Raw genomic sequence first — 56,958 nt, 5'->3', positions numbered from 1 at the left:
GCCCTGCGAGCCGCCGAGTGCGATCGGCTTGCCCGTCACGACTCCCGGCACCGTGTGCCCGCGGCTCACAGAGTACGTGTCCATCATCCATGCCATGGTCTGCTCGTCGGTGCCGACGTCGGGGGCGGGGATGTCGACCTCGGGACCGATGATCGGCAGGATCTCCGCGGTGTAGCGGCGGGTGACGCGCTCCAGCTCCGCGGGGGAAAAGCTGCGGGGGTCGATGCGGACGCCGCCCTTCGCGCCGCCGTAGGGAAGGTTGACCAGCGCGCACTTCCAGGTCATCCACATCGCCAGCGCGCGCACCTCGTCAAGGTCCACGTGAGGCGAGAAGCGCAGCCCGCCCTTGGTGGGGCCGCGCCAGAAGTTGTGCTGGACTCGGTGGCCGGTGACGACGGTGGGGGTGCCGTCGTCTCGCCGCAGCGGCACCAGGACCGTCATCTCGCGGCGCGGTTGCGCCATCATCCGGTGAAGGCCCTCGTCGAGGCCCAGCCTGTCGACGGCGTGCGCGAGCTGCGTGCGCGCCTCGTCGAGCGGGCGGGTGGCCGATGCGGTGGCCGCGGGGTGGGCGACGGTGGTCATGGGGGCTCCTTCCTGGCGGTGATCTCACCGTAGGAGCGGGCCCGCGCGAGCGGAGGCTCCAGACGTGCGGGAGGTGAGGGGGCCAGGAGTCGCCCGAGCCGGGGCGTGACTACGTGCGGGCGCCCGATGCCGTGAGCGCCGCCGCCAGGCCGGCAAGGGTCTCGCTCGTCCCGGCATTGATGGTGAGGTCGGCGCGACGGTCGCCCTTGGTGGCACCGCGGTTGACGATCACGATGGGGACGCCGCGACGCTGTGCCCGCGCGACAAGGCGCAGTCCCGAGTTCACGGCAAGCGAGGAGCCGGCGACCAGGAGCGCCCCGGCCTCGTCGATGATGGCCTCGGCGGCGCGGCTCCTGTCTGCTGGGACGAGTTCGCCGAAGAACACCACATCGGGCTTGAGGATCCCGCCGCACACCTCGCAGTCGGGCACGGTCACGTGCTCCCACGATTCGGGAAGGACGTCGCCGTCGGGTCCCAGTTCCACGGCGTCGGGGGTCGCCAGCGCGGGATTGTCGCGCTCGAGCCGGCCCGCGATCTCGTCGCGCGGGAACTCGGTGTGACAGGCGAGGCAGACCACGTGCCGCATGCCGCCATGCAGCTCGATGACGCGACGCGAGCCCGCCCGCAGGTGGAGCCCGTCCACGTTCTGGGTGATGAGGCCCGTTACGACTCCCGCGGCCTCCATGGCGGCGAGCGCCTCGTGGCCGGCGTTGGGAAGCGTGCCGGAGAACGCCCGCCAGCCCAGGTGGGACCCCACCCAGTAGCGCCGCCGGTGGGCAGCGTCGCCCACGAAGTCCTGAAACGTCATGGGGGTGCGCCGCGGGGAGTTCTCGCCGCGATAGTCCGGGATGCCGGAGTCCGTCGACAGGCCCGCTCCCGTGAGGACGGCCAGGGTGCGGCCGGCCAGCAGCGCTCGGGCGTCGGAGAGCATCGAGTCGAGGTCGGTCCGTGGGGCGTCCGTCGTCACGTGAATCCTCCTGCCGCGGGCCGATGTCCCTCTCACGATGGTCGCACGGCCTCCCGGGTGGTCGAGGACGAGGGGCGGGTGGCGCGCCACAGCGTCCGCACGGCGAGCCCCGCGGCGAGGGCCCAGAACGCGGAGCCGATGCCCGCGATCGCGATGCCGGAGGCGCCGATGAGGAGGGTCAGCGCCGCGGGGACCCGATCGGACCCATCGGCCATGGCCCCCGTGACCGCGGAGGCGAAGGTCCCCAGTAGCGCGAGCCCGGCCACGGCCTCGATGAGACCCTCAGGCGCGGCGCCGATGAGCCCCGTGAGGGTGCCGGCGCCGAGCGCGAGCACCAGGTACGACGCCCCGGCGGCGGACGTGGCGAGCCAGCGGCGTCGCGGGTCGGGGTGTGCCTGCTCCGACGCGGGAAGGGCGGCGGTGATGGCGGCGAGGTTGATGGCGTGCCCGCCCGCGGTCGCGCCGACGAGGGTGCCCACGCCGGTGGTGAGCATCGCGCTGCGCCACGGCACCGTGTAGCCGTGTGCCGCGAGGATCGCGACGCCCGGGACGTTCTGGGACGCCATCGTCACGATGGTGAGCGGGACGGCGATGCCGAGGGCTGCCTGCCAGGTGAGGGCCGGCGCGGTAAACGTCAGGGCGGGCGCCGCCACGGACGCGCCGCCCGCCGTCGCCACCACCACCGCGATGGCGACCGCGAACGTCACGGGCGTCGCCGCGCGCGGGGCGAATCGCATCAGCGCCACCCACGTGACGAGAAGGGCACCGACGAGCCACGGCTCGTGTTCGAGCGCGAGGAAGGGCGCGAGGCACAACGGCAGCAGGATCCCGGCGAGCATGGCCTGGGCGAGCGACGTAGGGATCGCCGCCACGGCCCGGGCGAGGGGGCGCACCAGCCCGCACGCGAGGATGAGTGTTCCCGTGACGAGGAACGCGCCCACGGCCGCAGGCCAGCCGCCGTCCGCGTACCCCTGCGTGGCGAGCAGGGCGGCGCCCGGCGTGGACCACGCGATGGTGAGCGGCATGCGGTGGCGCCACGACAGGTAGAGCATCGCGAGCGCCTGCGTCACGCACAGCGCCATGAGCCCCGAGGCGGCTTGGGCGGACGACGCCCCGACGGCGCCGAGTCCCGCGAGGACGACGGCGAAGGAGCTGCCGAAGCCGACGAGGGCGGTGACGACCCCCGTCGACACGGCCGTGAGGAGCGAGCGTTCCATAGATGGAACACTAGCGCTCGAGTTCCATGAACAGAACCCCAGTTACAGTGGCCGCATGCCAGCCGCCGATGATGCCCCCGCCGCGACCCCCGGGCTCGCGGCCGAGGTCGGCCAGCGAGCCAGGAGCGCCCGCATGGCACAGGGGCTCAGCCTGGGAGCCATCGCCGCCGCGGCGGGAATCGGCAAGGGTTCCCTGTCCGAGATCGAAAACGGCGTGCGCAACCCGACGCTGTCGACCCTGTACTCCCTCGCCGGCGCGCTCGGCCTGCCGCTGTCCGCCTTGCTCGCCGAGCGCACGGGGGCCGAGGTCGCCTCGCCCGGCATCGTGGCGCGGCTGCTCGACGTGCGCGAGGACGCCGATGCCACTGTGGAGGTGTTCGCGCTCGCGCTGACCCCGGGCGCCGTCCACCGCTCGGACGCCCACGGGCCGGGCGTGACGGAGCAGGTCCTGGTGACGGCCGGCCGCGTGCGCGCGGGCGCGGCGGGTGAGGAGCGCGTCATGAGCCAGGGCGAGGCGCACGCGTTCCCCGCCGACGGCCCTCACACCTATGAGGCGCTGGACGGCGCTGCCCACGCGCTCAACATCATCCGCACTCCGACGGAGCGCCGAAACAGCGGGCCCCGAGGCACTACTGGATCGCCGACGTCAACCGCGTGATGCTTTCGAGGGTTCGCCGGTACCGGGGGCGCTGCCGCCACGCGTCGAGCGTGAGCCGGTTCGAGGCCGCCTGGTAGGTGGCCGTGATGGCGGTCATCTCCCTTGCGACCGCCTCGTCGTAACAGATCAGCGAGAGCTCGGAGTTGAGCTCGAACGAGCGCATGTCCATGTTGCTGGAGCCCACGATCGCGACCTCGCCATCGACCACGATGTACTTCGAGTGCAGCAGGGTAGGCGCGCGATAGAGGTAGATCTCGACGCCCGCCTCGAGCAGCACCCCGTAGTAGGAGCGCTGCGCGTAGCCGATCATCCACTGGTCCATCGCCTCCGAGTTGATCATGCGCACCCGCACTCCCCGATGTGCGGCGGAGATGATCGCTTCCAGCAGCGCCTCGGACGGCACGAAGTAGGGGTTCACGATGGCGATGTCCGTGCGGGCAAGGTGCAAAAGGTGGGTGAAGACCGCGAGGTTATTCTCGCCGTCGAAGCCGGGTCCGCTGGGAAGGACCTGCATGGAGGCGCCCGGCAGGGCGGACGGGTCGGCGCTCATCGGCCGAATCGGATCGTCGAACGATCCGCCCTCCGAGACCCAGTCGGTCATGAAGAGGGTGGCGAGCTCGAGCGCGATCGGTCCCGACGCGCGGACCACCAACTCGTCGTAGTAGATGTCGTCCTTGCGGTGATACGTGCGGTCGATCATGTTCTGCGAACCCGTGAAGCCGATCGCGTTGTCGACCACCACGATCTTGCGGTGATTGCGCAGGTCGGGCCTGACGTACCCCGTGCCGGGAAGGCGCAACGGAAGGATGGCGCGGTACGCGATGCCCGCGGACTCCAGGAACTCCAGCATGGGCTTCTTGCCGTCGTAGCTCCGCGATCCCCACGTGTCATAGAGCACCCTGACGTCGACCCCACGTCGCTTCGCCGCCGCGAGCGCCTCGAAGAACGGCCGCGTTGCGCTGTCGAGGGTCATCGCGTAGTACTCGACCCACACCGCCTGACGAGCGGAGTCGATGTCGCGCACGATGGCGTCGAGCGACGCGCCGTAGTCGGTGAGGATCTCGACGGAGTTTCCCGCCATGACGGGCAGGCGCCCGTAGCCCGTCGCCAGCCGCTCGACGGAGCGGTACGTCGGGCTGACGGCGGCGTCGATGACGCCGTCCCCCATCTGTTTCTTGGCCTCCACCACCTGTGCGTCGATGGTCGCGTTGATGCGCGCCTGAACGTCGCGGCGCGACCGGGGCAGCTTGTAGTGCCCCAGCAGCAGGAAGGCCAGCCATCCGGGGATGGGCAGGATGACGATGAGGAGGATCCAGGCCATTCCCGCGGTGGGTCGTCTGCGGGGCGGGATGACTGCCACGGCCAGCACAATCAGCACCCCCGAGACGATGGCGTAGAGCGTGGCGTGATCCGAGAGCATGGCCGTCAGAGTACGGGAGGCCGCCCGGGAAGCCCGCCGCGTGGCATGTGGGGTCGCAAGCGCGGATAGGCTCGCACCACCATGAGCGCCCGCGCCCGCACCTCGCAGCCGCAGGAGGGCGTGCCGCCGATCACGCTCACCGACGAGTTCGAGCGTGCCCTTGAGCTGCTCCACGCGGGCGCCAACGTGTTCCTCACCGGGCGGGCGGGCACTGGCAAGTCGACCCTCGTGCGGCACTTCCTTGCCACCACGGGGCGCAAGGCCGTCACCGTCGCCCCCACCGGCATCGCGGCCCTCAACGTCGACGGCTACACGATTCATCGGCTGTTCTCCTTCCCGATGGGCATCACCGAGGAGACGGTCGCGAGCCGCGGCTACTACCCGGGGAGGTTTGCCGCGACGCTCAAGGAACTTGAGATCCTCATCGTCGACGAGGCGTCGATGGTGCGCGCCGACCTCTTCGACGCGCTTGTGGCGGCGCTCGAGAGGTTCGGCCCCCACCCCGGCGAGCCCTGTGGAGGCGTGCAGCTGGTGCTGGTGGGCGACCTCCACCAGCTGCCGCCCGTGGTCCGCGACGGCGAGGTGGACTACTTCGACGAGCGCTACGGCACCCCCTACTTCTTCTCCGCGCGGCGCTTCGACGAGGCGGCGTTTCCGGTCGTGGAGCTCACGCACGTGTTCCGCCAGAGCGGCGACGCGCGCCTCGTCGACATCCTCAACGCCGTGCGCGAGGGCGCCCTCCTCGAGGACGCGCGGCGCGAGCTCAACGAGCGGACCGACCCCGAATTCGAGCCGCCCGAGGACGACTTCTGGCTCACCCTCGCCACCACGAACCGCATCGTGCGCACCCGCAACCGGCAGATGCTCGAACGCCTCGCCGGCCCGCGCCGCACCTACCGCGCGTCCGTGCGCGGCGACATGGACGGCTTCGAACTTCCCGCGGACGACACCCTCGAGCTCGCCGAGGGTGCCCAGGTCATGCTGCTCAGCAACGACCCCTACGACCGCTGGGTGAACGGGACCATCGGCCGCGTGGTCGCCCTCCTCGACACCCGCGACGGCCCCCTGGTGCGTGTTGAGACCCGCGGCGGCGACGTGGTCGACGTCGAGTCGCACACGTGGGAGGTGACGCGCCCCACGGTGACCGGCGACGGGCTGGGCCGCGAGGTGGTCGGCACCTTCACCCAGCTGCCCATGAAGCTCGCCTGGGCCATCACGATTCACAAGAGCCAGGGCCAAACGCTCGACAACGTCATCGTTGACCTCACGGGCGGCACGTTCGCGAACGGCCAGCTGTATGTGGCGCTCAGCCGCTGCACGAGCCTCGCCGGCCTGGTGCTCAAGCGCGACGTGCTGCCGCGCGACCTCAAGACCGACGTGCGGATCCGCCGCTTCCTCACCGCCGGCTCACGGTCGGCCGATGCGGTGGTGGGCGAGGCGTACCTGGCCCTCCTCACCGTGGGTCAGGTGGGGGACCGGTACCGGCCGCGGCCCGTCGAGATCGCCGTCGTGACCGACGACGGGGACGAGGCCACCACGGTGGTGAACCCCACGAGCGACCTGTACGAGGCGCAGACGCGCTTCGGCCTCACCACCCGCGATGTTCAGCTTGCCCCGGTCCTCGCGGAGGCGTGGGCGTCGCTGTCGCCGCTGCTGGCCGGCAGGGTGCCGGTGGGGGTGGGCATCGACCAGCAGTTGGGCTGGATCGACTTCGAACTCAAGCGGCACGGCGTCGTGGAACCCATGGCGCTGGGGTCCGAGGTGCCTCGCGGGGCCTTCACCGCCGACGAGCGCGCGCTGCTGACCGCCCCCACGGCCCTCGAGCGCGCCCGCGTGATCCGCGACGCCGCCACCCGCTGGCACGACTTCACGTCTGACCCGCTCGCCGGGGGCGGCACCGGCTTCTCTCCGCTGCCGCGCGGACGCGGCTACCTGATGGCGCGCACAAGCGGCGACGTGGGGGTCACGGGGCCCGAGGCATTCGTGGTGGGAGGCAATCTCGCGGCGGACGACGACCCCGCCGCGGTGCTCGCGGGCTTCCTCGCCGTCGCGTGGGACCGCGTCATCGACCGCGATCAGGAGGCGCTTGACCGGGTCCGCGCCGCGGAGGCCCACTTCGGCGTCACCGTCCTGCCCGAGGGCCTGGAGGTCGCCGGCCCCGCCGACCCCGCCGCGCTGCTCACGCCGGGCGCGCGCGTGTGCTTCACGGGCACGGTGGTGACGGCCGACCGGGGTGTCCTCGACAGGGAGAGGATGAAGCGCCTTGCTGCCGCCGCCGGGCTGACCCCGGTCGATAGCGTCACGAAGACACACACGGACATCCTCGTGGTCGCGGAGCGCGGCACGCAGTCGGGCAAGGCCCGCAAGGCGGCCGACTACGGCAAGCCCGTCATCGACGCGGACGCGTTCCTCGCCTGGCTCGACGCGCGGTGAGACGATGCGGGCATGACCCGCACCGTCACCTCCACGATGAGCCTGGACGCCGCCGGCGACGCGCGGCTCATCCTCGCGATCGCCGTCGCCCAGGGGCACGACGCCGACGAGCGCCTCACCATCACGCTCGACGGCCGCCCCCTCGCGCCCACCGAGCTGATCGACGCCCACGGCACCCGACTCCACAGCGTGGACGTCACGGCCGGGCGCGTCGACGTGACCTACCGCGCCGTGGTGACGGGAGCGGCCGAGCCGGCCGCGGCATCGGCCCTCGACGAGGTGACCTACCTGCGCCCCAGCCGCTACTGCGAGTCCGACACCCTCGCGCAGGTGGCGCTCGCGGAGGCCGGCGGACGCACCGGCCACGACCTCGTGCGTCACGTCGCCGCCCTGGTCCACGCGCAGCTCGCCTACGTCTCGGGCTCCTCGCGGCCCACGGACGGCGCCGCCGCGACGCTTCTCGCGCGCCAGGGAGTGTGCCGCGACTTCGCGCACGTGGTGGTGGCCCTCCTGCGCGCGCTCGACGTGCCCGCGCGCGTGGCGGCCGTCTACGCGCCGGGGCTCGACCCCATGGATTTCCACGCCGTCGCCGAGGCGATGGTCGACGGCCGCTGGTGGGTGGTCGACGCGACGGGGCTCGCTCCCCGCGCCTCGCTGGTGCGGATCGCCACCGGCCGCGACGCCGCGGACACGGCCTTCCTCACCACGATCGGCGAGCCCGTCGAGCTGGTCTCGATGGAGGTCATGGCCGTCGCGGAGGCGCTGCCGCAGGACGACCCTGCGGTGGCCGTCGCGCTCACCTGACGCGAGGCGGGCGCGGGCCCAGCGACTAGCGTGGGCACGTGCACATCCTGGTGGTCGCGTCCACGCTCCCCGCCCACGCGGCCGATGCCGTGCCTCGCTTCGTGCTCGACCAGGCCCTCGCGCTCGCGCACGCCGATCCCGGCGTCACCGTGACGCTGCTTGCGCCGCACACGCCGAGCTCCCGCGAGCTGACGTGGCCGCGCGCCGAGTCCGCCGACGGCAGGGTCCGTCAGCACCGGTTCGGCTACGCGCCGCGCCGCTGGGAGACGCTCACCGCCCGCGGCATCATGCCCGCCATCTCCGAGCACCCGGCGATGGCGGCTGTCGTGCCGCTGCTGCTCGCGGGGGAGCGGCGCGCGCTGCGGCGCGCGGTTCGCGACCTGCGCCCCGACGTCGTCTACGCCCACTGGTTCACGCCCCAGGCCATTGTCGCGGCCTCAGTCGCGCGCAGGGCAGGCGTGCGGTTCGGCTTCACCACCCACGCCGCCGACGTCGCGGTCCTGCGCCGCCTGGGGCTGCTGGGCACCCGGATCGTTCACTCCGTCGTCGAGCGCGCCGACTTCGCGACGGCGGTGAGCCGCCAGACGGCCGACCGGCTGCTCGCCTTCTTCTCCGGGGCGGCGCGCGAGCGAGTCGAGGCAGCGCTCGCCATCGAGCCCATGGGAGTCACGCTGCCCGACTCGCCCCTGCCTCCCGGTGCGCCGCACACCGTCGCCGTCATCGCGAGACTTGTCGAGAAGAAGGGCATCCACGTCCTTCTCGAGGCCTGGCCGCGCGTGCGGACCGCGGTGCCGGACGCGCGCCTCGTGATCGGCGGCGACGGGCCGCTGCGCACCCGCCTCGAGAGCACGGCGGCGCCGCTCGAGGGCGTCGAGTGGCGCGGCTACGTCACCGGCGATGACAAGGCGGCGCTTGAGCGTGAGGCGGGGATCGTCGCCGTGCCCTCCATCGTCGCCGCGGACGGCGACGCCGACGGCCTCCCCGTCGCCGCGCTCGAGGGTCTTGCGCGCGGCGCACTCGTGGTGGCATCCGATGCGTCGGGGGCGCAGGACCTCCTCGCGGACGTGGTCACCGTCGTGCCCGCCGGTGACGCGGACGCGCTGGCCGATGCCCTCGTGAGGGAGATGACGCGGGAGCCCGCCGATCGCGAGGCGCGCGCTGCGTCCGCCCGCGCACGGGCATCGGCCCTCAGCTGGGAGCACCTTGCGCCCGCGATGCTCGCGCGCCTGCGGGGTGACCGCAACGCCGTGGAAGGATGACCGGCGTGAAGGTCCTCGTCATCAACTCCGACCTCGCTGCCAACCGCGGCGACCGCGCGATCGCCGCGGGCCTGCTGGGGCTCGTCCGGGATACATTTCCCGGTGCCCGGGTCACCATCGTGTCGCAGCACGCCACGCGCGACGGCGCCTGGTTCGACGCCGAGGCCCTGGGCCAGGACATTCACTCACTGTCGCCCCTCGCGCTCGTGAGCCTCATGCGCGCCGCGCGCCGCGCCGACCTGGTGCTGTGGGGCGGAGGCGAGCTGCTGAAGGACTACACGAACCGCCTGGGCGTCTGGTACTGGGCGGTCAAGATCGCCGCCGTGCGCGCCGCCAACCGCAACCTCGTGGGCGCCTTCCAGGGCATCGGCCCCACGTCGGCACGGTCCAGCCGCCGCCTTATCGCCGCCACCGTGCGCCGCACCAAGACGTTCCTGACGCGCGACGAGGAGTCGCGGGACAAGCTTGTCGCGTGGGGAGTGCCCGCGGAGCGCGTGACCGCGAGCTTCGACTGCGCCGTGTACGCGACCGACCTCGAGCCCGTCGACCTCCCCGCCGAGCGCTACGCCATCGTCGCCCCGCGCGAGTGGTTCCACTACCGCAAGGGCGGTTGGCTTCCCCACCGCTGGCGCCGCGAGCGGCCCCAGCCCGACGCTGACCTTCTCGCCACACGCCTGGTGGAGGCCATCGATGCGCTCGTCGAGGCGCACGGCGCCGTGGTCCTCGCCCCCATGCACATGGTGCAGGACCCCGCCTTCGCGCACCGGCTGCGCGAGCGCGCCGCGCACCCCGAGCGGGTCCACGTCCTCGACGACGACGAGGTCTCGCCCGGGCAGATCCGCTCCGTGTATGCGGCGGCAGACGTGATGATCGCGCTGCGCCTGCACGCCGGCATCGTCGCCTCCTCGGTGGGAGTCCCCACCGTGACCTACTTCTACGTCGACAAGGGTCGCCTCTACGCCGACCAGGTGGGGGCGGCCGGCTACACCCGCCCTATCGAGCGCCTGCTCGAGGACGATGCCGTCGCGGACCTCACGCACCTGGCCTCCGCCGTCGTGACTGACGCCGCACAGGCGGAGCGCACTGCAGCCGCGCTCGCCGCGATGCGCGAGCGTCTGCGCGCCGACTTCGCCGCGGCGGTCGGAAGGTGAGCGGCGACGCTGCTACGGAGCGCCGGCGGCCCTGGGGGACCGCCGTGAGGTGGCTGTTTTATGCGGCCATCGTGGCCGCCTTCGCGTGGTTTCTCGCCACCGTCGACTGGCACGCGCTGGACGGCCTCGAGGTGGGCTGGGGCTGGGTCGTCGCGGCCAGCGCCATCGCCCTCGCATTCCGCTACCTCGGCGTGATCGTGTGGCGCGTGGTGCTCTCGCGCCTGGGTGCCAGCCACCTTCCCCGCTTCGTCGTGATGGCGGACATCTACGCCAAGGCGTGGCTGGCGCGCTACATCCCCGGCACCATCCCGTGGATCGCGGGAAAGGTCTACCTCGCTGCCGAGCAGGGGATCTCGAAGTCGCGGCTCGCGATTTCGACGCTCGTGGAGGCGGCGGCGCAGATCGTGGCCGTCGGCGCCGTCTCCCTCACGATGCTTGCCCTCGACCCGCGCATCGGCGAGATCTCGCCGGTCCTCAGGATCGTGGTGGCAGTGGGGGCGGTCCTCGGATTCGTCGCGATGACGCCGCCGGTGTTCAACCGTGTGCTCGCGCTGGGCTTCCGACTGTTGAAGCGCGGCGAGGTGACGCCGGTCGGCTGGGACGTCGTCGGTTCGTCGCTCGGCCTGTACGGCGTCGGCGCACTGGTCTCGGGCCTCGCCTACGCGCTGTTGTTGAAGGCGATCGTGCCCGACACTGGCGCGGGGGACCTGCTGTTCCTGGTCGGGGCGTTCGGCTTCGCGGGCGTCGTAGGCATGCTGACGCCGCTCGTGCCGAGCGGCCTGGGCACCAGGGATGCTACCCAGATGGTGCTGCTGCTCGTGGTGCTCCCCGCACCCACGGCCGCCCTCGTCGTGATCGTCAGCAGGGTCTGGTCGGCCGCCGTCGACCTGCTGTTCTGGGCCGTCGCCACGGTGGTAGGGCGACTCGCGCGTACCTGAGAGAATGCTGAGAGTGCGCGTCGCTGGGAACTCCTGCGGCCGCTCATCGGTTGACTGACCGTGACCAGGGCCGGCCTCTGCCCGGCCGCACCGCGCCTTCGCGCGCTGATCGAGGAGCTTCACTCTTGCTTTCATCCCGCTGGACCACCGTCGTCGCCATTGGCGCCGTCTCGCTGCTGGGCCTCACTGCCTGCTCGAGCGACTCCGATGGCGACTCGTCCACCTCGACTTCCCCCTCCGCCTCGGCATCGGCCGACACCGGCGCCGACACCGCGGCCGCGGAGGCCACGCTGGGCGAGATCACCTGGAACGGCGACGACGAGGCGCCGGTGCTCGAGTTTGAGTCGCCGCTCACGGTCGACACCACCGCTGCACTCGTCGTGAACGAGGGTGACGGCGAGGACATCGTCGACGGCCAGGTCATCGAACTCGCTTACACCGTGTGGTCCGGCGAGGACCAAACGATGACCTACTCGACCTATGACTCCGGTTCGACCGAGTCCGTGAGCTACGCCGAGTCGGGCATCGACCCCGTGCTGTACGAGGCGCTGCAGGGCCAGAAGGTCGGCACCGACTTCATCTACGGCTCGCCGGGCACCGCCGCCGCGGACGGCACCGTGGGTGCTTCGACGTTCATGGCGGTGACCGTGCAGTCGGCCACCACCCCGCTCGACGCGCCCGAGGGTGAGGCAGTGGAGCCCGAGGAGGGGCTGCCGACGGTGACGCTCGATGACACCGGCGCTCCCAGCATCGACTTCTCGACCGCCACCGAGGAGCCCAGCGAGCTCGTGGCCCAGCCCCTCATCAAGGGCGAGGGCGACACGGTTGAAGAGGGCGACACCGTGACCGTGAACTACACCGGATGGGTGTGGGACGGCGAGCAGTTCGACTCCTCGTGGGACCGCGGCGCGTCCGCGTCCTTCGTCCTGTCGAGCTCTTCGCTCATCCAGGGCTGGGTCGACGGCCTCGCGGGCCAGACCGTGGGTAGCCAGGTCATGCTGATCATCCCGTCGGACCTCGGCTACGGCGACGAGGACACCGCGGATGGCTCGATCCCCGGCGGCTCGACCCTCGTGTTCGTGGTCGACATCCTGGCCGCGAGCTAACCGCTCACCGCAACGACAACGGCGCCGGCTTCCCCTGCGGGGAGGCCGGCGCCGTTGCGTTGTGCGCCCGGAGGCGGGCGCGGTGCGGGGCTAGGCCGTCTCGTCGGTCGACGCGACTCCGGCCTCGCCAGCCTCGAGCTCGGCCACCACCTCGTAGGTGCGGCCGGTGTTCTTCGCGATCGAGGTGATGAGCGCCGCCACGGGCAGAGCCATGAACGCGCCCATGGGGCCGGCGATCGCGCCACCCGCCATGGCTCCACCGAACGCGACGGCGCCGTTCAGCTCCATCGTCTTCGAGGACAGCCGTGGGTTCAGGACATAGTTCTCGATCTGCTGGTAGACCAGCACGTACCCCACGAGGATGAGGGTGGGAACGAAGCCCTCGACGGCGAGGACCACGAGCGATGGGACGATGGCGCCGAGGTAGGTGCCGATGAACGGGATGAACTCGGACACGAAGCCCATGAACAGCGCCATCGGGAGCGCGTAGACCAGCGGCAGGCCCACGAGCAGCATCACGAAAAATGCACCGGTGCCGCAGATGAGCATGAGGAGCAGGCGCGAGTAGAAGTAGCCGCCGGTCTGCTCGATGGAGGTGCGGGCCACCCACCCCACGACCTGCTGTCGCTCGGGGGGCATGCGCCGCATGATGGTGCGCAGCAGGCGAGGGAAGTCGGCCGCAAAGTAGAACGTGAACGTCATGATGGTGAACACGTCGAAGACGAGCCCGAGCCCGCTCGACAGCACGCCTAGGACGTTGTCGCCCCACTGCTGCACGGCGTGAAGGATGGGCGCCGTCGCATCCTGCGCCGCCTCCGTGTCCACCACGTCGCCGCCCAGGCTGTCGCTGGTCCAGGCGTTGAGCTGATCCATCCACTCCGTGAAGTGCTGGCTCACGGCCGACGCGAATTGGACGATCGCGGGGATGAGGAAGGACACCATCAGCACCACGGCGACGAGCGCCGTGATGAAGATGATCCCCACGGCCGCGCCGCGGCGCATCCCGAAGCGGCGCACGAGCGCCTCGACTCCCGGGATGATCGCGAGGGCGAAGAACAGCGAGATGGTGAGTGAGCCGAGTAGGTGCCGCAGCTGCAGCACCACCACCACGGCGAGCGCGGCGAGGGCGACCACGGCGACGAGCTTCCACGCCGACTGCCACACGAACCTGTTCGCCCACGCGGGGGGCGACGTGTCGGGGCGCTCGTCCTTCACTGTCTGCGCGGCGTGAGCCACCGCGCTGGGCACCTGCGTGCTGTCCTCGCTCATGGCGCCTATCGTGCCAGGGGCCGTGCGCGGCCACAGCGCGGCGGCGCCGTCAGGCGGCCGATGCGGCCCTGACCGCAGCCTCCTCGCCCGCGACGAGCGAGAACAGATCGCGCGGGTCGTCGGGGTCGGCGATGAGGTCGACGGTGCCGGCGAAGCGGGTGCCGGCCACGGCATCGGCCAGGTACGACAGCGCGGAGAAGTCCTCGAGGGCAAATCCCACGGAGTCGAAGACCGTCACCTGGTCGTCGTGCGTGCGCCCGGCGACGGTGCCGTCCAGGACCGTCCACAGTTCCGTCACGGGGTGATCGGGGTGCAGTTGCTGGATCTCACCCTCGATGCGGGTCTGCGGCGTGAACTCGACGAACACGTCGCCGCGGTTGAGGATCGCGGGGTCGAGTTCCGTCTTACCGGGGCAGTCGCCGCCGATGGCGTTGAGGTGGGTGCCGGGGGCGATCCACTCGTCGCGCACGATGGTCGCGAGGGTCTTGTCGGCAGTGCACGTGGTGACGATGTCGGCGCCGCGGCACGCGTCCTCGGCGCTGGTCGCGCAGTGGATCTCGAAGCCGAGGGGGGCGAGGTTGCGTGCGAGCTTGGCCATCGCCGTCGGATCGGTGTCCCAGATGCGCAGCGTGTCGATGCCTAGCGCGGCGCGCATGCCCAGCGCCTGAAACTCGCTCTGCGAGCCGTTGCCGATCACGGCCATGGTGTGCGAGTCGCTCCGCGCGAGCGCGACGGCGGCCATCGCCGACGTCGCGGCCGTCCTCAGCGCGGTGAGCAGCGTCATCTCGGCCACGAGCACGGGGTAGCCGTTGTGGACGTCGGCGAGCGCGCCGAAGGCGGTCACCGTCTGGTAGCCGCGCAGCGGGTTGGCGGGGTGGCCGTTCACGTACTTGAAGGCGTAGCGCTCGGCATCGGCGATCGGCATGAGTTCGATCACGCCGAGCGGGGAGTGAGCCGCGATCCTGGGAGTCTTGTCGAAGTCGGGCCACCGGCGGTAGTCGGCCTCGAGCCGGGAACGTATCCCCTCGATCGCGGCCTCCGGGCCCACGTACGAGATCCATGACGCCATGCGGGGGACGTCGACGAGCATCACCATGGTTCACCTCCTGTGATCAGGATGACAAACAAACCGCGCGCGAAAGCCGCCATAGGCGCGAATATCCTGCGAGTATCGGACGATTGGCTCGATATTCACGCGCGCGGCGCAGGAATGAGGAATGACCCGTGGATGCACTCGATCGCCGCCTGCTCGACCTGCTGCGCGAGGACGGACGCGCGAGTTATCAGGAGCTCGGCCCGCGGGTAGGGCTGTCGGCCTCCGCCGTGAAGCGGCGCGTGGACAGGATGACTGCCGACGGCGTGATTCGGGGCTTCACCGTCGTGACCGACCCCGAGGCGGTCGGGCACGGCACCGAGGCGTACGTCGAGCTGTTCTGCCGCGGCATCGTGGGCCCCCAGGAGCTGCGCCGCATCCTCACCGGCATCCCCGAGGTGATCGAGGCGACCACCGTCACGGGTCAGGCCGATGCTCTGGTCACCCTGCGCGCGGCCGACACTCGCCACCTCGAGCTCGCGCTCGAAAAGGTCCGCTCTCCCAGTCAGGTGGACTCGACGCGCTCCGCGATCGTGCTGTCGCGCCTCATCGAGAGGCGCGCATAGGCGGCCTTCGGCCCTAGACCCAGGACGGGAACCACATGTGCAGCTGCCAGTACCTGAAGGGGATGGGATCGCCGATCCAGATGGGGGCGAAGAAGCCCGCCAGGGCCAGCACGAGCCCCACGTAGACGCCGGCGATCGCGAGGCCGCGCGGGCTCCACGCGCCGCCCAGGCGCGCGGGTTGCGCGAGGCGTTGGAGCGCCCACACCACGAGCAGCACGACGAACGGCGCCATGGTCACCGTGTAGAAGGTGAAGATGGTGCGGTGGGCGAACGGCAGCCAGGTGACCCACGCGGCGAGGTAGCCGACGGCGAGCGTCAGGGCGAGCATGTCGCGGTGGCGCACCACGCGCCACAGGGCAAACAGGAGCACCGCGAAGGCGACCCACCACAGCAGGGGGTCTCCGACCGCGTGGATGGCGCTCACGCAACGGTCGGCGCCGCAGTCCGCGTCGGGCGCGTCCTCGAAGTAGAACGCGGTGGGCCTCCACTGGAAGGGCCAGAACCACGGGTTCGACTCGTAGTTGTGCGGGGTATCGAGGCTCTTGTGGAAGTCCCACATCTGGCGGTGATAGTGCACCAGCGAGCGCAGCGACTCGGGAAGCCACGTGACGCCCTCGCCCGGGTTCTGTTCGGCCCAGTGCCGTCCCCACGAGTTGTCCGAGGTGAACCACGGGATCCACGACGCGAGGTAGACGAGCGGCAGCACCACCACGGTAGTGAGGAACGCCGGGATGGCACGCAGGAAGCCGCCCCCGAACCAGTCCTCGTAGCCCGCGGCGCGGCGGTCGTACCAGTCGAACACCACGGACAGCACGAGGAAGGCGGCCATGAAGTACAGACCGTTCCACTTGACGGACACGGACACGGAGAACGCGACCATGGCCGCGAGGCGCCACCAGCGAATTCCCAGGTTGGGGCCCCCGCCCGGCAGCCTCACCTCCGGGCCCCACCCCAGCGCGCCGCGTTCCTGCGCGGCTGCGGCCATCAACCGTTCTCGAGTGCGCTCCCGGTCCATGACCAGCAGCGCGAAACCCGCGATGACGAAGAACGTCATGAAGCCGTCGAGAAGCGCCGTGCGGGACAGCACCACGTGCTCGCCGTCGACCGCGAGCAGCACGCCGGCCACGGTGCCCCAGATGGTGGAGCGGAACAGGCGCCGCGCGGTGAACGCGAGGATGACGCATGCCGCGACGCCGAACAGGGCCGCGAAGAAGCGCCACCCGAACGGGGTGGCGCCAAACATCTTCATCCCGAGCCCGATGAGCAGTTTGCCCGTGTTCGGGTGGACCACGAAGTCCCCCTCGTCGGACAGCTGCGAAAAGTCGCCGTGAGCGAAGTCCTGGTTGTCGCCGCCCCATTCGCCCTCGAAGCCGAGCTCCACGAGCGAGTACCCGCCGCGCGCGTAGAACACCTCGTCGAACACCAGGTCGGTCGGGTGGCCCAGCGACGCGAAGCGCATCACCGCGGCGAGCACGCCGACCACCGTCGCCATCAGGGCCACTCGCCAGCGCCACAGCCTCTCGAGAATCACAGGGCAGAGCCTAACGGCGACGTGCACGGAGACCGGGAGGCCGTGTGCGACCCTGGGACACATGACGGGACGCGTGGTGCTGGCGGCGACACCCATCGGGAATGCGGCCGATGCGTCCGCTCGGCTCCGTGCCGCCCTCACCGAGGCGGACGTGATCGCCGCGGAGGACACCAGGCGGCTGCGTGACCTCGCGCGCCGCCTCGACATCGAGGTGACCGCCGAGGTCCTCGCGGTGCACGATCACAACGAGCGCGACCGTGCCGCGAACCTCATCGAGCGTGCCGCCGCCGGCGCGCTTGTGGTGCTCGTTTCCGATGCCGGCATGCCGACAGTGTCCGACCCCGGCTTCCGTGTGGTCGAGGCCGCCGCCGCGGCGGGCGTGGCGGTCGAGGTCCTGCCGGGGCCGTCGGCGGTGCTGACCGCTCTGGCTCTGTCGGGCCTTCCGACCGACCGTTTCTGCTTCGAGGGGTTCCTGCCGCGCAAGGACGGGGAGCGCTCGCGGGCACTCACCGACCTCGCGACCGAGGCGCGCACCATGGTGTTCTTCGAGGCGCCCCACCGCCTCGACGCGACGCTCGCGGCAATGGCCCTCGCGTTCGGCGACGAACGCCCCGCGGCGGTCTCCCGCGAACTCACCAAGACCCACGAGGAGACGCGCCGCGGCACGCTGGCGGAACTCGCCGCGTGGGCCGCCGACGGCGTGCGCGGCGAGATCGTGGTGACGGTGGCCGGCCGCCCCGCGGAGGCACCCACCATGGAGGCGCTCGTGCAGGAGGCGCTCGCGCGCGTCGCCGCCGGCGAGCGCGCCAAGGACGCCGTCGCCGACCTCGCCGTCACCGCCGGCGTCCCCCGCCGCGAGCTGTACGGGGCCGTGCTCGCCGCGCGGCAGTCGGGGGCATGAGCCCCTCCCACAGTCGTCGGACCCGCGCGGGAGTCGCGGGGGCCGCGGTTCTCGCCGCGGCGGTGGGTGGCGCGATCGGCGCCGTCGCGTCGGCGACCTCCTCTACCGACCCGGCCGCAGCATCGGCCGCACCCGTGGTGACAGTGACCGCGCAGCCGCCGGAGACCGTCGCGGAGGTCACCGCGCCCGACGTCGAGGCCGCCGAGGTCGACAGCACGGTGACGGCGACCGCCCACCCCTCCGTCGACGACCCCGACTCCCTGTGGGTCGTCGTCAACAAGACGCGGCCGCTCGACCCGGTCGAGTACGTTCCAGGCGACCTGGTGCGGGTCGACGGCGTGCCGGGGGGATCGGCGCAGCGGATGCGCGCGGTGGCCGCGGCGGCGCTCGTCGACATGTACGAGGCGGCGTCGGACGACGGCGCCGGATTCTCCGTGTCCACCGCCTACCGGTCCTACGGCTTCCAGTCGTCGCTGTTCGCCCAGTACGCCGCGCGGCGCGGCGCGGACCTGGCGGAAACGTTCTCGGCGCGGCCCGGGTACTCCGAGCACCAGACGGGGCTCGGGGCCGACGTGTACGCGTCAGTCGAGTGTCGCATCAAGCGCTGCTTCGCAGCCGAGGCCGCCGGCTCCTGGATCGCGGAGCACGGCTGGGAGTTCGGGTTCATCGTCCGCTACCCCGAGGGGGCGAACGACATCACCGGGTATGTCTACGAGCCGTGGCACGTGCGCTACGTGGGTGAGGAACTGGCCGCGCAGATGCACGAGGACGGCACCGAGACCCTCGAGGACGCGTTGGGCCTCCCCGCCGCGCCCGACTACGAGTAGTAGGCGGGATTTCACCCCTGCTTTCACCCCCTGCACCGGGTTTTTGGCGGCACGAGATTCCTAGCGTTGAAGGTGTCAATCACCCTTCGACAGGAGTCGGTCCCCATGAAGTTCTCACGCGCGGTGCGACCCATCGCGGCCCTGGGTCTGGCGGCGCTCCTCGGCATGACCGTGACGGCCACCGCCGATGCTGCTACCCCCGTCAACCCTCTGTCAGGCAACCGCGGATTCACCCTTGTCGCTGCCACCGATATCGAACTGGCTAGCGCCCATGAGCTGGAAGGCTCGATCGCCGCAGGAGGGGACATCGTCGCCACCACGGGCGATGGCAGCCAGTTCTTCACGCTGGTGCATTCCGCCGCAGGCAACGCGAACTACACGCTGCCTCAGAGCGGTGGCTCGTATGTGCGCCTCGTGGCCGGGGGCACCTTCGACCGGGAGGCATCGTCGGGTTCGATCCGGGTGGCGGGCAACGGGAGCACGGCAGCGACACAGGGCGAGGTGCGGTTGGGGTCGCTCGACGGACTGTCGGTCGCGGCTCGTGGCGCGGGAGTCTGCGTCCAGCAGGCGAACGCGAGCGACTGTTCGCCGTCCACCAAGGTGCTCGAGCAGTCCATGAATGTGCAGGGCGTCGACAGCGTCGTCGATGCTTCTGCCTACTCCTCCCTGGTGGGCGCCTCCGGCGAGGCCGCGGCGGGCAGCGCCTCCACACTGATCGCTTCGGGGCAGATCGGGGGTGCCGTCGAGGTGGACTGGCCGGAGGACCGGTCGCAGCCCATGAACGGCATCTCCGTCTCTCTCGTCGAGGGCCACGTCAACATCCTCACGCTGGACGCGTCCGAGCTGCCGTCGACTGACTGGAAGCTGGCGTTCGACGACGTCGTGCCATCGGCGGACACTCCGCTCCTGATCACCATCGCGGCGTCCTCCGGCACCACGGTGGTGCTGCCCACCGAGGTGCTCGGGATGTACGCGCAGGGCTCTCAGAACAACCTCTACGCCCGATCCATGCTGTGGAACATCGTCACGCCCGCGCAGGCCGCGGTCAGCGTCACGAGCAGCGGGATCGTCCCGGGCTCCATCCTTGCGCCCGATGCCGACCTGACCATCGGTCCCGGCAAGACCCTCATCGAGGGACAGGTGTACGCCTGGGCACTCCACGTGCGCAATGACGGCGAGCTGCACCACTACGACTTCGTGCCGCCGCTCGTGCCGGGCGAGCCCGATAGCCCCGATCCGGGGCCGACGCCTGAGCCGAGTGTGACTCCGGAGCCGAGTGTGACTCCGGACCCCTCGCCCGACCCCTCGCCGGAGCCGAGCGTGACGCCGGATCCCTCTCCCGACCCGACGCCGGAGCCGAGCGTGACGCCGGACCCCACGCCGGAGCCGAGTGTGACGCCGGATCCCTCTCCCGACCCGACGCCGGAGCCGAGTGTGACGCCCCCGCCAGGATCCACGCCGGAGGAGGGAGTCTTGGACAACCACGTGATGGCTGAGGACGGCACCGGCGCGGCCGAGGATGTCGAGATGACCGGCACCCTCACGACGACGGGTCCCTCCGTGGGTCGCTTGGCGACGTTCGGGGCCGGGCTTGCGGTCCTGGGATCGGGCGTTCTCGCGATCCGGTACGCCACACGGCGCGTCGGCTAGAGCAGGCGGCGCTCGTGGCCGGCCAGCACAGCCTCGTGCCGGTCGGCCACGCCCAACTTGCGATAGAGCGAGCGTGCCTGGGAGCGCACGGTGTTGAGGGACACGGTGCGGCGTTGCGCGATCTGCTGAAGCGATAACCCCTCGCCCAGCAGGCTCAACGTGAGCCTCTCGCTCGGCGTGAGCACCGCCACCGCGTGCGTGGGCCATTCCAGCGCAGGGCATGCCACGATCGCTGCCTCGAGCGCGCCCGACTCGGAGTCGGTGAGGGCATCGCGATAGCTCGTGACGGTCGATCTCTCCGTCGCGGACAGGAGCAGCAGCGGCAAGGTCGTGCCGTGGGTGGCAAGCATCGACGCGCCGCGCGCCGTCGATCTCGCGGCGCCGTGGTGGTCGCCATCTGCGGCCCTGATCACCGCACCCATGAGGTACGAGGCAGCGACGACCCTCACGGACCGGCCCCTGACGGCCCGCTGGGCGTGCGCGAGCGCGATATCGAGCCGGCCCGCGGCCATCTCCAGGCGGGCATGGACCAGCGCGGACAGCAGCGGCGCCCCGGGTGAGAGGTCGACTCGTGCGAGCAGTGCCCGGGCCCTATCGGCGTCTCCGGCGGCGAGCGCGGCAAGCGCTCGCAAGCCCGTCAGCCGTACTGTCCAGGCGGGCGCGGCGGAGAAGGGCGACTGCTCGCGCCACCATCGTCCGATCCCTCCCTCGGCTGGCTCGGACCCGAACCGCATGAGTTCGGCGAGCTCGTGGACTTCGGCGAAGGCGGGCCACAGTTGGGACGACAGAATCGTCCGGGCCGATTGCTCGAGGCGGTCCTGGGCGCCGGCGGGGTCACCCCGCTCGAGCAGCAGATAGCTCTCGGTCAGCCGCAGGAGCACGTCCGGCGGGGCGTGCAGGCCGCGTGGCGCGCGCAGCTCACGCACGCGGGCCAGGCTTTCCTCGCCGTCGCGGACCCGTCCGTCGAGCACCTGCGACGTGGCGAGGTAGACCGTCGAAGCCATCAGATCGGCCTCGCCGAGATGGCCGTGCAACGCGATGGCCGCGTCGGTCGCATCGGTCAGAGCGCCGCCAGTGATGAGGGTGCTGACGGCCTCGGTGGCCGCGACCGCCAGCGAGGTCTCGGTGGCATCGTCGGGCGGTGGCTCGGAGGCCAGGCCGAGCACCTCGTGGCCAAGCGTGGCGGCCTCGTCGAATCGGCCATTCCAGCGGTGGCACACCATCGCGCTGGCCAATGCCTCGATGCGTCGCGCGAGCGTCGGCGCCCCCGCGAGCGTGCGCTCGGAGGAACCGAGGGCAATGGAGAGCCACTGGCGCACCTCGGCCATGCCCTCGCCGTTGGCGAGGGCATAGGCGGCCCTCGCCACCCCGAGCAGCGGGCGCGCAGCGAGCGCGCCACTGGACCACGAGGTCAGCCCATCCTGGCCGCGAATGGTGCGGATGGCCTGCAGGTGTGGGTCGACACGCAGGAGCAGGTCCGCGAGCGCATCCGGATCGCCGAGGCCGATGCGTGCGCGCAGCGCGCCGATCGCGTCACCTTCGGCCTCGCAGGAACGGGCGACGATGGTCAGCGCACGCTCCCGCGCGGGCTCGTCGAGTGGGCCGGCGTGGAGCAGCACGTCCCTCACCACGGGGTGGAGCCGGATACCTCCGGCCGGCGCCTCGAGCCTCACGCCCAGTCCGTGCAGCACGGCGGCTGTCAGCGCGCGGTCGGCACGGTCGGAGCCCACGATCGCCGTCGCCGTCGCAAGGGAGATCTCCGGCGCCACCGCCAGGCGTGCGATATCGGTGAGGGACACGTCGGGTTCCACCGCGCCGCGTACCGCCTCGACGGCGCTGGCGGCGCCTCGCCGCGCGATGGCGCGCACGGTGGTGACCCCGACATCGGCCAGATCGACGGCCCTTCTCCCCGCGGCGGCGGCGACGGCGCGCACGGCGATCGCATAGCCTGCGGTCGCCTGCGCGACCATCGCGACAACCTCGGGGGGTTGGGGAGCGTCGGCGAGGGTGAGGGCGGCGGCCACCTCGTCGGACGTCATGGCGAGCTCGTCGGCATCGATCAGGACCGGGTCCGTCGAGAGTTCGGCCGGCTCCCGAAGCTCGCGCGCCGCACGCCCAGCAATCACCACGCACGGTGACTCGAGGGCCGCGACGGCGGACCAGGCCGACGCCACATCGGTCACCCATGGGCGGTCGATCACCACCATGTCCGCACCCGGTCGCGCGAGTGCCGCGACGTCGGCGAGCTCGTGGCGTCCGGCGTCCACCCAGCTGACACTCATTCCCCGCGCCAGCGCTGCCTGGGCCATCTGAGCGGCGGCGACGGACTTGCCGCTGCGCGGCGGGCCTTCGATGAGGATAAGTGGCGCGCCGACGCTGCCCAGGAGGCGGGGACGATGGACGGCCCACGCCGGCGGCACTGGCGGCGTGATGGCCGCGGGCGTTGATGCGTGTGATTCGCGGATCATCGACTCCCCCTGCCGTCTCGCGTCAGTCTAGGTGGGGGCGTTACCGCAGCCCGTGAGCCGAGCCCCGCGCGGTCACTAGGATGGTCGCCATGTCACGCATCCTCTCCGCTGTCGCCTGGCCGTATGCCAACGGGCCCCGTCACATCGGCCACGTCGCCGGTTTCGGTGTGCCCTCGGACGTCTTCAGCCGGTACATGCGCATGGCGGGCCACGACGTCCTCATGGTGTCGGGCACCGACGAGCACGGCACGCCCATCCTGGTGCAGGCCGAGGGCGAGGGTGTCAGCCCCCAGGAGCTCGCAGACCGCTACAACCGCGTGATCGTCGAGGACCTCGTGTCGCTCGGCCTGTCCTACGACCTGTTCACGCGCACCACGACGGGTAACCACGAGCAGGTGGTGCAGGACCTCTTTACCGCCGTCCACAAGAACGGCTACATGATCGAGCAGACCACCCGCGGCGCCATCTCGCCGTCGACCGGTCGCACCCTTCCCGACCGCTACATCGAGGGCACCTGTCCCATCTGTGGCTCGGACGGCGCCCGCGGCGACCAGTGCGACGCCTGCGGCAACCAGCTCGACCCCATCGACCTCAAGAACCCGGTGAGCCGCATCAACGGCGAGACTCCCAAGTTCATCGAGACCGAGCACTTCTTCCTCGACCTTCCTGCGCTCGTGGAGCCGCTGTCCGACTGGCTGGGCTCGCGCCACGGCTGGCGCCCCAACGTGCTGAACTTCTCGCGCAACCTCCTCGCGGATGTGCGCCCGCGCGCCATGACGCGCGACATCGACTGGGGCATCCCGATCCCGCTGCCGGGCTGGGAGGACAACCCTGCCAAGCGCCTGTACGTGTGGTTCGACGCCGTCATCGGCTACCTGTCCGCGTCGATCGAGTGGGCGCGCCGCGAGGGCGACGCCGACGCGTGGCGCCAGTGGTGGAACGACCCCGAGACGCTGTCCTACTACTTCATGGGTAAGGACAACATCACCTTCCACTCGCAGATCTGGCCCGCGGAACTGCTCGCGGCCAACGGCCGCGGCGCCAAGGGCGGCTCGCTGTCCAAGTTCGGCGACCTGCAGCTGCCCACCGAGGTGGTGTCGAGCGAGTTCCTCACCATGGAGTCCGCGAAGTTCTCCTCGTCGCGCGGTCACGTCATCTATGTGCGCGACATGCTGGCCCGCTACCAGCCGGACGCGCTGCGCTACTTCATCGCCACCGCCGGCCCCGAGAGCCACGACGCGGACTTCACGTGGTCCGAGTTCAAGCGCCGCACCAACGACGAGCTCGTCGCCGGCTGGGGCAACCTGGTGAACCGCACCGCGACGCTGCTCCACAAGAACGTCGGCACCATCCCCTCGCTCGAGGGCGCCACCGACGCCGACCGCGCGGTGCTCGCGCAGTCCGAGGCCGCGTTCGCGACCGTCGGCGAGCTCATCGGTGCCCAGCGCCAGCGTGCCGCCATCAACGAGGCGATGAAGGTCGTCGGCGACGCCAACAAGTACCTGGCCGACACGGCGCCCTGGAAGCTCAAGACCGAGGACCCGGCCCGCATGGAGACGGTCCTCGGTGTGGCGGCGCAGCTCGTGTCCGACGCGAACACCATGCTCGCGCCGTTCCTGCCGCACAGCGCCCAGAGGGTGCACGAGGCCCTCGGCGGCACTGACACCATCGCGCCGATGCCCGAGATGAACGAGGTCGACGACCTCGACATCGCGGGCCGTCACTACCCGGTCATCCAGGGCGACTACTCGTCCGCGCACGAGACCTGGGGCCGCCGCGCGGTGGTGCCCGGTACGCCCGTGGGCAGGCCGTCGCCCATCTTCGTCAAGCTCGACGACTCCATCGTGGAGGAGGAGCTCGGCAGGATGCGCGGGGACGACTGACGGTGGCGCGCGACGGAAGCTGGCCCCCGGTCCCCGAGGCGCTTCCCGCGCCGATCGTCGACAATCACTGCCACCTCGAGTACCCCGCAGGGGACGAGCCAACGAGCGTCGAGACCCGCCTGGCTCAGGCGGCCGACGCTGGGGTCACCCGCGTGGTCCAGATCGGCTGCGACCTCGAGTCGGCACGGTGGACGGCCGATGCCGTGACGCGCTTCCCGCAGCTGCTCGGCGGGGTCGCGCTGCACCCGAACGACGCGGCGGTGCTCGCCGCCGAGGGGCGCTACGACGAGGCTTTCGCGGAGATCGCCGTCCTCGCGCGCGGCGAGCGCATCCGGGTGGTGGGGGAGACCGGCCTCGACACCTTCCGTACCGGCCCCGAGGGGCACGACGCCCAGGTGCGCGCATTCCGCGACCACATCGCGCTCGCCAAGGAGCTGGGCAAGCCGCTCCAGATCCACGACCGCGACGCTCACGCCGAGGTCATCGAGATCCTCCTGGCCGACGGTGCGCCCGACGTGACGGTGTTCCACTGCTTCTCCGGGCACGCGGCCATGGCGAGGCTCGCCGTTGCCGAGGGCTGGTACCTGTCGTTCGCCGGCACGGTCACCTTCAAGAACAACGATCCGCTGCGGGCAGCGGCGGCGGTGACGCCCGCGAGCAGGATGCTCGTGGAGACCGACGCGCCGTTCCTGACCCCCCATCCTCACCGCGGTAAGCCTGGCTCTCCGGCGATGGCAGCGATCACCGCGCGGACCCTCGCGGGGGTGCTGGGTATGGATCTCGAGGCATTCTGCACCCAGATCTGGGACACCTCCCACGACCTCTATGGTGCCTGGTAGGCACCTTTTATCACGGTGATGTGCGAGGCATCGGATGCCGCTAGGACTGGCGCATCGCAATGTAACTATGAGATAACAGTCCGGTGAATCGTCGCGATTTCGATGGCCGCGACGAGACGAAAGGACTAGCCGTTTGAGTTACCGACGCACGACGCCGACCCCCGGAGGACGCCGGGAGCGGCGCCACAAGAAGGGTGTGCGCCTGCGCACCGCCTACGGAGTGATCGGCGGTGTCGCCGTCGGCGCCTTCGCCTTCGGGTCGTTCGCCTCGGTGGGGGTGAATGCCTTCGCGGCACCCACCTCCAAGGAGGCCGAGTCGATCGCCCAGACCACGCTCGCGCCCATTGAGGCCGAGGGCGCGGACATCGAGGTGGTGACTCAGACCAGGGAGGTCTCGATCGAGCACGGCTCGGTGGAGAAGAAGGACTCGTCCGAGGACAAGGGCACCGAGACCGTGGTCACGGAGGGCGAGGACGGCACCATGCTCGTCAGCTACAACGTGACCATGAAGGACGGCGTCGAGGTCGAGCGCGAGGAGTCCATGTCTGTGGTGGTCGCTGAGCCCGTCGACGAGGTCGTCGCGATCGGCACCCGCGAGGAGCCCGCGATCCCGACCGGGATATCGAACTCGGGTACCAACCGCGCCATTGGCCAGCAGTTGGCCGCGGCCCGCGGCTGGACCGGTGACCAGTGGAGCTGCCTCAACGCGCTGTGGACCAAGGAGTCCGGCTGGAACTCGAACGCGCACAACGCGTCGTCCGGCGCTCACGGCATCCCGCAGGCGCTCCCCGGTTCCAAGATGGCGTCCGCCGGTTCCGACTGGGCCACCAACCCCGCGACGCAGATCACGTGGGGCCTCGGTTACATCTCGGGTCGCTACGGCACGCCGTGCGGCGCGTGGGGCCACTCGCAGAGCGTCGGCTGGTACTAGGCCCGTGGCCGACCTGCTCGGCCCGTCCGAGATCCGCTCGCTCGCCGAGTCACTCGGTGCCGCGCCCACCAAGAAGTGGGGCCAGAACTTCGTCGTCGACTCCGGGACCGTCAGGCGCATTGTCCGCATCGCGGGCGTGCAGCCGGGCGACCACGTCGTCGAGGTGGGGCCGGGCCTCGGCTCGCTGACCCTCGCCCTCCTCGAGGCGGGCGCCCGAGTGACGGCTGTCGAGATCGACCCCAAGCTCGCGGCCGCGCTCGCCGACACCGTCGCGCGCAAGGCCCCCGAGGCCGTCGACCGCCTCACGGTGATCCACCGCGATGCGCTCGACGTAACCGAGCTTCCCGAGCAGCCGCAGGCGCTCGTCGCCAACCTGCCTTACAACGTGTCGGTGCCGGTGATCCTCCACTTCCTGGAGATCTTCCCGGCGCTCGAGCGCGTGCTCGTCATGGTGCAGGCCGAGGTGGCCGACAGGATCGCCGCGCCCCCCGGCTCGCGTACCTACGGCGTGCCGTCGGCCAAGGCCGCCTGGTACACCGCCACGCGGCGTGCCGGCGACGTGGGACGGGCCGTGTTCTGGCCAGTCCCGCGGGTGGATTCCGCCCTGGTGCTCATGGAGCGTCGCGACCAGCCCGAGACCACGGCGTCGCGCCAAGAGGTCTTCGCGGTGATCGACGCGGCCTTCGCGCAGCGGCGCAAGGGCCTGAGGGGCGCGCTGTCGGGGCTGGCAGGCTCGGGCGCGCTCGCCGAGGCAGCGCTCGAGCGCGTCGGCATCGCGCCGCTGACGCGGGGCGAGCAGCTGGGCATCGAGGACTTCGCGCGCATCGCCGAGTCCCTCGCTCAGGCCGGTGCCGCGCCTGGCACCCTAGGCGCATGAGCGCCGTCACCGTCCGCGCCCCGGGCAAGGTCAACCTTCAGCTCGACGTCGGCCCGCTCGGCGAGGACGGCTACCACCCGCTTGCGACAGTCTTCCAGGCCGTCGAGCTGTACGAGGTGGTCACCGCGACGCCACGCGACGACTCCGAGCTGACCGTCACCGTCGAGGCGCCGCGTGCACTCGGCATCGACCTCGACGCGGTCCCCACGGGGCCCGACAACCTCGTGGTCCGCGCGGCCATGGCCTTGCGCGACGCCTACGGCGTCGACGCCGGCGCTGACCTGCACATCGTGAAAGGCGTCCCGGTCGCCGGGGGCATGGCAGGAGGGTCGGCCGATGCCGCTGCCGCCATCCTCGCGTGCGCGGAGGCCTGGCAGATGGGGCTGAGTAGGGCCGAGCTGGACGCCGTGGCGGCGACCATCGGCGCCGACGTCCCGTTCGCGCTTCACGGACACACCGCCGTCGGACTCGGCCGCGGGGGAGACCTGTCGCCGGCGATGACGCACGGGGAGTTTCACTGGGTCTTGGCGACCCAGGCCTGGGGGCTGTCGACCCCCGCCGTCTATGGCGAGTTCGACCGCCAGGTCGCCGAGGGCGAGATCACTGCAGCAGAGCCGGCGATCAGTCAGGCGGTGATGCAGGCACTCATGGCGGGCGACGCGCACCGCCTCGGCGCCGCTCTGCACAACGACCTCCAGGGGCCCGCGCTGACGCTTGCGCCGCGCCTCAACGCCGTCACGGACGCCGCGCACGATGCCGAGGCGCTGGGCGTCATGGTGTCGGGTTCGGGGCCGACGGTCGCGGCCCTCGCCCGCTCGCGCCAGCATGCCCTGGCGATCGCCGCGCACCTGCGCGCGGCGGAGGTGGCCGATGTGGTGCTGACCGCATCGGCCCCCGCCGCCGGCGCGACCGTCCTGACGGTCTAGGGGTTACTGCTCGCGCGCCTTGAGGGCGTCGCGGATCTCGGTGAGCAGCTCGATCTCGGTGGGGGAGACGGGCTCGTCCGGGGCCGGCTCGCCCTTCTTGCGGCGCTCGGCAAGCTTGTTCAGCGGCATCACGATGAGGAAGTAGATCGCCGCGGCGACGGTGAGGAACGTGAAGACAGCGTCGAGCACGAGCCCAATCGAGAACTGACCCTCGCCGATGGAGAAGTTGCCCACGCCCGCGAGGTTGGGCTGGCCGAAGATGGCGGCGATCAGCGGATTGATGATGCCGTCCACGATGGACGTCACGACCGCCGTGAACGCGGTGCCGATGACGACCGCGACCGCGAGGTCGACGACGTTGCCGCGGGTGATGAACTCCTTGAAGCCCTGAATCATGACGTCCTCCCAGATGTCGGTTGGTTCCGACATTAGCCAGGAGCAGGGAGTTTGTCCCGCGTCTCGAGGTGACTACTCGGTGTCGTGCTCGGGGAGGACGGGGTCGCGCTCGAAGTTGGACAGGCCGTTCCAGGCGAGGTTCACCAGGTGGGCGGCGACTTCGTCCTTGCTGGGCTCGCGCACCTCGGCCCAGTGCTGGCCGGTCAGGGCTACCATGCCGACGAGCATCTGCGAGTAGATGGGTGCCGAGACGGGGTCGAGGCCCCGCTTGACGAACTGGTGGGCAAGCAGGTGTTCCACCTGGTTGGCGACGTCGCCGATGAGGGAGGAGAAGGTGCCGGAGGCCTGCGCTACAGGGGAGTCGCGCACCAGGATGCGGAAGCCATCGGGCGACGACTCGATGTAGTCGAGGAGGGCGCGGGCGGCGCGCTCGACGAGCTGACGGGGGTGGCCGCGTTCCGCGAGGGCACCCGAGAGGGCCCCGAGGAGCGCCTCGACCTCGCGGTCGACGATGACGGCGTAGACGCCCTCCTTGCCGCCGAAGTGCTCGTACACCACGGGCTTGGACACGTCGGCGCGGGCGGCGATCTCCTCCACCGACGTCCCCTCGAAGCCGCGTTCGGCGAACAGGGCGCGGGCCACCTGCAGGAGCTGCTCGCGCCGGTCGCGGGCGGTCATCCTGGCACGGGGCGCCTTGCGCGGTTCGTCGGTCACGGTCCCTAGTGTGCCGCGAATCCTGGCAGACTGGGGCACCCGGGTCCGCTGCGGCCCCGGTCCGCCCTGGTGTAACGGCAGCACGCAGGCCTTTGGAGCCTCGCAGTACAGGTTCGAATCCTGTGGGCGGAGCCGCGCGGTGTGGACCGCTCAACACACACCTGTGACGGATGAGGCGCGAGGGGCTCATGTGCCCGCCCACCCGTCACACAGGTCTCATGTGCCCCAGCTGTGTGTTGAGCGGTACGGGGCGAGCGGCGCGCCGGCGCCCCAGACGCCGCCGGTTAGAGTGGTCGCCACCAGACGACGGCGCCCACGAGGCGCCCCGAGAAGGGGGAATCGGTGACCCACACCCGCCCCGCCGCCGTGATGATCCTCGCGGCCGGCGCAGGAACCCGCATGAAGTCCGCCACCCCGAAGGTCCTCCACGAGATCGCCGGGCGCTCGCTCGTCGGCCATGCCCTGCACGCCGCGGGAACCCTGGACCCCGAGCGCGTGGTCGTGGTGGTGCGCCACGAGCGTGAGCGCGTCGCCGCGCACATTGAGTCCCACGCCCCGCATGCGCTGCTAGCCGACCAGGACGACATCCCGGGCACGGGCCGCGCCGTCTTCTGCGGGCTGTCCGCCCTCGACGCGACGGCGATCGCCGCCCAGGTGGCCGCCGGCGCGGTGGGGGACACCTCCGTCATGGAGACACAGGTCGAGGGAGCGATCGTGGTCACCAGCGGTGACGTTCCGCTCGTGGACGGGGAGCTGCTCGCCGGCCTCGTCGAGGCGCATGCCGCCCACGCCGCCGCCGTCACGGTGCTCACCGCCGAGGTCCCTGACCCCACCGGCTACGGCCGCATCGTGCGCGACGAGGCGGGTGAGGTGGTCGCCATCGTCGAGCAGAAGGACGCCACGGACGACCAGCGCGCCATTCGCGAGATCAATGCAGGCATCTATGTCTTCGACGCCGCGCACCTGCGCCGCGCGCTCGCCCAGCTGGGCCAGGACAACAGCCAGGGCGAGATGTACCTCACCGACGTCATCCACCTGGCGCGCGCCGAGGGCGGGCACACCCACGCCCACATCGCGCCCCACGCAGCAGCGGTGGAGGGCGTCAACGACCGCGTCCAGCTCGCCGCCGCCGGCCGCGCGCTCAACGACCGCATCGTCGAGACCTGGATGCGCGAGGGCGTGACGATCGTCGACCCCGCCACCACCTGGATCGACGCCGACGTCCAGCTGGCCCCCGACTCGACGCTGCTGCCCGGCACCCAGCTGCACGGCGCCACCGAGATCGCGACCGGAGCGAGCATCGGCCCCGACACCACGCTGACCGACGTCCAGGTGGGCGCCGGCGCGACCGTCACCCGCACGCACGGCTCTGGCGCCGTCATCGAGGCCGGCGCGACCGTCGGCCCGTTCGCCTTCCTGCGCCCGGGCACCCGCCTGGGCGTCGACGGCAAGATCGGCGCGTTCGTCGAGACCAAGAACGCGCGCATCGGCGACCACTCGAAGGTGCCGCACCTGTCCTACGTGGGCGACGCGACCATCGGCGAGTACACCAACATCGGCGCGGCCACGATCTTCGTCAACTACGACGGCGTCAACAAGCACCACACCACGGTCGGCGACCACGTGCGCATCGGCTCCGACAACCAGCTGATCGCGCCCGTCACCATCGGCGACGGCGCCTACACCGGCGCGGGCGCAACCGTGCGTCGCGACGTTCCCTCCGGGGCCCTCGCCCGCAACCACGTGCCGCAGCAGGTGGTGGACGGCTGGGTGGTCTCGCGCCGCCCGGGAAGCTCGTCGGCGAAGGCGGCGCAGCAGGCATCGGCCGATGCCGAGTCGGCGCCCAGCCCCGAGTCGGAGCCGCCCACGCACCCCGACGAGCGCTGAGCGGGACCCTCGCCACACCCGGCAGCCCTTCGCGCCCATTAGAGTAGTTCCTGCGCCCCCGCCCGGATTTCGGAAATATAGGAGAGTCATGAGCTCAGACATCTCGCACGCGAGCGAGAAGCGGATGGTCCTCGCCAGTGGACGGGCACACCCCGACCTGGCCGATGCGGTGGCCTCCGAGCTGGGAATCGAACTCCTGCCGACCACGGCCTACACCTTCGCCAACGGCGAGCTGTACGTCCGTTTCGGTGAGTCCGTGCGTGGCGCGGACGCGTTCGTGCTGCAGTCGCACGCCGCGCCCATCAACGAGGCGATCATGGAGCAGCTGATCATGGTCGACGCGCTCAAGCGTGCCTCGGCCAAGCGCATCACCGTGATCATGCCCTGCTACGGCTACGCCCGTCAGGACAAGAAGCACAAGGGCCGCGAGCCGATCTCGGCGCGCCTGATGGCGGACCTGTTCAAGACCGCCGGCGCCGACCGCATCATGTCGGTCGACCTGCACACGTCGCAGATCCAGGGCTTCTTCGACGGCCCCGTTGACCACCTGTGGGCAATGCCGCTGCTCGCGCAGTACGTCCGCACCCGCGTGTCCCCGGACAACCTCACCATCGTGTCGCCCGACGCCGGCCGCGTGCGCCTCGCCGACCAGTGGTCCGACCACCTCGGCTCGCCGCTCGCGATCATCCACAAGCGTCGCGACCCCTCGGTGCCCAACCAGGTCAAGGTCCACGAGCTCGTGGGTGAGGTCGAGGGCCGCACCTGTGTGCTGGTCGACGACATGATCGACACCGGCGGCACCATCGTCCAGGCCGCCGAGGCGCTGTTCGAGAACGGCGCCAAGGACGTCATCGTCGCGTCGACGCACGGCCTCCTGTCCGGCCCCGCCGTGCAGCGCCTGCGTGACTCGGGCGTGAGCGAGGTCGTCATCACCGACACCCTGCCCATCCCCGAGGACCACCGCTTCGACAAGCTCACCGTGCTGTCGATCGCGCCGCTGCTTGCCCGCGCCATGCGCGAGGTCTTCGACGACGGCTCGGTGACGAGCCTGTTCAACGGCAACGTCTGACACTTCTTTATTGACGGCGGCCGATGCCATCGTCACCCGACAAGGGCCCGTCCCGCCTCACGGCGGGGCGGGCCCTTGTCGTGGTGCAGGCTCACATGCGCGCGTAGCGGGAGCGGACCAGGGAGTAGAGGCCGTACGCGGCGAAGCCCAGGCCCACGGCGATCACGATGACCGGGCCGCCGGGAAGGTCGAGCAGGCTCTGGATGGCGCCGTCGAGACCCTTGGCCTTGTCGGCGTCGTGCGTGAGCGCGGCGTAGCCGAACAGCACGCCGACGGCCCCGAGGGCGACGCCCTTGGCGACATACCCCGTGGTGCCCGTCACGCGCACGGCCGTCGACAGTTCGGAACCGCCCGTGGCCCGCAGGTCCTCCAGGAACCGATGCGACGCGCCCTTCCAGAGGTGGAAGGCACCCGTGGCGAGGATGCCGAGCGCCACGGCGCCCACGATGACGCGGCCGCCGGGAAGGTCGAGCAGGCGAGCGGTGAGGCCCGAGGCCTGGCCGTCTCCGCCGGAGCCGCCTCCCATCGCCACCGAGGCCGCGACTCCCGCGAGCGACAGGTACACCACGGCCTTGCCCGCCGCCTTGGCGCGGTCGGAACCCTCCTGACCGCTCCTCGCCGCATCGGCCGCCTGCCAGGCGCCCAGGGCGACGAAGCCCGCCACGGCGACCCACAGCAGCACCGCGCCGCCGGGGGCGTCGCCCATGGTGGCCAGTGCCTGCGACTGGTCCGCGTCGCCGCCACCGAACGGCAGCCGGATGATGAGGAAAGCGAGGACCAGGTGGAGGGCGCCGGACACGGCGTAGCCGGCACGGGCGGCCGTCTCCCAGGCGCGGGAGCCCGAGCGGCCGGGGTCCGTCAGGGGGCCCATCGACTCATGAAGCGTCATGCCGTCCTCAACCCCGGGGGTGGCCGCGAGCATTCCCGGGTGGGCACGCGCGGCGCTCACGGGGTAGACTGTCCGGGTTCCACGGCGAGGTTGGGCCCTGATGGGTGCTGACGTGATCGACGCGGCGGTGTGTTGTCGACGCCTGCCTTGCCTGGCTCCACCACCGATTCTCAAGGAGACACCATGTCTGACAAGCTTGTGCTCGCGGCCGAGACCCGCAGCGACTTCGGCAAGGGCCACGCCCGCCGCACCCGTGCCGCCGGCCAGATCCCCGCGGTCCTCTACGGCCACGGCACCGACCCCGTGCACCTGGTCCTGCCGGGCCACGCCACCATGATGGCGCTGAAGAACGCCAACGCCCTCCTCACGCTGCAGTTCGACGGCACCGAGGAGCTCGCGGTCGCCAAGGACGTGCAGCGTCACCCGATCAAGCCCCTCATCCTCCACGTGGACCTTCTCCTCGTGAAGAAGGGCGAGAAGATCGTCGTGGACGTTCCCGTGCACATCGAGGGCGAGTCGGCCCCCGGCACCATCCACTTCCAGGAGGCCTCGACCCTCCAGGTGCTCGCCGAGGCGACCCACCTTCCCGAGTCCTTCGCCGTGTCGATCGACGGCCTCGAGGACGGCGCGAAGGTCCTCGCGTCCGACGTGAAGCTGCCCAAGGGCGTCGAGCTCGCCGGCGAGGCCGACCAGCAGATCGCCTCGGTCTCCGTGCCCCAGGCGCAGGACGAGGGCGACGACGCCCCCGCCGCCGAGTCGGCCGAGGAGGCCGCCGAGGGCGCCGAGGCCTAAGCCTCACCCCTGTGACTCGAGGCGCCCGTCACCGCTGGTGGCGGGCGCCTCGTGCGTCACGGCACACTTCCACCCATGAGGAGTCTTCGATGAGCGCGCTGGCGATCGGCCTGGGTAACCCCGGCGAGGAGTACGCGGGAACCCGCCACAACATCGGCCAGATGGTGATCGACGAGCTCGCCGCTCGCGGCGGCGGCTCCCTGTCCGTGCACAAGAAGACCAGGACCAGGGCCGCGACAGTGCGCCTCGCGGGTCAGGCCGTCGTGGTCGCCGTGCCGATGTCCTACATGAACGTCTCCGGCGGGCCCGTGTCCTCGCTCGCCAAGTACCAGTCCGTCGCGCCAGAGGACGTCATCGTGGTGCACGACGAGCTCGACATCCCGTTTGGCGAGGTGCGCCTCAAGCGCGGCGGCGGCTCCGGCGGCCACAACGGGCTGAAGGACATCACTAAGGCGCTCGGGACGCCGGACTACATCAGGGTGCGCGTCGGGATCGGCCGCCCGCCCGGCCGCATGGACGCCGCGGCGTTTGTGCTCAAGCCGTTCTCCGCGGCCGAGCGCAAGGAGCTGGAGATGCTGATCTCGGACGGCGCCGACGCCGTCGAGTCGGTACTCGAGCATGGCCTCGAGGCCACCCAGCAGCGCTTCCACTCCCCGCGCTAGCCCCCTCTCGCGCTGGGCGCCGCCCCTACGGAAGCCGGCCCAAGCATCGGCCGTCAGGGAATGGACAGCCCCCACTCGCGCGTCACTAGTATCGGAAGTGCCGTGGGTGCGAACCTCGTTCGCGTCGCCGGCACGCTGCTTGCCACGAGACTCGCGAAAGACGAGGGAGGACGCGTGACCACGACCGACAATGCCTGGGTGATTCCGCAGGCGACCGAGCGCCGCTACGGCGCCGCCCTGTTTGACCTCGACGGGGTGCTGACCCCCACGGCCGAGGTGCACATGCGGGCCTGGAACCGCATGTTCAGCGATTACTTCGAGGCGCACCACGTGAGCCCCGCCTACACGGACGACGACTACTTCGCCTACGTGGACGGCAAGCCCCGCTACGACGGCGTGCGCGCCTGCCTCGCCTCGCGCGGCATCACCCTTCCCGAGGGCGACCCCACCGATGCCGCCGGCACGGAGACCGTGTGCGGCCTCGGCAACGCCAAAAACGACATGTTCGCCAAGGTCCTACGCGACGAGGGCATCGCTCCCTACGCCGGGTCCGTGGCGCTGATCGATCACCTCAAGGAGGCCGGCGTGCCGATGGCCGTGGTCTCGAGCTCGCGCAACGCGCCCGAGGTGCTTGCCGCCGCCGGCATCGACCACCACTTCGAGATCGTGGTGGACGGCGCCGTGGCAGCGCGCGACCGCATCCCCGGAAAGCCCGCGCCCGACACGTACCAGCATGCGGCCCAGCTCCTCGGGGTGCCCGAGGGCGACGCGGTGGTGGTCGAGGACGCCATCTCCGGCGTCCAGGCCGGCGCCGCCGGCGACTTCGGCCTCGTGGTGGGAGTCGACAGGGGAGCGGGGGCCGATGCCCTGCGCGCCCAGGGCGCGGATGTGGTCGTCGCCGACCTCGCGGAGCTGATCGCGTGAGGGCCGCGGAGCGCCCCAACGGCGACACGACTGCCCCCTCCTACCTCGACCGCCTGAGGTTCCCCGCGGACCCGTGGCGCCTGGTGGAGACCGAGTTCTCGAAGACCGACCTGGGCGTGACCGAGACGCTCTTCGCCGTGGGCAACGGCTACCTCGGCCTGCGCGGCAACGTCGAGGACGGCCACGACGCCCACGCGCACGGCACGTTCGTGAACGGCTTCCACGAGACGTGGGACATCCTCCACGCCGAGGAGGCCTACGGCTTCGCGCGCACCGGCCAGACCATCGTCAACGTGCCGGACCCGAAGATCATCAGGCTGTACGTCAACGACGAGCCGCTGCTGCTGTCGATCGCCGACCTCATCGAGTACTCCCGCGTGCTCGACATGCGCGACGGCGTCCTGACGCGCGAACTACTGTGGCGCACTCCGTCGGGCAACCGCGTGCGCATCCGCTCGCGGCGCATGGTGTCCTTCGCGCAGCGCCACGTCGCGGTGATGACGTTCGAGGTGACGCTGTTGGACGAGGAGGCGCCCATCGCCATCTCGTCCCAGCTGCTCAACCGTGCCGCCGGCATCGACGAATACAAGGCCAACCCCTCGCCCACGAGCGGCATCGCCGACCCCCGCAAGGCCTCTAAGCTCGACAAGCGCGTGCTCGAGCCGCGCCTTCACGACGGCGACGACCGCCGCGCGGTGCTGGGTTACCAGGCCGAGAATTCGCGGATGACGCTCGCCGTGGCCATGGAGCACTCCGTGGAGTTCGATGGCGACTTCGAGACGGTGTGCGAGGCGGAGGAGGACTACGCCAAGCACGTCTTCCGCGCCCGCCCCCAGCCGGGCCAGACGTTCACCCTGACCAAGGTGGTGAGCTATCACACGTCGCGGGTGGTGCCCGCGCGCGAGCTCGCCGACCGCTGCCACCGCACCCTCGACCGCGTCGCCTCCGAGGGCATCGAGAAGCAGTACGAGGACCAGCGTGCCTGGCTCGACGGCTTCTGGGAGCGCTCCGATGTGGTGATCGAGGACCGCGACGAGATCCAGCAGGCCGTGAGGTGGAACCTGTTCCAGCTGGCGCAGTCGGCCGCGCGTGGCGACGGCCTCGGCGTGCCGGCGAAGGGCCTCACGGGCTCGGGCTACGGCGGCCACTACTTCTGGGACTCCGAGGTCTACGTGATGCCGTTCTTCACGTACACGTCGCCCATCATCGCTCGTAACGCCCTGCGCTATCGCTACCAGATGCTCCCTGCCGCGCGCAGGCGTGCTGCCGAGCTCGCCCAGCATGGCGCGCTGTACCCGTGGCGCACCATCAATGGCGAGGAGGCATCGGCCTACTACGCGGCGGGAACCGCGCAGTATCACATCGACGCGGACATCTCCTTTGCCGTGGACAAGTACGTGCGTGCCACCGGCGACGACGAGTTCCTGTCCCGCAATGGCATCGACATCCTTGTCGAGACGGCCCGCATGTGGGCCGACCTCGGCTTCTGGCGCAAGGTGGAGGGCAAGGGCGAGTCGTTCCGCATCCACGGCGTCACCGGGCCGGACGAGTACACGACCGTCGTCAACGACAACCTGTACACCAACGTCATGGCGCGCTTTAATCTGCGCGTCGCGGTCGCGAGCCTGCGCAAGCTGCGCGACAGGTGGCCCGAGCAGTACGAGAAGGTGGTCGCGCGCCTGTCCATTGACCCGTCCGAGGTCGACGAGTGGGAGCGCGCCGCCGACGGCATGGCGATCCTGTGGGACGACCTGCTGGGCATTCACCCCCAGGACGCGCTGTTCAACGAGCGCGAGGTGTGGGACCTCGAGAACACCCCCGCCGACAAGCGCCCGCTGCTGCTGCACTTCCACCCGCTGGTGATCTACCGCTTCCAGGTCCTCAAGCAGGCCGATGTGGTGCTCGCCCTCTTCCTCCAGGGTGAGCACTTCACGCCGGAGCAGAAGCGCAAGGACTTCGAGTACTACGACCCGATCACCACGGGAGACTCGACGCTGTCAGGGGTTGTCCAGTCGATCATCGCGGCGGAGGTGGGCTACCACGAGCTCGCGCTGAGGTACTTCTGGGACGGCCTCTACGTGGACCTCGCCGACCTCCACGACAACGCCGCCGATGGCGTCCATACCGCTTCGACGGGCGGAGTGTGGTCGGCACTCGTTTACGGCTTCGGCGGCTTCCGCGACCACGGCGACGTGCTGACGTTCGACCCGCGCCTTCCCGAGGATTGGCCGTCGCTGACGTACCGGATCACGCAGCGCGGCACGCGCGTGCGGGTGACGGTGCGGGAGGAGTCCATCTCGTTCGCGATCGAGGAGGGGCCGGGGCTCACGGTGGACGTGCGCGGCGAGCGCCACTCGCTCACGCAGCTCCAGGAGCTCGAGGTGCCGCTTGAGCACCAGGGGGACCGCATCCCCGGCGCCCCCGATGCGCAGGCCTTCCACGGCACCGTGAGGGCCGACGGCACGGTCATCACGCCGTCGCTTCCCACCTCGGTCACGGAGGACGCGGAGGAGCCGCCCACGGAGACGCAGCAGCTCCACATGCCGGAGTCCTAACCCCGCCCCCTCCGTCGCCGTCAAATGGATCCATTTGACTCGCCTAAGGACATAAACGAGGGGAAATCGACCGCGGGGGTAGGCGGCGCGCCGCCTACCCCCGCGGTCGTGCTCACCTCACCGACCGCGGATGCGGCCTCGCCCACGAGACGATCGGCGGCATCGGCCCGCCGTAGCGACCCACCGCGGTGGATTCTGGTTCATCTAGTCTCCTAGACGAACCAAATGGATCCATTTGACGGGGCTAGCGGTGGGTGACGCGCGCCAGGAACTCCTGGGTCTCCGGCTCGCGGGGGGCGTCGAAGATCTGCTCGGGCGTGCCCGCCTCGACGATCCGGCCGCCGTGCATGAAGACCACGCGGTCGGCCACGTCGCGCGCGAACGCCATCTCGTGAGTCGCCATGAGGATGGTCGAGCCGGACTCCTTCAGGCCGCGCACCAGGTCGAGGACCTCGCCCACCAGCATGGGGTCCAGCGCCGAGGTGATCTCGTCGAGCAGCAGCAGCTCCGGGTCCGTCAGGATGGCGCGGACGATCGCGACGCGCTGCTGCTGGCCGCCGGACAGGCGATCGGGGTAGTCGTTGACCTTCTCGCCCAGCCCGAACCGCTCGAGCAGCGCCACGCCCTTGGCGCGCGCCTCGGCGGGGTTCTGGCCGTGCACCTTGCGCGCGGCCAGGGTCACGTTGTCGATGACCTTCATGTGCGGGAACAGGTTGAACTGCTGGAACACGACGCCGATGCGGGCGCGCACCGCGTCCGCGTCCACGCGGGGCTCCGAGATGTCGTCGCCCGACAGCACCAGGCGGCCGTCGTCGATGCGCTCGATGAGGTTGATGGTGCGCAGCAGCGTGGACTTGCCGGAGCCGGAGGCGCCGATGAGCACCACCACCTCGTGCTGGGCGAGCGTGAGGTCCACGCCGCGCAGCACGGTGTTGTCGCCGAACGCCTTCCAGACGTTGGTGGCCTCGAGGACGTTCACACCGTGCCTCCGATCTGCTCGCGGACGTTCATGCGGCCGGCCACGTAGTCGGTGAGGCGCGTGAGCGGCACCGAGATGGCGACAAAGAGCAGCGCGGCGACGACGTAGGGCGTCATGTTGTAGGTCTGTGCGACGTCGATCTGCGCGGCGCGGATCGCATCGACGGCGCCCAGCACCGAGATGAGGCCCACGTCCTTCTGCATCGACACGAAGTCGTTCATGAGGGCGGGGATGACCTTGCGCACACCCTGCGGGATGACCACCATGCGCAGGGTCTTGCCGTGGCTGAGCCCCAGCGATCGCGCCGCGATGCGCTGCGAGGGGTGGACGGCCTCCATGCCGGCGCGCAGCACCTCGGCGACGTAGGCGGAGTAGCACAGCGCGATGGCGATGGTTCCGAGTAGCGCGGCGTCGAGGCGTCCGAAGATGCCGAGCGCGGGGATGCCGAAGCCGATCAGGTACAACACGATCAGCACGGGGACGCCGCGGAACAGGTCCACGTAGATGGTGGCCAGCGCGCGCAGTGGGAAGAACACGGGCCCGCGCAGCGATCGCAGCACCGCGAGGAGCGTGCCGAAGATGGCCACCATGATGGTGGCGAAGAACAGTGCCTTGAGGTTGACCCAGAGGCCCTCAAGGATCCCGGCGAAGCTGTCGCGACCGATCTCCCAGTTGAAGAAGGTCTGCTTGACGGCGTCCCAGCCGGGAGTGTTGACGACGACGAGCGAGACCACCACGACGAAGGCGATGGTCGAGCTCACGGCGATGAGGACGGAGCGCCACGAGGCGCGCTGGCGGTAGCGGCGGCGGTCGAGCTCGAGCTCGCTCACCTGGTGCTCTGCAGCGCCAACCGGGGTCGAGCCCGGCGCTGAAGCCTCGGGCGCTCCGTCTCTCATGCCTGGTACTTCCTTAGTTCAGGACGGGGACGTCGACGGCCTCGGACAACCACTCGGTCTCGAGCGCCTCGAGGGTGCCGTTGTCCGTGAGCGTGTCGACGGCCTCGGTCACGGCCTCGGTGTTGGGCGAGTCCTTGGGAAGGACGAACGCGAACTCGTCGCCGCCCTCGGTGCCAGCGAACTGGCCGACGATGACGCCACCCTCGACCTCGACCGCTGCCGAGTAGAAGGCGCCGGGAAGGTCGGTGACGAACGCGTCGATCTGGCCGGCGTTGAGCGCGGCGACCACGTCGGCGACGGAGTTGAACACCTGGACGTTGTCCTCGCCGAGCGCCTCGACGGCGACGTCGTACGAGGTGGTGCCCACGGCGACGCCCACGGCGGCGCCGGCGAGGTCGGCGATCGAGGTCGCGTCGGCTGCCACGCCACCCTCGACGGCCACGACGGCCTGCGAGGTCGTGTAGTAGGCCGACGAGAAGTCGACGGCGTTCTTGCGCTCCTCGGTCACCGAGAACTGCTGGATGTTGAGGTCCCAGTCCTTGGCGCCGGGCGCGATGGCCGCGTCGAACGTGGTGCGGACCCACTCGACGTCCTCGGGGCCGTAGCCCAGCTCGGCAGCCACGGCGTAGGCCACGGCGGACTCGAAGCCCTCGCCGGACGTCGGGTCGTCGTCGATCATCCAGGGCTCGTAGGCGGGCTCGCCGGTGGCGATGGTGAGGACGCCGTCGGTGACGGTGTCCAGCGCGCCGGCGGCGTCTGCCGATGCCGTGGGGGCGGCCGATGAGGTGGCGGCGTCCGTGGGCGTGGTCGAGGTCTCGGCGTCGGACGACGACGAGCAGCCGGCGAGCGCGAGGGCGGAGACGGCGACGGCCGTCGTGGCGACGCGGCCGAGGAGGCGTGAGGTCATGATTTCTCCAGCAGGAATTCAGTGGTGGAGCGGGGTCGACGCTGACGGCTCCCGTACGGGGCGCAGTCTACTTGTCGCCCGCGAGGGACCAATCCGCGAAGTCGAAGCCCGGCGAGACGAGGCACGAGACGAGGCATTCCTGTTCGCTCGCGAGGGCGGCTGCCTGCCAGGTGCCCGCCGGTACTAGGACGTGCGGGACCTGACCCGCGGCGAGGTCGCGGCCAAGGACGTGGGTGACGACGGCATTGGCCGGCTGGGAGCCGTCGCCGCCGAGCGAGAGGGTGAGCGTGCCGGGGCCGTGCCACAGCCACACCTCGTCGCTCGTGACGACGTGCCACGCCGAGTGCTCGCCCGGCGTCAGCAGGTAGTGGATGCAGGTGGCCGCGGGGCGCACGCCGCCGGGAGTCTCGACCGGGGTGGTGCCGGTCCAGATGCGGCGGAACCAGCCGCCCTCGGGGTGGGGGGCAAGGTCGAGGGCCGATGCGGTGGCGGGGCGGGCGGCGTCGGCCTGCGAGGCGGGTTGGGTCATGCGGCGGCTCCGGTCTGCTCGGCGAAGCGGGCGGAGGTGTGGCGCACGCGCCCTCCCATGATGGTGGCGGCGGCGTGGCCGTCGCCGGCCTCCGCGAGGGTGGTGAGGGTCTCGGTGATGGTGGTGACCGGAACGTCGAAGAACGCGAGATCCGCTCGGGCGCCGACGGCCAGGTACCCCGTGCGGTGCGGGCCCTCGTCGATGCCCATGGCGTGCGCGCCTCCGAGGGTCGCCGCGGTGAGCAGGCGCTCGGCGAGGTCGTCGCCGGAGTAGCCCTGGGCGCGGGCGATGCGCATGAGCTCCTTCACCTCTCCCATGAGGTCGAGCGAGGGCGACGACGACAGCGAGTCGGTGCCCACGGCGATGGGGGAGCCCTCGCGCAGGTAGGCGGCGACCGGAGGGTTGTCGAGGCCGATGATGTGGTTGGAGCGCGGGCACAGCGCCACCGTGGTGCCGCGTGCGCGCAGGATGGCGCGGTCGCGCTCGGACATGTAGACGCCGTGCGCGACGTGGCAGTCGGGGCCGAGGACTCCCAGGTGGTCTACGTAGTCGGTGGCGGAGGTGCCGAAGCCGGCCTGGCGCAGCTCCACGAAGCCGCCGAGGCCCTGCGTCTGCCACGGCTCGCGGGGCTCGTGGGCGAACTCGCGCTCGATTCCGGACTCGCCCAGGTGGATGTGGATGCGGCGGCCGCGCTCGCGGACGATGTCCGGGATCTCCAGCAGGGGCACGATCTCGAGGGAGTACGGCGCGTGGGGCGACAGGCCCGTGCCGGGGCGGTCGGGAAGCGAATCCAGGGCGGCCTCGACCTCCGCGCGGCCGTGCGCGGACCAGTCGGCGTTGGTCCAGTCCATGACCTCCCAGTACGCGATGCCGCGCAGCCCCGCGTCGTGGAGCGCGTGGGCCGCCTCGGGGTCGGTCACGATGTCCGCGGCGGCGGTGGTGCCGGTGGCGACGAGCATCGCGGCACCCGCGGCGGCATCGGCCCCCCAGTCGTGACCGCGCTGGTAGACGGGGTTGAACCCGGTGATCCAGTCCTCGAAGCCCTGGTAAGTGCGCTGCGCGACCTCGGCCATGCCCGTGTACTGAAGGTGCGTGTGGGCGTTGACAAGGCCCGGCGTCAGCACGCCGTCCCAGTGCACGTGGTTGACCGGCACGCCGCGCTCGGCGAGGGAGCGCTCCACCCAGGCGCGCTCGCCCACGTGAAGGATCTTCTCTCCGCGCACCGCGATGGCGCCGTCGAGGATGGGTGGTGCCGTCACGGGCAGCACGAGCGCCGCCGAGTAGAGGGTCACGGGGAAGGTTGTCATGCGGGGGTCTCTCGGTAGCGGGGGCTGCGCCAGTCGGCGGCGCCGGCGGAGGCGTGGGTGGCTGCGGGCTCAAGCGCGGCGCCACGGGTGCGCGCCGCGGTGGCGGCGACGTGGGCCACGGCCGCGGGGGACAGGGGAGTGAGGCCGATGCCGGGGCGGGTGGTCGCGACCTCCGCCACGGCGGCGAGCTGGGTCGCGAAGGACAGGTCCATGATCTCGATGGGGTTGCCCTCGGCGGCCGTGACGTTGATGCATCCGCCGCGGTCCAGGATGAGGGTGCCGGCCTCGTCGCGGTCCACGTGCGGTGCCACAGGGGTGAGGCCGCCGTTCCACGCGATCTCACCCGGGGTGCCACCGGCCACGGCGACGGCCACGGCGAGGTCCGAGACGTCAGCGGGAATGGTGCCAGGCCATCCTGTCGCGGAGATCACGAGGGCGCCCGCGGCTCCCGCCTCGAGGGTCCTGGTCTCGTACCCGTCGTGCTGAGCAAGGAGCGCGCGGGCAGGGTCGATTTCGCTCACCGAGACGGTGGCGCCGAGCGCGCGCAGGTGGGCTGCGACTCCCTCGCCCACGGGGCCATAGCCCACGACATGCGCACGCTGATCGCGCACCGATCGGCCCGCCGCGTCGAGAAGGTCGGCGATAGCGAGGACACAGGACTGGCCCGTCCCGTAGCGGTTGTCGAAGCCCGTCTTGGTGATGGCGTCGTTGACCGCGACCACGCCGGTCGCGAGCAGGCCGGCGGCGTGCATGTGGCGCAGGGGCGCGAGTCCCGAAGTGGTCTCCTCGGTGGCGCCGATCCAGCGCGCCACCAGGGCGGGACGCTCCTCGTGGGCGAGGCGGGTGACGTGGGAGCCGTCGTCCACGAGGACGTCGAAGCCGCGGTCGAGGAAGGCGAGGGCGGCCTCGCGCTCGGCCTCGGCGGTGGCGAGGGTGGAGTCGGCGTCGACGGGGACGCCGCGGTCCCGCAGCGCGTCCGCCACGTCCTCGTCTGTCTCGTCGGGATGGGCGTAGACGGCGACGGTGGCGCCCGCGGCCTTCAGCAGCAGTGCGAGGTTGGCGGTCTTGGGCTCGAGGGTCATCGAGACGCCGATGCTGAGGCCGCGCACTGTCCCGGCCTCCGCCAACTCCTTCGCTATCGCCGTCGAGACGGGCATGTGCCGCGCGGCGAAGTCGAGACGACCCGCGGCGTCGCCGCGGTCGCCGAGGGGGCCGCCGCCCATGGTGATCGTCCCCTCGGTCACGTCGACGAGGACCGAGTCGGGGGCATCGGCCGTGCCATACGCCGCGGGGGAGTAGACGTCGGTGCCCACGAGCGCCCCCATGCCGGCGAGCATCGCCGTGAGCTCGGCGGCGACGGGGCCGTCGCCGGTGACCCGGAAGGGCCGGCCGGCAATGAGGAGGTTGGTGTCGCGGGCGAAGCGGCGCAGCAGCCGCTCCGCCTCGCCGCGCGCATCGGTCATGGGCACAAGTCTAGGTTCCGCCCGCGGGCCCCATCCGTCCCGCCATGCCTGCGGAGTCGGTGGGGGTCCTTAGGATGGCTGTGCCGGAGATCCCGGTCCATTGGCATGCCTGGAGACTCGTGAACCAGCCGCTCAAGCCCCTCCTCGACTCCCTCGCCACGCGTGAGCTCGCGGACGGTGCTCACCTCACCGCCGCCTCCGCCGCGGCGCCCGCGCTCGTCGCGAATGCCGAGCTCGACGGCCCCCTCCTCGTGGTGACCGCCACGGGCGGCGACGCCGACACCTTCGCCGCGACCCTCGGCGGCTACCGGGACCCCGCGCGCATCGCCGTCCTTCCCGCCTGGGAGACGCTGCCGCACGAGCGCCTCAGCCCCCGCTCCGACACCGTGGCGCGCCGCCTTGCGACACTGCGCCGCATTGTCCACCCCGACCTGGTGGAGACCGAGGCGGGAATCCCGCCCGTCGAGGTGGTCGTGGCGCCCATCCGTGCGCTGCTGCAGCCCATCGTCGCGGGCCTTCCCGACCTCGAGCCCGTGCACCTCAAGGTGGGCGAGGAGCGCGACCTCACCGAGCTCGCCGAGTCGCTCGCCGCCGCCGCGTACACGCGCGTCGACATGGTGGAAAAGCGCGGCGAGTACGCCGTGCGCGGCGGGATCGTCGACGTGTTCGCTCCCACCGACCCCCACCCCGTCCGCATCGAGTTCTTCGGCGACGAGGTCGACTCGATCCGGTCCTTCTCCGTGGCCGACCAGCGCTCGCTGTCGGACGTGGAGCGCCTATGGGCGCCGCCGTGCCGCGAGCTGCTGTTGACCGACGACGTGCGCGCCCGTGCCGCCCAGCTGGTGGACGACATCCCTGCCGCCTCCGAGATGCTCACCAAGATCGCGGACGGCCACGCCGTGGAGGGCATGGAGTCCCTCATCCCGCTGCTGGTCACCCGCCTCACCTCGGTGCCGGCGATCCTGCCGCGCGGCACGCGCATGCTGCTCATCGAGCCCGAGCGCCTGGCCCGCCGCGCCGAGGACCTCACCCGCACCGCCGACGAGTTCCTCGCCGCCGCGTGGGTGAGCGCCGCCGCCGGCGCCGACAGCCCGCTCGAGCCCACCGAGGGCTCCTTCCTCAGCCTCGACCAGTTGCGCGAGGCGGCCGACGACCGCGGCGTGCACTGGGTGAGCCTCGGCCCCTTCGGCGCGGCCGATGCAGTGGTCACCGGGATCACCGACCTCGAGGACCACCGTGGTCGCCTGCGCGAGGCCATCGGCCTGCTGCGCTCGCGGATCGCCGAGGGCTGGACGGTCCTGGTGACCGCCGCGTCGACGGGAAGCGCCCACCGCCTCGCGGAACAACTCACCGAGGAGGGCGTGCCCGCGCGCGTGCAGCCCACCTACGAGCGGGTCGAGGGCATCCTCTCCGTCATCCCGCAGATCACGGGAGTGGGCTTTGCGAGCGCCGAGGATCGCGTGCTCGTCATGCACGAGTCGGACCTCACGGGCCGCGCCGCCGTGGCCGCCGGCCCCAAGGTCAAGGTGCCCAGCCGGCGCCGCAACGCCGTCGATCCCCTGCAGTTGCGTGCCGGCGACTTCGTGGTGCACGAGGCCCACGGCGTCGGCCGCTTCGTGGAACTCACCAAGCGCAACGTGCGCGGCATCGAGCGCGAGTACCTGGTCATCGAGTACGCCCCCTCGAAGCGCGGCGGCCCCGCCGACCGCCTGTCGGTACCGAGCGACCAGCTCGACCAGGTCACCAAGTACGTGGGCGGCGAGGCCCCAAGCGTCAACAAGATGGGCGGCTCGGACTGGGCCAAGACCAAGACCAAGGCACGCAAGGCCGTCAAGGAGATCGCCGCCGAGCTGATCCGGCTCTACAGCGCACGCATGGCGACCACGGGCCGCGAGTTCTCGCCCGACACCCCGTGGCAGCGCGAGCTCGAGGAGTCGTTTCCGTTCGTCGAGACCCCCGACCAGCTCACGACCATTGATGACGTCAAGGCGGACATGGAGCGGTCCGTGCCCATGGACCGCCTCATCTGCGGCGACGTGGGCTTCGGCAAGACCGAGGTGGCCGTGCGCGCCGCCTTCAAGGCGGTCCAGGACGGCACCCAGGTGGCTGTGCTGTGCCCCACCACCCTGCTGGTCAAGCAGCACGTCGACACGTTCACCGAGCGCTTCGCCCAGTTCCCGGTCAAGGTCGCCGCGCTGTCGCGCTTCCAGACGGACAAGGAGGCGAAGGAGGTCATCGAGGGGCTGAACGACGGCTCGATCGACGTCGTCATCGGCACCCACCGCCTCATCACCGGCTCGGTGCGCTTCAAGCAGCTGGGCCTCGTGATCGTGGACGAGGAGCAGCGCTTCGGCGTGGAGCACAAGGAGACGCTGAAGGCGATGCGCACGGACGTCGACGTGCTCGCCATGTCGGCGACCCCGATCCCGCGCACCCTTGAGATGGCGGTCACGGGCATCCGCGAGATGTCGACCCTCGCCACCCCGCCGGAGGAGCGCCACCCGATCCTCACCTACGTGGGTCCGCACGAGAACCCGCAGGTGGCCGCGGCGATCCGCCGCGAGCTCATGCGTGACGGCCAGGTCTTCTACATTCACAACTCGGTGAAGACCATCACCTCGGCCGCGCGACGCCTCAGCGAGTTGGTTCCCGAGGCGCGCATCGCCGTCGCCCACGGGCAGATGAGCGAGAAGCAGCTCGAGCAGGTCATCGTCGACTACTACGAAAAGCGCTACGACGTCCTGGTGTGCACCACTATCGTCGAGACGGGCCTCGACATCTCGAACGCGAACACCCTGATCGTGGAGAAGGCCAACACGTTCGGCCTGTCCCAGCTGCACCAGCTGCGCGGCCGCGTGGGCCGTGGCCGCGAGCGTGCCTACGCCTACTTCCTGTACCCGGCGGACCGCACGCTCACCGAGACGGCGCACGACAGGCTGCAGACCATCGCCGCCAACACGGACCTCGGTGCGGGAATGGCCGTGGCCATGAAGGACCTGGAGATCCGCGGCGCGGGCAACCTGCTGGGCGGCGAACAGTCGGGGCACATCGAGGGCGTGGGCTTCGACCTGTACATCCGCATGGTGGGTGAGGCCGTGGCCGACTTCCGGGGCGAGGGCGGCGACGAGCGGCCGGCCATGACGGTGGACCTTCCGATCGACGCCCACATCCCCGAGGCGTACATCGAGCACGAACGCCTGCGCCTCGAGGCGTACCGCAAGATGGCCGATGCCGCCGATGGCGAGGCGCTCGACGCCGTCGCCGAGGAGCTTCAGGACCGCTACGGCAACCTTCCCGAGCCCGTCGAGAACCTCCTCGCGGTGGCCCGCCTGCGCTGCGAACTGCGCTCCACGGGGATCACCGATGTGGTGGCCCAGGGCAAGTATGTGCGCTTCAGCCCCGTCGAACTTCCCGACTCCGCGGCTCTGCGCGTGAACCGCCTCTACCCAGGCACGCTGATCAAGCCGGCCGTGCGCCAGATCCTCGTCCCGGCACCGCTGACCCAGCGCATCGGCGGCAAGCCGGTCGAGGGTCTTCCCGTGCTCGACTGGGTGCGGGAGGTCGTCAAGGCCACCGCGGTCACGCCGTTAGGATGAGGGTCATGACTGAGCCCCGTCGTCGACGCGCCCTGGGCGCGGCCGTGCTGGGATCGGCGCTCCTGCTCGCAGGCTGCGCAGTGCCCGGCCAGGAAGGGTCGCCCGGCGTCGCCGCGGCCTCCGAGCAGACCACGCTGACCTCCGCCCGGGTGACCGAGCTGTACGACGCGTGGGCCGAGGAGGCTCACAAGCCGATCCCGCGCGATCAGGTCGTCACCCTGGAGCTGCTGCGCGAGCCGATGCTCGAGCACATCGACGAGCTTCAGCTGCAGTACTCCCGCTACTCGATGGAGCAGGAGGCGATCAGCGTCAAGGAGTACGAGTCGATCGCCGGCGAGCCCAGCGAGGCGATGATCGACGGCCTCGAGGCCACGTACCTCCTCGCCGCCTACACGATGATCCCGGAGGACGACTCGCTGCTGCGGTCGATCGCCGAGGAGGTCGCCGAGACGACCACCGTGTCGCCCCGCGAGGGCGAGTTCAATGTGGACCAGCTGCTGTCCTCGATCTCGGAGGCCTCCGAGACCGCGGTGAGCCTCGCGAACGCCGGCCAGCCCGGCTGGTTCATGGAGTTCAACGTCGCGGACTTCTTCACCGCGAGCGACTCGGAGTGGCTCGCCAGTGAGTGACGACCTCGTCCGACTGGTCGAGGTGATGGACCGCCTGCGTTCTCCTGGCGGTTGTGCGTGGGATGCCGAGCAGACCCACGAGAGTCTCATCAAGCATGCGCTTGAGGAGGCCTACGAGTTGGCGGAGGCCGTCGAGACCGGATCCCGCGAGGACCTTCGCGAGGAGATCGGAGACGTCCTGCTGCAGGTGATCTTCCACGCGCGCGTCGCGCAGGACCACCCGGACGACCCCTTCGGGATCGACGAGGTGGCCCGAGGCGTCGCCGACAAGCTCATCGAGCGCCACCCGCACGTCTTCGCCGACGGCGGCGAGGCCATCACCGCCGAGGAGACGCTCGGCCGGTGGGAAGAGATCAAGAAGGCCACGAAGGGACGCGAGTCCGTCATGGACGGCATCCCCGTGGCGCAGCCCGCCCTGGCCCGCGCGCAGAAGGTCATCTCCCGCGCCGCCAAGAGTGGCCTCGAGGTCCGCGACGAGGCCGGCGTCGGCATCGGCCAGCAGTTGCTTGCCCTCGTCGCGCGCGCCGAGGCCGAGGGCATCGACGCCGAGGGCGCGCTGCGCGACGCCACCAGGTCATACGAGGCCGCCGCACGCGACGCGGAGCGCGACACTCAAGGTTTACCCGGGTAGGACGTTCGTCGCGGCGCGTGCCAGGACACACGTCGTTAGACTCGCAAGAGATCCAAGGAAATCCACACAACCGAAGGAGCATCATGGCCAGCATTGAGGCCGTCGGAGCACGCGAGATTCTCGACTCGCGCGGCAACCCCACCGTCGAGGTCGAGGTCGCCCTGGAGGACGGCACGTTCGCGCGTGCAGCCGTCCCGTCGGGTGCCTCCACCGGTGCCTTCGAGGCGGTCGAGCGCCGCGATGGCGACAAGGGCCGTTACCTGGGCAAGGGCGTCGAGCAGGCCGTGGACGCGGTCATCGACGAGATCGCCCCCGAGATCGTGGGCCTTGACGCCACCGAGCAGCGCATCATCGACAAGATCATGCTCGACCTCGACGGCACCGACAACAAGGGCAAGCTGGGCGCGAACGCGATCCTCGGCGTGTCCCTCGCCGTCGCCAAGGCCGCCGCTGACAGCGCCGACCTCGCCCTCTTCAAGTACATCGGCGGCCCGAACGCGCACCTGCTGCCCGTGCCGATGATGAACATCCTCAACGGCGGCTCGCACGCCGACTCGAACGTCGACATCCAGGAGTTCATGATCGCTCCCGTCGGCGCCCCGACCTTCCGTGAGGCGTACCGCTACGGCGCCGAGGTCTACCACGCCCTCAAGTCCGTGCTCAAGGAGCGCGGCCTTGCCACCGGCCTGGGCGACGAGGGCGGCTTCGCCCCCAACCTCGAGTCGAACCGTGCGGCCCTCGACCTCATCCTGGTCGCCATCGAGAAGGCCGGCCTCAAGCCCGGCGAGGACGTGGCGCTCGCGCTCGACGTCGCCGCCACCGAGTTCTTCAAGGACGGTGCCTACCAGTTCGAGGGCGCCGCGAAGACGGGCGAGGAGATGTCCGCCTACTACGAGCAGCTGGTCAACGACTACCCGCTCGTCTCCATCGAGGACCCGCTGTCCGAGGACGAGTGGAGCGACTGGTCGCACCTCGTCGCCACCATCGGCGACAAGACCCAGATCGTCGGCGACGACCTGTTCGTCACCAACCCGGTCCGCCTCCAGAAGGGCATCGACGAGAAGTCGGCCAACGCGCTGCTCGTCAAGCTCAACCAGATCGGCACCCTGACCGAGACGATCGACGCCGTGTCGCTCGCCACCGCCAACGGCTTCACCTCGATGGTCTCGCACCGCTCGGGTGAGACCGAGGACGTCACCATCGCCGACCTGGTCGTCGCGCTCAACACCGGCCAGATCAAGACCGGTGCTCCCGCCCGCGGCGAGCGCATCGCCAAGTACAACCAGCTGCTGCGCATCGAGGAGGAGCTGGACGACGCCGCGAAGTACGCCGGCAAGTCCGCCTTCCCGCGTCGCTACGCGGCGTAAGGCTCAGCCGCTCGAGGCTTCGCCTCACCGCCAAGGCCGCGGATCCCTATCGAGGGGTCCGCGGCCTTCGCGCGTTTCTAGGCGGCCGATGCTGTGGTTGCCTGGCTGCCGCCCACGCTGGCAATCTGCGAGACGCCCGCCTCGACTGCCGATGTCGGCCGCCCGCGCTGGCAATCCCCGAAATGACCGCGCGGGGCCGCAATCACACGACTCGCGGCGCGCGGGTGTCGTCGGGCCCGGCGCGCGTCGGTGAGAATGGAGCGGTGAGCTCCCCTCGACGACCTGGCACGCCCTCGGGCACCCGGCCGTCGTCGCGCGCCTCGAGCACGGGCGCGTCCCGCAGCGCGTCGCGGTCCCAGGCACCTCGCACGGGAAGCGTTCCGCGCGCCGCCGCCAAGCCCACGACGTCGCGCACCTCGTCCACGAGGACCGGTGCCGGCCCCGGCCGCACCGCCAGGACCAGGCCCGCGACGGCATCGGCCGCCAGCACCACCCCGCGCATCCTCGCCGGCCGCCCCGGCGGATCGTGGGCCGGAATGCTGACGTGGCGCACCGGCATCATCGTCGCGCTGCTGGGGCTCGCGTTCGCCGTGGTGTGGCCGTCGGTGCGCGCGTACCTGGACCAGCAGACGATGCTGGACGGGCTGCGCGCGGACGCTGCCGTGGCGAACACCGAGCTCGACGACCTCACGGCCGAGGTGGCGCGCTGGGACGACGACGCGTACATCGAGGCGCAGGCCCGCGAGCGACTCCGCTACGTCTATCCCGGCGAGACCGCCTACCGCGTGCTCGACCCCGAGACGGTGACCGGCGACGAGTCCGCCGCCGAGGAGGGCGAGGAGGCAGCCGACGCCCCGGGCGAGACCTGGTACGACACCCTGTGGGACTCCGTCAGGGAGGCCGGGGAGGGCGCGGAGGCGACCGCCAGCGGCTCGCCAGAGTCGGCGCGCGCGGCCAACTAGACTGGGGCGGATGAACGACACGACCGTCAGCCCCGCCGACATCGCCGCGCTGCGCGCCCAGCTGGGCCGCGAACCCCGTGGGGTGGTCGCGATCGCCGCCCGCTGCGCGTGCGGCCGACCCACCGTGGTCCACACCGCGCCGCGGCTCCCGGACGGCACCCCGTTCCCCACGCAGTACTACCTCACGCACCCCGGCGCCACCTCCGCCGTGTCGACGCTCGAGGCCAACGGCGTGATGAAGGAGATGACGGAGCGGCTGGGCGAGGACGAGAAGCTCGCCGAGGCCTACCGGGCCGCGCACGAGCGCTACCTTGCCGAGCGCTACGCCATGGAAGACGTGCAGGAGATCCACGGCATCTCCGCCGGCGGCATGCCCGATCGCGTGAAGTGCCTGCACGTCCTGGTGGGCCACGCGCTCGCCGCCGGCCCTGGGGTGAACCCCTTGGGTGACGAGGCGCTCGAGATGATCGCCGCGTCGTGGACCCCCGCCCGCTGTACCTGCGCCATCGAGGACGAAGAGGAGAACGCATGACCCGCGTCGCCGCCATCGACTGTGGCACCAACTCCATCCGCCTGCTGATCGCCGACGTGGCCGCCGACGGCCAGTCGCTGACCGACGTGGTGCGTCTCATGAAGGTGGTGCGCCTGGGCCAGGGCGTGGACCGCGCCGGCCAGTTCGCCCCGGAGGCGCTCGAGCGCACGCTCGAGGCGACAGCCGAGTACGCCGCGCTGTGCCGCGAGCACCAGGTCGAGGCCATCCGCTTCGTGGCGACGTCCGCGACCCGCGACGCGTCCAACCGCGACGAGTTCATCGCTGGCGTGCACGAGCGCCTGGGCGTCGAGCCCGAGGTCATCAGCGGCCACGAGGAGGCCGCGCTGTCCTTCCGCGGCGCCGTGTCCGTGGTGGACCCCGCGCTGACCCCGCCCTACCTTGTCGTGGACCTCGGCGGCGGCTCCACCGAGGTGGTCCTGGGGGAGAACGCCCCCGCGGCCGCGCACTCGATGGACGTGGGCTGCGTGCGCATGACCGAACGTCACCTGACGGCCGATCCCGCCACTCCCGAGCAGATCTCTGGCGCCGTCGCCGACGTGCAGGCGGCGCTCGACGTGGCGATCACGCACGTGCCGCTTGCCCAGACCCGCACCCTGGTGGGCCTCGCAGGCACCATCACCACGGTGACCGCCCAGGCGCTCGGGCTACCCGAGTACGACCGCGACAAGATCAACGGCGCACGCCTTCCCGTCGACGCCGTCATCGAGGCTTGCGACGCGCTGCTGTCCGCCACCCGCGCCGAGCGCGAGGCATTGCCGTTCATGCACCCCGGCCGCGTCGACGTGATCGGCGCCGGCGCGCTGGTGTGGCGCGAGGTCGTGGCGCGCGTGCGCGACGAGGTCGCGGCGGCCGGGGGAGAGCTGACCGAGGTCGTCACGAGCGAGCACGACATCCTCGACGGCATCGCGTTCTCGGCGGCCGCCCGCGCCTAACCGCCCGAGCTGGACGGCCTGGCTCTCCTCACTTTGAACCACTTCCCGCCGCGACACGCCGCCCGCTGAGCGTGGCGCGGGTGCGCCGCCGGCGTGGCGCGCGCGAGATTGGTTCACAGCGAGGGGTGCGGCAGAATCAACGGGCACGCCCCCGTAGCCCAATTGGCAGAGGCAGCCGACTTAAAATCGGCTAAGTGCGGGTTCGAGTCCCGCCGGGGGCACCGCATCGGCCGGAATAGATGGGCCGATGCGCGTGGTTGACTCCTCACGTGCCGCCGACCTCCGCATCGGTCGGGCTGCGTTCGGAGCGCGGACCGATCCTCCTGTCCCTCATGCTTGCCACGGCGCTCGTGGCGCTCGATGCGACCATCATCGCCACCGCGTCGTCGACGATCGCGAGCGATCTCGGATCCTTCGAGCAGGTGCCCTGGCTCTTCTCGGCGTACCTGCTGGCGCAGGCCGTCTCGACGCCGCTCGCGGGCAGGCTCTCGGACATCTTCGGCCGCAAGCGCCTGATCCTCGCCGGCGTCGCGCTGTTCTTCGTGGGCTCGATCGTCTGTGGCGCCGCGTGGTCGATGGGCGCGCTCATCGCCGGCCGGGTCATCCAGGGGCTCGGCGCGGGCACCGTCATGCCGGTCTCGCAGACCATCGCCGCCGACATCTACACGCTTGAGGAGCGGGCCAAGGCACAGGGCTACATCGCCTCGGTGTGGGCCATCTCCTCGGTACTGGGGCCCACGCTCGGCGGAGCCTTCTCCGAGTTCCTGTCGTGGCGCTGGATCTTCCTCGTCAACATCCCGCTGTGCGCCATCGCTGCCTGGATGATCGTGCGCCGCTACCAGGAGTCCCCGCTCGAGGGCGGGCGTGACGCCATCGACGTGCGCGGGTCGCTGCTCCTCACGGGCGGAAGTGTGCTGCTGCTCGTCGGGCTGCTCGAGGGTGGCTCCACCTGGGCATGGGACTCGCCCGCGTCGATCGCGGTGCTCGGGGTGGGAGCCGTGCTGGCCGCCGTGTTCGTGGCGCACGCCCTGCGCGCGGCGCACCCCATCGTCGACCTGCGGCTCCTGCGCCGCCGCGTCGTCGGGGTCTCGACCGCGATCTCGCTGGTGGTCGGCATGGTGGTGCTGGGGCTGACGACGTACGTGCCCATCTACGCGCAGGGAGTGCTCGGCTACGGGCCGCTCATCGCCGGCTTCGCCCTGGCCGCCATGACGCTCGGCTGGCCGCTGTCGGCGTCGAACTCGGGGCGCCTGTACCTGCGCCTCGGGTTTCGGGTGACGGCCATTATCGGATCCGTGCTCGTCGTCGCGGGTACCGCGGCGACGCTCGCACTGGGGGAGGCCACCCCGCTCATCGCGACGGCAGGGGCCACCTTTGTGGTCGGCATCGGCATGGGCCTCACCGCGGTCCCGACGCTGGTCGCCGCGCAGTCGTCCGTCGCGCATACCACGCGCGGGGCCGTGACGGGCGTCAACGTCTTCGCGCGGTCGCTGGGCTCCGCGCTCGGCGTCGCTGCCTGTGGCGCCATCGTCAACTCCCGCGTGGAGCTCGGCGCCGACGGCACCCCCGAGGGGGAGGGCCTGATGGGTGCTCTGCACCTGGTGTTCGTGTTCGTCACGGTCGCGGCGGTGGTGCTTGCCGTCCTCGCCGCGCTGATGCCCGCTGACCGTCACGCCGCGCGCGAGCGCCGCGAGGCGCAGGCGGCCGCGTAACCGGCTACCTCGGGGAGCGGGACGAGCCCCCAAGCTCCTCGATCAGCGCGCCGATGCGCCTGGCTCGAGTCTCGGGCCGCTTCGCCTGGTCGATGAGCCGCACATGCTGGCGGCGTTGGCTCACGGTGCGGGCGTCGAAGGCCGCGCGCACCCCGGCGGCGTCGAGCGCCGCCGCCACGTCGCCTGGGACGTCCACGAAACCGGCCGTCGCGTCGAGCGCGACGGAGACGGTGACCGTGGAGCCCACCACCATCCCCGCCGCCTCGCGGTGGGCCTTCGCCACCCCGATGAGGCTGCGCCCCTGCATGCGCGCGATGGCCGTCGACCACGAGTGGCCGGCCACGGTCACGAGCACCCGGGGCCTGGCGCCGCCACCGAGCGCGGCGACCACCGCATCGGGCACCTCGAGGCCGCGCATCTTCTCGTGGGGCTCCACCACTGCCGTGAACTCCATGGTCCTCACGCTAGCGCCGCGCCCGTAGCCTTGCCCCATGGCAGCCGGCGCGACCCTCCACACCTTCGACGTCGCCGTGGCGGATATGGACCGCGGCGTCTACGAGGACCTCGAGCTGCGCGTGGCGCGCCACCCCTCGGAGACGGCAGCGTTCCTCGTGACGCGCATCCTCGCCTACTGCCTCGAGTACCGCGAAGGCATCGCGTTCGGCGAGGGGATCGCCACCACCGACGAGCCCGCCGTCATCGTCCGCGACCTCACCGGCGCCGTCATGGCCTGGATCGAGGTAGGTGCGCCCGAGGCCGACCGCCTTCACTACGGCAGCCGCCTCGCCGAGGAGACCACCGTCTACACGCACCGCGACCCCGCCAAGGTGCTCGCACGATGGGACGGCAAGCGCATCCATCGCCGCGAGGACATCGTGCTGCACTCCCTCGACGGCGCCTTCGTGGACGAGGTGGCGCAGCGCCTGGAGCGGCGCAACCGCCTCACGGTCACCGTCACCGAGCGCCACCTCTACGTCGAGATCAACGGCGACGCGCTCGAGACCCAGGTGGCAGACCACCCGCTCGGGTAGCGCTTCCGCCAGGCGTCACGGTACGAGCCCCTGCCCCTTGCGTGCCCACTATTCAGTGTTACTATCTAGTGGTAGTCAGCAACACTGAGTAGTTGGAGGCGTGCGGTGGGCAAGCAGATGACGGAGATGCTCAAGGGGACTCTCGAGGGCATCGTGCTCGCGCTCCTCGCGGTCAGCCCCGCGTACGGCTACGACATCACGGCGCGGCTGCGGGACCAGGGTTTCACCGACATCGCCGAGGGCACGGTGTACGCGCTCCTCCTGCGCCTCGAGAAGAAGGCGTTCGTCGCCGTCGACAAAGTGCCGTCGGAGAAGGGCCCGCCGCGCAAGGTCTACGCGATCACCCCCGAGGGGCAGCAGTACCTCGACGAGTTCTGGAGGACATGGAGCTTCCTCTCGGACCGACTCTCCCAGCTCCACACGGAAGGCGAGAAGTCATGACCAGGAACTGGATTGAAACCGTCACCGGATCGCTCGAGGACAAGAAGAAGTACCGCGAGTGCAAGGCGCGCAAGGCGGCACTTCCCGCGCCCTACGCGCGCACCGTTGAAGCCGTCGAGCGCTACCTCAACTACGCGGGCGCGATCACCAAGGGCGACGTCCTCGTGCAGATGTACGAGGACCTCATCGTGCTCTTCGAGCAGGCCGCGGCCGATGGCACCGCCGTCCGCGGCATCGTGGGTGACGAGCCCGTCGAGTTCGTCGAGGACTTCCTGCGGGGCTACGAGGACGGCCGATGGGTCGCGAAGGAACGCGCCAGGCTCACCGAGGCGGTCGACGCCGCGGCTCTCGCTCAGGAGCACGACGATGGCGACTGACACCGCCATCCGCGTCGCATCGCTGGCCAAGTCGTACGGCGAGCTCGAGGTGCTGCGCGGGGTGGACCTGACCGTCGCGCGCGGCTCCATCACCGCCCTCTTGGGGGCCAACGGCGCGGGCAAGACCACGCTCGTGAGGATCCTCGCGACCCTGCTGCGGGCCGATGCCGGGGTCGCCGTCATCGACGACATCGACGTCGCGAGCGAGCCGGGCCGGGTGCGAGAGCGGATCAGCCTCACCGGCCAGTTCGCCGCGGTCGACGAGATCCTCACGGGACGCGAGAACCTGGCCCTCGTGGCCAGGCTGCGTCACGTCGAGGCGCCTCGCGACGTAGCGGCTCGGCTCCTCGAGCGCTTCGGCCTGACCGAGGCGGCCGACCGCCGCGCCGGTACCTACTCGGGAGGCATGCGGCGACGGCTCGACATCGCCATGAGCCTCATCGGCGAACCCTCCGTCGTGGT

General features: G+C 71.0%; 53 protein-coding genes and 2 tRNA genes (2 of these 55 cut by a window edge). 36 read left to right on the top strand and 19 right to left on the bottom strand.

What is annotated here, in order from left to right:
* The 3 genes from B7K26_RS10020 to B7K26_RS10010 all read right to left on the bottom strand — a co-directional run.
* Positions 1–582, bottom strand: the 5' end (the start) of a protein-coding gene (locus B7K26_RS10020; RefSeq protein WP_084079046.1) for a Glu/Leu/Phe/Val dehydrogenase. 696 nt of this gene lie to the left of the window's left edge; only the first 582 of its 1,278 coding nucleotides appear in the window; it begins with the start codon at positions 580–582; its stop codon lies beyond the left edge, outside the window.
* 109 nt (positions 583–691) lie between these two features.
* A complete protein-coding gene (locus B7K26_RS10015; protein ID WP_084079208.1) occupies positions 692–1,513 on the bottom strand; it encodes a Sir2 family NAD-dependent protein deacetylase in 822 nt (273 codons plus the stop codon).
* Positions 1,514–1,581: 68 nt separating this feature from the next.
* Complete coding sequence (locus tag B7K26_RS10010; RefSeq protein ID WP_084079045.1) at positions 1,582–2,766, bottom strand: benzoate/H(+) symporter BenE family transporter; 1,185 nt, start codon at positions 2,764–2,766, stop codon at positions 1,582–1,584.
* A 55-nt stretch (positions 2,767–2,821) separates the two neighbouring features.
* Here B7K26_RS10010 and B7K26_RS10005 point away from each other — a divergent pair, with 55 nt between their 5' ends.
* Positions 2,822–3,424: a helix-turn-helix domain-containing protein gene (locus tag B7K26_RS10005; protein ID WP_084079044.1), complete on the top strand. Its 603-nt coding sequence runs from the start codon at positions 2,822–2,824 to the stop codon at positions 3,422–3,424.
* On the opposite strand, the gene cls is transcribed toward B7K26_RS10005, so the two are convergent.
* Entirely contained in the window at positions 3,396–4,844 is a 1,449-nt protein-coding gene (cls, locus tag B7K26_RS10000) for a cardiolipin synthase (protein ID WP_084079043.1), read from the bottom strand. The genes B7K26_RS10005 and cls overlap by 29 nt on opposite strands.
* A gap of 81 nt (positions 4,845–4,925) precedes the next feature.
* Between cls and B7K26_RS09995 the strand changes: the two genes are divergently transcribed.
* The 6 genes from B7K26_RS09995 to B7K26_RS09970 all read left to right on the top strand — a co-directional run bounded on the left by B7K26_RS09995 (position 4,926) and on the right by B7K26_RS09970 (position 12,535).
* Entirely contained in the window at positions 4,926–7,277 is a 2,352-nt protein-coding gene (locus tag B7K26_RS09995; RefSeq protein ID WP_084079042.1) for an AAA family ATPase, read from the top strand.
* A 12-nt stretch (positions 7,278–7,289) separates the two neighbouring features.
* The gene (locus B7K26_RS09990; protein WP_084079041.1) at positions 7,290–8,081 is read left to right on the top strand and encodes a transglutaminase family protein; all 792 of its coding nucleotides are present in this window, start codon (positions 7,290–7,292) and stop codon (positions 8,079–8,081) included.
* A gap of 38 nt (positions 8,082–8,119) precedes the next feature.
* Positions 8,120–9,340 carry a glycosyltransferase gene (locus B7K26_RS09985; protein ID WP_084079040.1) on the top strand — a complete coding sequence of 407 codons (1,221 nt, stop codon included), beginning with the start codon at positions 8,120–8,122 and terminating at the stop codon, positions 9,338–9,340.
* Between the two features lie 5 nt (positions 9,341–9,345).
* Entirely contained in the window at positions 9,346–10,491 is a 1,146-nt protein-coding gene (locus B7K26_RS09980; protein ID WP_159449664.1) for a polysaccharide pyruvyl transferase family protein, read from the top strand.
* A 44-nt stretch (positions 10,492–10,535) separates the two neighbouring features.
* Positions 10,536–11,429, top strand: coding sequence for a lysylphosphatidylglycerol synthase domain-containing protein (locus B7K26_RS09975; RefSeq protein WP_159449663.1), 894 nt, complete (start codon positions 10,536–10,538; stop codon positions 11,427–11,429).
* 125 nt (positions 11,430–11,554) lie between these two features.
* Positions 11,555–12,535 carry an FKBP-type peptidyl-prolyl cis-trans isomerase gene (locus B7K26_RS09970; RefSeq protein WP_084079037.1) on the top strand — a complete coding sequence of 327 codons (981 nt, stop codon included), beginning with the start codon at positions 11,555–11,557 and terminating at the stop codon, positions 12,533–12,535.
* A gap of 90 nt (positions 12,536–12,625) precedes the next feature.
* Here B7K26_RS09970 and B7K26_RS09965 read toward each other — a convergent pair whose 3' ends face one another.
* Together B7K26_RS09965 and B7K26_RS09960 are read right to left on the bottom strand one after the other, a co-directional pair.
* Entirely contained in the window at positions 12,626–13,804 is a 1,179-nt protein-coding gene (locus B7K26_RS09965; protein ID WP_159449662.1) for an AI-2E family transporter, read from the bottom strand.
* A 49-nt stretch (positions 13,805–13,853) separates the two neighbouring features.
* A complete protein-coding gene (locus B7K26_RS09960) occupies positions 13,854–14,900 on the bottom strand; it encodes an ornithine cyclodeaminase (RefSeq protein WP_084079035.1) in 1,047 nt (348 codons plus the stop codon).
* 128 nt (positions 14,901–15,028) lie between these two features.
* On the opposite strand from B7K26_RS09960, the gene B7K26_RS09955 reads away from it, so the two are divergent.
* Positions 15,029–15,463: an Lrp/AsnC family transcriptional regulator gene (locus B7K26_RS09955; protein ID WP_084079034.1), complete on the top strand. Its 435-nt coding sequence runs from the start codon at positions 15,029–15,031 to the stop codon at positions 15,461–15,463.
* A gap of 13 nt (positions 15,464–15,476) precedes the next feature.
* Here the strand turns inward: B7K26_RS09955 and B7K26_RS09950 are convergent, their stop codons facing one another.
* On the bottom strand, positions 15,477–16,994 hold the full coding sequence (locus B7K26_RS09950; protein ID WP_159449661.1) for a dolichyl-phosphate-mannose--protein mannosyltransferase: 1,518 nt from the start codon (positions 16,992–16,994) through the stop codon (positions 15,477–15,479).
* 61 nt (positions 16,995–17,055) lie between these two features.
* Between B7K26_RS09950 and rsmI the strand changes: the two genes are divergently transcribed.
* The 3 genes from rsmI to B7K26_RS09935 all read left to right on the top strand — a co-directional run bounded on the left by rsmI (position 17,056) and on the right by B7K26_RS09935 (position 20,372).
* Positions 17,056–17,895 (top strand): 16S rRNA (cytidine(1402)-2'-O)-methyltransferase, encoded by an 840-nt coding sequence (rsmI, locus tag B7K26_RS09945; protein ID WP_084079032.1) that lies wholly within the window; start codon positions 17,056–17,058, stop codon positions 17,893–17,895.
* Entirely contained in the window at positions 17,892–18,722 is an 831-nt protein-coding gene (locus B7K26_RS09940; RefSeq protein WP_084079031.1) for a M15 family metallopeptidase, read from the top strand. Before rsmI ends, B7K26_RS09940 begins: the two co-directional genes overlap by 4 nt.
* 105 nt (positions 18,723–18,827) lie before the next feature.
* On the top strand, positions 18,828–20,372 hold the full coding sequence (locus B7K26_RS09935) for a collagen-binding domain-containing protein (RefSeq protein WP_084079030.1): 1,545 nt from the start codon (positions 18,828–18,830) through the stop codon (positions 20,370–20,372).
* Here the strand turns inward: B7K26_RS09935 and B7K26_RS13125 are convergent.
* Positions 20,369–22,654, bottom strand: coding sequence for a LuxR C-terminal-related transcriptional regulator (locus B7K26_RS13125; protein WP_143340633.1), 2,286 nt, complete (start codon positions 22,652–22,654; stop codon positions 20,369–20,371). The genes B7K26_RS09935 and B7K26_RS13125 overlap by 4 nt on opposite strands.
* A gap of 275 nt (positions 22,655–22,929) precedes the next feature.
* Between B7K26_RS13125 and metG the strand changes: the two genes are divergently transcribed.
* The 5 genes from metG (at position 22,930) to B7K26_RS09905 (ending at position 28,296) form a co-directional block, all read left to right on the top strand.
* Complete coding sequence (metG, locus tag B7K26_RS09925) at positions 22,930–24,723, top strand: methionine--tRNA ligase (RefSeq protein ID WP_084079207.1); 1,794 nt, start codon at positions 22,930–22,932, stop codon at positions 24,721–24,723.
* Positions 24,724–24,725: 2 nt separating this feature from the next.
* The gene (locus tag B7K26_RS09920) at positions 24,726–25,562 is read left to right on the top strand and encodes a TatD family hydrolase (RefSeq protein WP_234998782.1); all 837 of its coding nucleotides are present in this window, start codon (positions 24,726–24,728) and stop codon (positions 25,560–25,562) included.
* Positions 25,563–25,758: 196 nt separating this feature from the next.
* Positions 25,759–26,493: a G5 domain-containing protein gene (locus B7K26_RS09915; RefSeq protein WP_307188082.1), complete on the top strand. Its 735-nt coding sequence runs from the start codon at positions 25,759–25,761 to the stop codon at positions 26,491–26,493.
* A gap of 4 nt (positions 26,494–26,497) precedes the next feature.
* Positions 26,498–27,370, top strand: coding sequence for a 16S rRNA (adenine(1518)-N(6)/adenine(1519)-N(6))-dimethyltransferase RsmA (rsmA, locus tag B7K26_RS09910; RefSeq protein ID WP_084079027.1), 873 nt, complete (start codon positions 26,498–26,500; stop codon positions 27,368–27,370).
* Entirely contained in the window at positions 27,367–28,296 is a 930-nt protein-coding gene (locus B7K26_RS09905; protein ID WP_084079026.1) for a 4-(cytidine 5'-diphospho)-2-C-methyl-D-erythritol kinase, read from the top strand. Before rsmA ends, B7K26_RS09905 begins: the two co-directional genes overlap by 4 nt.
* 3 nt (positions 28,297–28,299) lie before the next feature.
* Here B7K26_RS09905 and mscL read toward each other — a convergent pair whose 3' ends face one another.
* Positions 28,300–28,692: a large conductance mechanosensitive channel protein MscL gene (mscL, locus tag B7K26_RS09900; RefSeq protein ID WP_084079205.1), complete on the bottom strand. Its 393-nt coding sequence runs from the start codon at positions 28,690–28,692 to the stop codon at positions 28,300–28,302.
* Positions 28,693–28,764: 72 nt separating this feature from the next.
* Entirely contained in the window at positions 28,765–29,370 is a 606-nt protein-coding gene (locus tag B7K26_RS09895; RefSeq protein ID WP_084079204.1) for a TetR/AcrR family transcriptional regulator, read from the bottom strand.
* Between the two features lie 96 nt (positions 29,371–29,466).
* Between B7K26_RS09895 and B7K26_RS09890 the strand changes: the two genes are divergently transcribed.
* The 3 genes from B7K26_RS09890 (at position 29,467) to B7K26_RS09880 (ending at position 32,362) form a co-directional block, all read left to right on the top strand.
* Positions 29,467–29,538: transfer RNA gene (locus tag B7K26_RS09890), tRNA-Gln, on the top strand.
* Between the two features lie 210 nt (positions 29,539–29,748).
* Positions 29,749–31,293 carry a bifunctional UDP-N-acetylglucosamine diphosphorylase/glucosamine-1-phosphate N-acetyltransferase GlmU gene (glmU, locus tag B7K26_RS09885; protein WP_084079025.1) on the top strand — a complete coding sequence of 515 codons (1,545 nt, stop codon included), beginning with the start codon at positions 29,749–29,751 and terminating at the stop codon, positions 31,291–31,293.
* Between the two features lie 88 nt (positions 31,294–31,381).
* Complete coding sequence (locus B7K26_RS09880; RefSeq protein WP_084079024.1) at positions 31,382–32,362, top strand: ribose-phosphate diphosphokinase; 981 nt, start codon at positions 31,382–31,384, stop codon at positions 32,360–32,362.
* Positions 32,363–32,453: 91 nt separating this feature from the next.
* Here B7K26_RS09880 and B7K26_RS09875 read toward each other — a convergent pair whose 3' ends face one another.
* Entirely contained in the window at positions 32,454–33,311 is an 858-nt protein-coding gene (locus tag B7K26_RS09875; protein ID WP_234998781.1) for a DUF1206 domain-containing protein, read from the bottom strand.
* Between the two features lie 123 nt (positions 33,312–33,434).
* Here B7K26_RS09875 and B7K26_RS09870 point away from each other — a divergent pair, with 123 nt between their 5' ends.
* The 4 genes from B7K26_RS09870 to B7K26_RS09855 all read left to right on the top strand — a co-directional run bounded on the left by B7K26_RS09870 (position 33,435) and on the right by B7K26_RS09855 (position 38,184).
* On the top strand, positions 33,435–34,043 hold the full coding sequence (locus tag B7K26_RS09870; protein ID WP_084079023.1) for a 50S ribosomal protein L25/general stress protein Ctc: 609 nt from the start codon (positions 33,435–33,437) through the stop codon (positions 34,041–34,043).
* 89 nt (positions 34,044–34,132) lie between these two features.
* Positions 34,133–34,705 (top strand): aminoacyl-tRNA hydrolase, encoded by a 573-nt coding sequence (gene pth / locus B7K26_RS09865; RefSeq protein WP_084079022.1) that lies wholly within the window; start codon positions 34,133–34,135, stop codon positions 34,703–34,705.
* A gap of 174 nt (positions 34,706–34,879) precedes the next feature.
* On the top strand, positions 34,880–35,629 hold the full coding sequence (locus B7K26_RS09860) for an HAD family phosphatase (RefSeq protein WP_255376081.1): 750 nt from the start codon (positions 34,880–34,882) through the stop codon (positions 35,627–35,629).
* On the top strand, positions 35,626–38,184 hold the full coding sequence (locus tag B7K26_RS09855; protein ID WP_084079020.1) for a glycoside hydrolase family 65 protein: 2,559 nt from the start codon (positions 35,626–35,628) through the stop codon (positions 38,182–38,184). Before B7K26_RS09860 ends, B7K26_RS09855 begins: the two co-directional genes overlap by 4 nt.
* Before the next feature lie 244 nt (positions 38,185–38,428).
* Here the strand turns inward: B7K26_RS09855 and B7K26_RS09850 are convergent, their stop codons facing one another.
* The 6 genes from B7K26_RS09850 to B7K26_RS13180 form a co-directional block, all read right to left on the bottom strand.
* On the bottom strand, positions 38,429–39,163 hold the full coding sequence (locus B7K26_RS09850) for an amino acid ABC transporter ATP-binding protein (protein WP_084079019.1): 735 nt from the start codon (positions 39,161–39,163) through the stop codon (positions 38,429–38,431).
* Positions 39,160–40,059 carry an amino acid ABC transporter permease gene (locus tag B7K26_RS09845; RefSeq protein WP_084079018.1) on the bottom strand — a complete coding sequence of 300 codons (900 nt, stop codon included), beginning with the start codon at positions 40,057–40,059 and terminating at the stop codon, positions 39,160–39,162. The genes B7K26_RS09850 and B7K26_RS09845 overlap by 4 nt, the downstream gene beginning before the upstream one ends.
* A gap of 13 nt (positions 40,060–40,072) precedes the next feature.
* The gene (locus tag B7K26_RS09840) at positions 40,073–40,966 is read right to left on the bottom strand and encodes an ABC transporter substrate-binding protein (RefSeq protein WP_084079017.1); all 894 of its coding nucleotides are present in this window, start codon (positions 40,964–40,966) and stop codon (positions 40,073–40,075) included.
* A 67-nt stretch (positions 40,967–41,033) separates the two neighbouring features.
* Positions 41,034–41,495, bottom strand: coding sequence for a cupin domain-containing protein (locus B7K26_RS09835; protein ID WP_084079016.1), 462 nt, complete (start codon positions 41,493–41,495; stop codon positions 41,034–41,036).
* Complete coding sequence (locus tag B7K26_RS09830; protein ID WP_084079015.1) at positions 41,492–42,802, bottom strand: amidohydrolase family protein; 1,311 nt, start codon at positions 42,800–42,802, stop codon at positions 41,492–41,494. The genes B7K26_RS09835 and B7K26_RS09830 overlap by 4 nt, the downstream gene beginning before the upstream one ends.
* Positions 42,799–44,265, bottom strand: a complete 1,467-nt coding sequence (locus B7K26_RS13180; protein ID WP_084079014.1) for an adenosylhomocysteinase — start codon at positions 44,263–44,265, stop codon at positions 42,799–42,801. Before B7K26_RS13180 ends, B7K26_RS09830 begins: the two co-directional genes overlap by 4 nt.
* Before the next feature lie 74 nt (positions 44,266–44,339).
* Here B7K26_RS13180 and mfd point away from each other — a divergent pair, with 74 nt between their 5' ends.
* The 4 genes from mfd (at position 44,340) to eno (ending at position 50,488) form a co-directional block, all read left to right on the top strand.
* The gene (gene mfd / locus B7K26_RS09820; protein WP_084079013.1) at positions 44,340–47,861 is read left to right on the top strand and encodes a transcription-repair coupling factor; all 3,522 of its coding nucleotides are present in this window, start codon (positions 44,340–44,342) and stop codon (positions 47,859–47,861) included.
* 5 nt (positions 47,862–47,866) lie between these two features.
* The gene (locus B7K26_RS09815) at positions 47,867–48,490 is read left to right on the top strand and encodes a hypothetical protein (RefSeq protein ID WP_084079012.1); all 624 of its coding nucleotides are present in this window, start codon (positions 47,867–47,869) and stop codon (positions 48,488–48,490) included.
* The gene (locus tag B7K26_RS09810; protein WP_234998779.1) at positions 48,483–49,121 is read left to right on the top strand and encodes a MazG family protein; all 639 of its coding nucleotides are present in this window, start codon (positions 48,483–48,485) and stop codon (positions 49,119–49,121) included. Before B7K26_RS09815 ends, B7K26_RS09810 begins: the two co-directional genes overlap by 8 nt.
* An 83-nt stretch (positions 49,122–49,204) precedes the next feature.
* Positions 49,205–50,488 (top strand): phosphopyruvate hydratase, encoded by a 1,284-nt coding sequence (gene eno, locus B7K26_RS09805; protein WP_084079011.1) that lies wholly within the window; start codon positions 49,205–49,207, stop codon positions 50,486–50,488.
* 202 nt (positions 50,489–50,690) lie between these two features.
* Here the strand turns inward: eno and B7K26_RS09800 are convergent, their stop codons facing one another.
* Positions 50,691–50,981, bottom strand: coding sequence for a hypothetical protein (locus B7K26_RS09800; RefSeq protein WP_084079010.1), 291 nt, complete (start codon positions 50,979–50,981; stop codon positions 50,691–50,693).
* A gap of 43 nt (positions 50,982–51,024) precedes the next feature.
* Here B7K26_RS09800 and B7K26_RS09795 point away from each other — a divergent pair, with 43 nt between their 5' ends.
* The 5 genes from B7K26_RS09795 (at position 51,025) to B7K26_RS09775 (ending at position 54,647) form a co-directional block, all read left to right on the top strand.
* Positions 51,025–51,450, top strand: coding sequence for a septum formation initiator family protein (locus B7K26_RS09795; protein WP_084079009.1), 426 nt, complete (start codon positions 51,025–51,027; stop codon positions 51,448–51,450).
* A 10-nt stretch (positions 51,451–51,460) separates the two neighbouring features.
* On the top strand, positions 51,461–51,982 hold the full coding sequence (locus tag B7K26_RS09790; RefSeq protein WP_084079008.1) for a DUF501 domain-containing protein: 522 nt from the start codon (positions 51,461–51,463) through the stop codon (positions 51,980–51,982).
* Positions 51,979–52,935 (top strand): Ppx/GppA phosphatase family protein, encoded by a 957-nt coding sequence (locus B7K26_RS09785; RefSeq protein ID WP_084079007.1) that lies wholly within the window; start codon positions 51,979–51,981, stop codon positions 52,933–52,935. The genes B7K26_RS09790 and B7K26_RS09785 overlap by 4 nt, the downstream gene beginning before the upstream one ends.
* A gap of 147 nt (positions 52,936–53,082) precedes the next feature.
* A tRNA-Leu gene (locus tag B7K26_RS09780) sits at positions 53,083–53,156 on the top strand.
* A gap of 48 nt (positions 53,157–53,204) precedes the next feature.
* Complete coding sequence (locus B7K26_RS09775; RefSeq protein ID WP_234998778.1) at positions 53,205–54,647, top strand: MDR family MFS transporter; 1,443 nt, start codon at positions 53,205–53,207, stop codon at positions 54,645–54,647.
* A gap of 4 nt (positions 54,648–54,651) precedes the next feature.
* Here B7K26_RS09775 and B7K26_RS09770 read toward each other — a convergent pair whose 3' ends face one another.
* Positions 54,652–55,101: a YdeI/OmpD-associated family protein gene (locus B7K26_RS09770; protein ID WP_084079005.1), complete on the bottom strand. Its 450-nt coding sequence runs from the start codon at positions 55,099–55,101 to the stop codon at positions 54,652–54,654.
* Positions 55,102–55,138: 37 nt separating this feature from the next.
* On the opposite strand from B7K26_RS09770, the gene B7K26_RS09765 reads away from it, so the two are divergent.
* The 4 genes from B7K26_RS09765 to B7K26_RS09750 all read left to right on the top strand — a co-directional run.
* The gene (locus B7K26_RS09765) at positions 55,139–55,678 is read left to right on the top strand and encodes a YaeQ family protein (RefSeq protein WP_084079004.1); all 540 of its coding nucleotides are present in this window, start codon (positions 55,139–55,141) and stop codon (positions 55,676–55,678) included.
* Positions 55,679–55,783: 105 nt separating this feature from the next.
* Complete coding sequence (locus B7K26_RS09760; protein WP_084079003.1) at positions 55,784–56,119, top strand: PadR family transcriptional regulator; 336 nt, start codon at positions 55,784–55,786, stop codon at positions 56,117–56,119.
* Positions 56,116–56,496 carry a DUF1048 domain-containing protein gene (locus tag B7K26_RS09755; protein WP_084079002.1) on the top strand — a complete coding sequence of 127 codons (381 nt, stop codon included), beginning with the start codon at positions 56,116–56,118 and terminating at the stop codon, positions 56,494–56,496. The genes B7K26_RS09760 and B7K26_RS09755 overlap by 4 nt, the downstream gene beginning before the upstream one ends.
* Positions 56,486–56,958 carry the 5' portion of an ABC transporter ATP-binding protein gene (locus B7K26_RS09750; protein ID WP_084079001.1) on the top strand. Its footprint extends 316 nt past the window's final position, so 473 of the gene's 789 nt are visible here — the first part of the coding sequence; its start codon is at positions 56,486–56,488; its stop codon lies off the right edge, out of view. Before B7K26_RS09755 ends, B7K26_RS09750 begins: the two co-directional genes overlap by 11 nt.

Source organism: Demequina sp. NBRC 110057, assembly GCF_002090175.1.
Classification (GTDB): domain Bacteria; phylum Actinomycetota; class Actinomycetes; order Actinomycetales; family Demequinaceae; genus Demequina.
Note: the sequence above shows the minus strand (reverse complement) of the source record. Positions and strands in the feature narration are given on the sequence as shown.

Bases quoted from the DNA above. Each gene is read 5' to 3' on its own strand.
- cls (WP_084079043.1), bottom strand. From the start codon at position 4,844: ATGCTCTCGGATCACGCCACGCTCTACGCCATCGTCTCGGGGGTGCTG.
- mscL (WP_084079205.1), bottom strand. From the start codon at position 28,692: ATGATTCAGGGCTTCAAGGAGTTCATCACCCGCGGCAACGTCGTCGAC.
- B7K26_RS09790 (WP_084079008.1), top strand. From the start codon at position 51,461: ATGAACGACACGACCGTCAGCCCCGCCGACATCGCCGCGCTGCGCGCC.
- B7K26_RS09840 (WP_084079017.1), bottom strand. From the start codon at position 40,966: ATGACCTCACGCCTCCTCGGCCGCGTCGCCACGACGGCCGTCGCCGTC.
- B7K26_RS09815 (WP_084079012.1), top strand. From the start codon at position 47,867: ATGACTGAGCCCCGTCGTCGACGCGCCCTGGGCGCGGCCGTGCTGGGA.
- B7K26_RS09835 (WP_084079016.1), bottom strand. From the start codon at position 41,495: ATGACCCAACCCGCCTCGCAGGCCGACGCCGCCCGCCCCGCCACCGCA.
- B7K26_RS13180 (WP_084079014.1), bottom strand. From the start codon at position 44,265: ATGACCGATGCGCGCGGCGAGGCGGAGCGGCTGCTGCGCCGCTTCGCC.
- B7K26_RS09965 (WP_159449662.1), bottom strand. From the start codon at position 13,804: ATGAGCGAGGACAGCACGCAGGTGCCCAGCGCGGTGGCTCACGCCGCG.
- B7K26_RS09770 (WP_084079005.1), bottom strand. From the start codon at position 55,101: ATGGAGTTCACGGCAGTGGTGGAGCCCCACGAGAAGATGCGCGGCCTC.
- B7K26_RS10010 (WP_084079045.1), bottom strand. From the start codon at position 2,766: ATGGAACGCTCGCTCCTCACGGCCGTGTCGACGGGGGTCGTCACCGCC.
- B7K26_RS09895 (WP_084079204.1), bottom strand. From the start codon at position 29,370: ATGACCGCCCGCGACCGGCGCGAGCAGCTCCTGCAGGTGGCCCGCGCC.
- B7K26_RS09765 (WP_084079004.1), top strand. From the start codon at position 55,139: ATGGCAGCCGGCGCGACCCTCCACACCTTCGACGTCGCCGTGGCGGAT.
- B7K26_RS09795 (WP_084079009.1), top strand. From the start codon at position 51,025: ATGCTGACGTGGCGCACCGGCATCATCGTCGCGCTGCTGGGGCTCGCG.
- B7K26_RS09755 (WP_084079002.1), top strand. From the start codon at position 56,116: ATGACCAGGAACTGGATTGAAACCGTCACCGGATCGCTCGAGGACAAG.
- B7K26_RS09905 (WP_084079026.1), top strand. From the start codon at position 27,367: ATGAGCGCCGTCACCGTCCGCGCCCCGGGCAAGGTCAACCTTCAGCTC.
- B7K26_RS10005 (WP_084079044.1), top strand. From the start codon at position 2,822: ATGCCAGCCGCCGATGATGCCCCCGCCGCGACCCCCGGGCTCGCGGCC.
- B7K26_RS09995 (WP_084079042.1), top strand. From the start codon at position 4,926: ATGAGCGCCCGCGCCCGCACCTCGCAGCCGCAGGAGGGCGTGCCGCCG.
- rsmI (WP_084079032.1), top strand. From the start codon at position 17,056: ATGACGGGACGCGTGGTGCTGGCGGCGACACCCATCGGGAATGCGGCC.
- eno (WP_084079011.1), top strand. From the start codon at position 49,205: ATGGCCAGCATTGAGGCCGTCGGAGCACGCGAGATTCTCGACTCGCGC.
- metG (WP_084079207.1), top strand. From the start codon at position 22,930: ATGTCACGCATCCTCTCCGCTGTCGCCTGGCCGTATGCCAACGGGCCC.
- pth (WP_084079022.1), top strand. From the start codon at position 34,133: ATGAGCGCGCTGGCGATCGGCCTGGGTAACCCCGGCGAGGAGTACGCG.
- B7K26_RS10015 (WP_084079208.1), bottom strand. From the start codon at position 1,513: ATGCTCTCCGACGCCCGAGCGCTGCTGGCCGGCCGCACCCTGGCCGTC.
- B7K26_RS13125 (WP_143340633.1), bottom strand. From the start codon at position 22,654: ATGAGTGTCAGCTGGGTGGACGCCGGACGCCACGAGCTCGCCGACGTC.
- B7K26_RS09960 (WP_084079035.1), bottom strand. From the start codon at position 14,900: ATGGTGATGCTCGTCGACGTCCCCCGCATGGCGTCATGGATCTCGTAC.
- B7K26_RS09870 (WP_084079023.1), top strand. From the start codon at position 33,435: ATGTCTGACAAGCTTGTGCTCGCGGCCGAGACCCGCAGCGACTTCGGC.
- B7K26_RS09785 (WP_084079007.1), top strand. From the start codon at position 51,979: ATGACCCGCGTCGCCGCCATCGACTGTGGCACCAACTCCATCCGCCTG.
- mfd (WP_084079013.1), top strand. From the start codon at position 44,340: ATGGCTGTGCCGGAGATCCCGGTCCATTGGCATGCCTGGAGACTCGTG.
- B7K26_RS09990 (WP_084079041.1), top strand. From the start codon at position 7,290: ATGACCCGCACCGTCACCTCCACGATGAGCCTGGACGCCGCCGGCGAC.
- B7K26_RS09880 (WP_084079024.1), top strand. From the start codon at position 31,382: ATGAGCTCAGACATCTCGCACGCGAGCGAGAAGCGGATGGTCCTCGCC.
- B7K26_RS09830 (WP_084079015.1), bottom strand. From the start codon at position 42,802: ATGACAACCTTCCCCGTGACCCTCTACTCGGCGGCGCTCGTGCTGCCC.
- B7K26_RS09940 (WP_084079031.1), top strand. From the start codon at position 17,892: ATGAGCCCCTCCCACAGTCGTCGGACCCGCGCGGGAGTCGCGGGGGCC.
- B7K26_RS09935 (WP_084079030.1), top strand. From the start codon at position 18,828: ATGAAGTTCTCACGCGCGGTGCGACCCATCGCGGCCCTGGGTCTGGCG.
- B7K26_RS09845 (WP_084079018.1), bottom strand. From the start codon at position 40,059: ATGAGAGACGGAGCGCCCGAGGCTTCAGCGCCGGGCTCGACCCCGGTT.